Here is a 50,118-nt window from a genome sequence, read left to right as displayed (position 1 = left end):
TCAAATCCTTCACGCTTAACACCTGATAAAACTTTTAAAGTGGTGGGTCGTGCAGGATTCGAACCTGCGACCAATTGATTAAAAGTCAACTGCTCTACCAACTGAGCTAACGACCCACTTTTGCGCTGTCAGAATGTTTTAACATATGTCCCGGCAACGGCGGCATATATTACTGATTTGACGTTTCAGCGCAACCACTATTTTCAGATAACTTGTTCAACTGCCTGACTTTCACCCGACCGGACCAGAAATCATTCGATAACTGGTCAAAGTACGTCACTTACAGCGCGGCAGCGCGTTTTTGCGCCTGTTTTGCTGCATCGGTGTTTGGGTACTGTTTGACCACCTGCTGGAAGACGGCTTTCGCTTTCGCGCTGTCACCTTTCTCCTGCATGATCACCCCAACCTTATACAGCGCATCGGCACTTTTCGGTGACTTTGGATAATTTTTAACCACAGTGGCAAAATAATAGGCCGCGTCGTCTTTTTTGCCTTTGTTGTAATTCAACTGACCCAGCCAGTAATTCGCGTTCGGCTGGTAGGTTGAATCCGGGTATTTCTTCACAAAGGCCTGAAAAGCGGTGATAGCCTGCTCATTCTGCTTTTTCTCCAGCACCAGAGCCACAGCCGCATTGTAATCGGTGTTAGCGTCACCGCTCTGCACCGGTGCAGAACTGTTACTGGCTGCTGCTGAGTTATCAGCCGCTCCAGCAGCAGCACCCGCAGCGGCGGCGTCACCACCGGCAGCGGGCGCACTGGCATTACTGCCGCTGCTGAGGCTGTCAATCTGCTGATAGAGACCTTTCTGGCGCTCGGTGACCTGATTCAGCTGATACTGGTTTTCCTGAATCTGTCCACGGAGAGAGTCGATATCGCGCTGAGTGTCGGAGAGCTGCTGCTGAAGTTGCTGAAGAAGTTGCCCCTGAGCATTAGAAATGCGCTCAAGAGTGGTGACACGGTCTTCGACCGAGCCTGAGCCAACGTTACTGATTGACGCCTGGGCATTAGCGGCCCAGGGGGCCGCTACGCCAACCAGTAACGACAGACCCAACAAGTGAAGTCTGAAGTTACTAATCATGTGATTCTCTTAGTATACCAGTACGGCACGACGGTTTTTGGCGTAAGCCGCTTCGTCGTGACCCAGTACAGCTGGCTTCTCTTTACCGTAAGAAACGATAGAGATCTGGTCAGCAGAAACACCTTTACCCTGCAGGTACATTTTAACTGCAGTAGCACGACGCTCGCCCAGGGCGATGTTGTACTCTGGCGTACCGCGCTCATCCGCGTGACCTTCAACAGTCACTTTGTAAGATGGGTTGTTACGCAGGAAGGTGGCGTGCGCGTCCAGCATCTGAGCGAACTCAGACTGGATGTCGTACTTGTCCAGGCCAAAGTAAACGATGTTGTTTTTCTGCAGTTCCTGCATCTGCAGGCGAGCCTGCTCGTCAGAAGACATGTTACCGCTGTTCATGCCGCTGTTTGCAGAACCATCGCCCATACCGTTGGTCTGGTCGTTGTTATTGTTTTTGTGTGAGCTACATGCAGCCACTGCGATTACTGGCAGTGCCAGCATTAAGCCTTTCAGCACTTTGTTCAGTTGCATTTCTACAATCCTATTATTGTTTGCCATACATATTTACACATGCATCACAGATACGGCGACCAGGCAGGTGATTTTACCTGTCCATCGGTTGCCGGAAGACGCGCTTTGAAACGCCCATCAGTTGACACCAGTTGCAGAACGGATCCCATACCCTGAGTAGAGCTATAGATTACCATTGTGCCGTTTGGCGAAAGGCTTGGCGTTTCATCCAGGAACGTGTCCGTTAATTGTTGAACGGCTCCCGTTTCCAGATCCTGTCTGGCGATGTGTTGCGCACCACCATTGGTGCTGACCATCACCAGGGATTTCCCATCAGCGCTGACGTCGGCATTTTGATTCTGGGCACCTTCCCAGGTCAGGCGCTGAGCCGCGCCGCCATTAACGCTGATTTTGTAAATTTGCGGACGACCGGCCTGATCGGAGGTATAAGCCAGAGTCTGGCTGTCCGGGAACCAGGTCGGTTCAGTATTGTTATAACGCCCATCGGTGATCTGACTGATCTGACCGGAAGCCAGATCCATCACGTACAGGTTCATGCTGCCGGTTTTTGATAAAGTGAAAGCAAGCTTGCTGCCATCCGGAGAGAATGCCGGTGCGCCGTTATGGCGTGGGAAGGAAGCCACCTGCTTAATCGCACCGTTAGCCAGAGTTTGTATGACCAACGCGGATTTACCGCTTTCAAAGGTGACATAAGCCAGTTTGCTGCCGTCTTTTGACCAGGCCGGAGACATCAGCGGCTGAGGAGAACGGTGGACCACGAAGGTGTTATAACCATCGTAATCCGACACGCGCAGCTCATACGGGAACTGACCGCCATTGGTCTGCACCACATAAGCAATACGGGTACGGAACGCACCTTTAATACCGGTCAGCTTTTCAAAAGATTCGTCACTGGCAGTGTGAGCCGCATAGCGCAGCCACTGCTTGGTGACTTTGTACTGGTTCTGCGCCAGGATCGCCCCGGGATTACCGGAGGTGTCCACCAGCTGGTAAGAAACCAGGTAGCTGCCGTCGGCACCAGGCTGAACCTGACCGACCACTACCGCATCAATACCCAACGCAGTCCACGCCGCTGGCTGCACTTCTGCCGCCGTAGTTGGCTGCTGTGGCAGACGGGCACGATCAATCGGATTAAATTTACCGCTGTTGCGTAAGTCAGCCGCAATGATGCCGCCGATATCTTCCGGAGCCGCGCCCGGACCATCCCATTTGAATGGCACCACGCCGATAGGCCGCGCGGTGTTCACACCCTGGGTAATTTCAATGCGAACTTCTGCATGCGCAACTGCGACAAACAGCAGTAAGAAACTCAGTGCTACACGAAATGCCTGCTTCATCTTTTCTCCCTTACCTGAACGCAACGTCCACGATAATTAGCAGTGTTCCAACGAACCAATAATGCATCTATAGAGTACGGCATGTTGACCTTAGTTCAACCTGCCGGATGTTACCGAATTATTGAGGCTTGAATTCTAACGTTGCATCTTTTACTGCCTGATAAACATCAGCACTTGGCGGTTTAGGGATCTTCGCCATATGGGCTGCGTTAATCGCGGCCTGACACAGTGCAGCATCGCCACCCGCTGCCGTGGCAGAGATTAGCAGGCCGTCCGGAGCCAGTTTGATGTGAACATCACAGGTACGGCCTTTGAATGTATCCGCATCATAAAACTTACTCTGGATCGCGCCCTGCACCTGACCGAGATAGCTGTCGATAGCCGCGCCTGAAGCACCCGCTTTCTTCTGATTTCCCTGCCCTGCGGCAGCGCCACCCGCTTTACCTTCTTTCGGCGCATTCTTGCCGGAAGCGAGGCCACCAAGCAGATCGTTAACATCACTGCTGTCTTTCGCGGCTTCAGCTGCTGCTTTTGCTTTAGCCGCTGCGGCTGCTTTCGCTTTGGCTGCGGCGTCGGCTTTTGCCTTAGCGGCAGCTTCAGCTTTTTCTTTCGCTTCAGCTGCGGCCTTCTCCTTAGCCTCTTTAGCGTCCTGCGCAGCCTTAGCTTTTGCTTCCTGAGCCGCTTTCGCCTGCTCTTCCGCTGCTTTGGCTTTCGCTTCCTGCGCCGCTTTCACTTTTGCGACTTCGGCAGCAGCCTGCTTCGCCTCGGCATCCGCCTGTTTCTTCGCGTCGGCTGCGGCTTTCTTCGCCTCAGCTTCCGCTTTTTTCTGGGCATCGGCAGCGGCTTTCGCCTGAGCATCTGCCTGAGCTTTCGCCTTCGCGTCCGCCTGGGCTTTCAGCTGGGCGTCAGCCTCTGCCTTAGCATCCGCTTTCGCTTTTGCGGCTGCAGCTTCAGCCTGCTTCTGCTGAGCCGCCTGAGCATCAGCCTGCTCTTTGGCATCCTGCTGTGCCTGAAGACGCTCTTTTTCCATCTGTTTCAGACGCTGCTGCTCGGCCGCCTGCTTCTGCTGCAGCTCTTCCGCCTGCTGTTTAGCAGCTTTCTGACGCTGCTGCTCGGCACGCTTGCTGTCGCTCTGCTGATTCTGCTGTCGATTGTACTGCTCGACTACCGCGCCGGGATCGACCATTACGGCATCAATATCGCCACCGCCACCGCCGCTGCTGGCGTCGATGTGTTCGTCAAACGAGCTCCAGATCAGTAATGCAATCAGAAAGATATGCAAGATCACTGAAATGATGATGGCACGCTTTAACTTATCGTTTTGTTCGGCTACCTTCGACACTCTCGGTTCCCAAAAACGGTTCGAATGATTTAAATCGGCTGCGTCATTAAGCCGACAGACTTCACGCCTGCCTGATGCAGCAAGTTCAGCGCCTTAATGATCTCGTCGTAAGGCACGTCCTTCGCGCCGCCGATCAGGAACACCGTCTTCGGATTCGCCTCAATACGGCGCTGCGCTTCGGCAACAACCTGCTCAGGCGGTAACTGCTCCATCCGATCGTGATCGACCACCAGGCTGTACTGCCCCACGCCCGCCACTTCCACAATCACTGGCGGATTATCGTCGCTGGAGACAGTTTTTGAATCGGTTGCGTCCGGCAAATCCACTTCCACGCTTTGGGTGATAATTGGCGCTGTCGCCATAAAGATCAGCAGCAGCACCAGCAACACATCCAGCAGAGGAACGATGTTAATCTCGGACTTCAGTTCGCGGCGACCACCGCGACCACGTACTCTGGCCATGCTAACTCCCGCTCTTACTTGCTGTTCTCGCTGGAGAACGCCTGACGATGGAGAATAGCCGTGAACTCTTCCATAAAGTTATCGTAATTCTGCTCAATCTTGTTCACGCGCTGGTTCAGGCGGTTGTACGCCATTACCGCCGGGATCGCTGCGAACAGACCGATAGCCGTGGCGATCAGCGCTTCTGCAATACCCGGTGCCACCATCTGCAGGGTGGCCTGCTTCACCGCACCCAGCGCGATAAAGGCATGCATAATCCCCCACACCGTACCGAACAGGCCGATATACGGACTGATCGAACCCACGGTACCGAGGAATGGAATATGGTTTTCCAGCGCTTCCAGTTCACGATTCATTGAAATACGCATGGCGCGTGTCGCCCCTTCAACTACCGCTTCTGGCGCATGGTTGTTAGCACGATGCAAGCGGGCAAACTCTTTAAAGCCCGCATAGAAAATTTGTTCGGAACCGCCAAGTTCATCGCGACGGGCCTGGCTCTCCTGATACAGACGAGACAGTTCAATACCCGACCAGAACTTGTCTTCAAAGGCGTCAGCCTCGCGTCCGGCCGCATTCAGAATACGGGTGCGCTGGATGATAATTGCCCAGGAGGCGATGGAAAACCCAATCAAAATCAACATGATAAGTTTGACCAGAAGGCTAGCCTTCAGGAACAAATCAAGAATGTTCATGTCAGTCACTGCTTGAACTCCGCGACAATAGACTTGGGAAGCGCAATTGGCTTCATTAGATGTGGATTGATGCAGGCGATCAGCACTTCGGCTTCGTTCAGCGTCCGGCCTTCTGCATTAACAATACGTTGTGCGAAAGTCATGGTCGTTCTGGTCATCTTCACCACCTCACACTGCACTTCGAGAAGATCGTCGAGGCGCGCAGCCGCAAGGTAGTCGACCGTGATCCGACGCACGACAAACGCGACCTGCTGTTCCAGCATCGCCTGTTGATTGAAATGGTGCTGGCGCAGCATCTCAGTTCGTGCCCGTTCATAAAAAGCGACATAGCTGGCGTGGTAAACCACACCGCCGGCATCGGTATCTTCGTAGTAGACACGAACCGGCCATCGAAACAGCGTTGTACTCACTCTGCATCCCGGTAATGCTTTTAAACGTTGCTACTATACGCAAGAGCATACGCCTTTGGAATGGATTGCCAGAGGGTAGAGAAAATAATTATCGTTTGGAAACAACTTAACGGATTTCGGGAGGAATCTTAGACAAGTATTGACAGAAATGGAGCTAAAACAAGAGTGAGGGCACCTGATTTGCCGGGCTGTCAGCTCAACAGCCCGGGCAAAATTATGAAAAGAAGAAAAACAGACCTGCCAGCAGCACAACCCAAGCCGGCAGCGGGGAGAAAAATGCCTGCCAGCGCAGACGGCGCTGACGGAATCCCACACCGTGGATCACCCCGGTACAAACAGCCCACATCATTAACAGCCCCTGCCAGATTTCCAGAGAACCGCTGTTAGCAGCAAACCGCCTCGGGTCCCAGAACATACAGCCTGCCAGCAGCAGCGCCATGATCAGGGAAAGAGCCCTCAGCGGGCTCTTATCCATCAGCTTATAAAGGCGAGTAATAACCTGCCCCATTACGGTTTTTCTTTTGCTTCGCTGTCTTCGATATGCTCAATAGCCAGCGCGGTGATGATGCCGAAGGCACAGGCCAGCAGCGTGCCGAGGATCCAGGCAAAATACCACATTGTTCAGCTCCTCAATCAGTAGAGAGAATGGGTGTTGGCTTCAATTTGCTCTTTGGTCAGGCGACCGAACATTTTGTAGTAACACCAGGTTGTGTACGCCAGGATAATTGGCACGAAGATAATGGCCGCCACGGTCATGATTTTCAGCGTCAGCAGGCTGGAAGTCGCATCCCACATGGTCAGGCTGATGTTCGGCACCGTGCTGGAAGGCATGATGAACGGGAACATCGCCACGCCAGCTGTCAGGATCACGCAGGCCAGAGTCAGGGACGAGAACACAAACGCCCAGGCTCCTTTCTCCAGTCGTGAACACAGGATGGTCAGCAGCGGCAGCACCACGCCCAGGGCTGGGATCAGCCACAGCACTGGCATCTGGTTGAAGTTCACCAGCCAGGCACCAGCCTGACGGGTCACTTCTTTCGCCAGCGGATTGGAAGCCGCATTGTGATCCAGCGTTGAAGCCAGCACATAACCGTCAATGCCGTACATTACCCAGACGCCCGCCAGCACGAAGCACACCAGCATCACCAGCGACGAAATTTGCGCCGCTGCGCGGGAGCGAATATGCAGCTCACCCACGGTACGCATCTGCAGATAAGTAGCACCCTGCGTCAGGATCATGGTCAGGCTGACAATACCAGCCAGCAGAGCAAACGGGTTCAGCAGCTGGAAGAAGTTGCCGGTGTAGAACAGGCGCAGGTACTCATCAGCATGGAAAGGCACACCCTGCAACAGGTTGCCGAACGCCACGCCAATCACCAGCGGCGGCACGAAGCTGCCGATGAAAATGCCCCAGTCCCACATGCCACGCCAGCGCGTGTCGGCGATCTTCGAGCGGTAGTCAAAGCCCACCGGACGGAAGAACAGAGAGGCCAGCACCAGGATCATTGCGACATAGAAGCCGGAAAACGCAGCGGCGTAGACCATCGGCCAGGCAGCAAACAGCGCGCCGCCCGCCGTGATCAGCCAGACCTGGTTTCCGTCCCAGTGAGGCGCAATACTGTTAATCATAATGCGGCGTTCGGTATCGCTGCGCCCGAGGATGCGGCTCAGCATGCCGACGCCCATATCAAATCCGTCAGCGACGGCGAACCCGATCAGCAGCACGCCAATCAGCACCCACCAGACGAAACGCAACAGTTCATAAGTGATCATTTAAAAGCTCCAGTCTCAGCGTGCCGGTTGGGTGGCAATGTCTGACTGTTCGAAGTGGTAGCGGCCGGTTTTCAGGCTGCTTGGCCCCAGACGTGCAAACTTGAACATCAGGTACATTTCCGCAATCAGGAACAGCGTGTACAGCCCACAAATCAGAATCATTGAGAATAAAAGATCGCCCACGGTGACGGAGGAGTTCGCGACTGCCGTTGGCAGCACCTCACCAATTGCCCATGGCTGACGGCCATATTCCGCCACAAACCAACCTGACTCCACAGCGATCCATGGCAGCGGAATACCGTACAGTGCACATTTAAGCAGGAAGGTACTCTTGCCGATGCGATTGCGGATTACCGACCAGAAGGAGCAGCCGATAATCAGTAGCATCAGCACACCAGCGGCAACCATAATACGGAAGGAGAAATAGAGCGGCGCAACGCGAGGAATCGAATCTTTGGTTGCCTGCTGAATTTGTGCCTCGCTGGCATTCGCCACGTCCGGCGTGTAACGCTTCAGCAGCAGGCCATAGCCCAGGTCTTTTTTGCTGTCGTTGAATGCGGTACGAACGGCAGGATCGGTATTACCGGAACGCAGCTGCTCAAGCAGGGAGTAAGCCTTTATGCCGTTGCGGATGCGCACCTGATGCTGATCCATCAGCTCTTTCAGGCCGGTCACCTGCTTATCAACTGATCGGGTAGCGATCAGGCCCAGTGCCCAAGGGATCTGGACAGAATAGTTATTCTTCTGCGCGTCCTGATCGGGGATGCCAAACAAGGTGAAGGCTGCCGGTGCCGGCTGGGTTTCCCACTCTGCTTCAATGGCAGCCAGCTTGGTTTTCTGCACGTCACCAATTTCATAACCGGACTCATCACCCAGCACGATAACGGAGAGAATAGCAGCCATGCCGAAACTGGCAGCGATTGCGAAGGAACGTTTCGCAAAGGCGATGTCGCGGCCACGCAGCAGGTAGTAAGCACTGATGCCGAGAATAAACATCGCACCCGTGGTATACCCTGCGGCAACGGTATGCACGAATTTAACCTGTGCAACCGGGTTAAAGATCAGGTCGGCGAAGCTGACCATTTCCATACGCATGGTTTCGAAGTTAAATTCTGACGCGACCGGATTCTGCATCCAGCCGTTAGCGACCAGGATCCACAGTGCGGAGAGGTTGGATCCAAGAGCCACCAGCCAGGTAACAGCCATATGCTGCACTTTACCCAGGCGATCCCAGCCAAAAAAGAACAGCCCCACGAAGGTGGATTCCAGGAAAAAGGCCATCAGTCCTTCAATCGCCAGCGGTGCTCCGAAAATGTCACCAACATAATGCGAATAATAGGACCAGTTAGTTCCGAACTGGAACTCCATGGTCAACCCGGTCGCCACGCCCAGCGCAAAGTTAATGCCAAATAACTTGCCCCAGAACTTGGTCATGTCTTTATAGATCTGTTTGCCAGAGAGCACATACACCGTTTCCATAATGGCCAGTAAAAACGCCATACCGAGCGTTAACGGGACAAACAGGAAATGGTACATAGCCGTCAGAGCAAACTGTAAGCGCGACAGTTCGACAATATCAAACATCTTGACTCCTTGCTCCTCGCACGAGGGTGTTGACACAGTGACGCCGCCTGCGAACGGAGCACCGGTCAGTGCCAGTAAATTCTGAAAGAAAAACCTGCCATGGTGATAATAGCAAGAGGATTGACTCTCTATTAGCCACCAAAATTTAACAAATAAAGCAATGAATTGGACTTTAGATTACAGCAGTATACTACGCCGTTATACGCCCTTGATAAACCATGAAATGTGATAGGTAAAATAATTTAACGATCCAAATCAAATTCATTATTAAGCGCTGCAATCGGCATTTTTGATGCAGAGCAATTTAATCGAAAAACAATTTTTTAATCCAGCAATAACAATTGATTTAGGTCTCATTTTTTTGATCTGGGTTAATGTTCCAGACTGGATGGTATGCAAGGCAGGCTCGCTTGTTAATATATTGTTTTTATGATTATAGAAATGAGTTATTTGAATAATAATTACCTAGAAATTTTAACCTGATAATCTCACGTTAATCTGCAGTCATTCATCAGCAACGGGTGATGTTCACTTCCCTGTTGCCTGCCATGGTAACACAGTGGTAATTCTAGTCAGGTTTTACAGAATTGCTTACCCTTTATCCACTTAAAGCTCATTTTCTGAACCACAGACAAATAAAGGCCGCCCGCAGGCAGCCTGAGACAACATGATTTCTCAGGGGAGCTGACCGGTTCAGCGCCGCATGTTATCTGTACTTTTCCCTATCCGCAGACTGAACGTGCGAGACTCACAGGGGCGCACGCGACTGAAGTGCCCCGGTCTTTCTGTCTGGACCGGCAAGGGTGTTTCATCCATTGCCGTCTCCAGCCAGCTGGTCACTGGCCCACTCACCGCCAGCGAACCTTCGCCAGACTGGCGTTCATCCGGAAGGATGCCGCCCAGCAGCAGCGCATTGGTGCCTGACAGGCTGTTCAGCCAGTGAGTCAGCGCGCTGTTCAGCCAGGCTACCGGCTCACCGATTACAAACAACATCAGGCTGCCAGCGATCAGCGTGCCGATCACCGGGTAGAGATAGAAAGTAAGAAAACCGTTGAAATTCCGGCCAAGGCGCAGGTGTTTTTTCACCCAGCGCATCACATACCCAGCTATCAGACCCCCGACCACGCCACCGAGAAAACCGGAGCCGATCATGTTCGCCGCCAGACCAGCAGCCAGGCCCGGCCCTAATGCGGGCTTGTCGGCCAGCGAGTAGGCAGTATACGCCGCCAGCACCGGCACCATCAGCGTGCCAAGCATGCCGCCGCCCAGCTTGCGATACATCCACAACCAGGAGTTTTCAAGTTCGAACAGATGCTGCAGACCTAAAATTTGTGCCAGCAACACCGCCACGGCCAGCACTGTTCCACCCGCCACAATCAGCGGTACGGCATAAGAGATCCCGCTCAGCAACGCCTGTTTAAGTTCCGTTTTCAGCCCCGACTCAACCTGCGTCAGCTCCTGATAAACGCCACGACCGGAAGCGGGTCCAAGTGCCAGGGCCTGTTGCAGCAGCCGTTCAGCGTGTTTGATCGGCTCCGCCACGGTACTCCTGACCGTCGGGATCCCGGTCAGCCGCTCGCTTTCTTTAATCGCCACATCGGCAGCCAGCACGCAGGCCTGTGCCTGATTGATCTGCGCAGCGGTCAGCCGCCCTTCAATATCGTTAGCTCCCTGCTTCTCGACAAACACGTTGATGCCCAGTTTTTTAGCGGCTTTTTCCAGATATTCCGCCGCCATATAGGTGTGAGCAATCCCTGCCGGACAGGCGGTGACGCAGATAATGGTGGGCAATGAAGCATCTTCATCAGACCAGATCTGCTGTTCTGTGGTACTCAACAGAGCCATAAATTCAGCCACTGTTGTGGCCCGCATTGCCTTCTCACGGACCTCATCATCGACCAGTGCGGTGGTTAAACCGGTCAGCAGCTGCATATGTGTGGAACCAGCCTCTCCTTCCGGAATCGCCAGCAGGAAGATCATTCTCACCGGCTCCGGCCCCTCAATCCCTTGCCACTCCAGAGGCGTACTGAGGGTGGCGGCGGCAAAAGCGGCCTCTTTTACCGCATTGGTTTTGCCATGAGGAATTGCCAGCCCTTCCCCCAGCGCGGTAGGTCCCTGCGCTTCCCGCGCAAATACTTCAGCGATAAATTGTTCAACATCGTGCAGCTTTCCCTGCGCCGCAAGCCGCTCAGCCAGGCTGCGTATGGCGCTGTCACGGTCTGAAAAGGTGGTTTGCAGCGCGATCAGTTCCGGATGGGTTAACAGTGTCAGATCCATCATGATCCTCATACAGAGTCGGTTCCAGTGAGAAGAGTTTACCCGGTCAGACAATACCTTTATGTGATCAATTTCAATACAACTTAAATTTGTATCTAATTTGCATTAATACTTATTGATTAACAACCCCGCTAAATCCCGCTATTATCACAGCCAGTCCTTAACCCATCAGAGGGATGGCCCATTGGCTAAGAAACCCATTTACCGCCAGATCGCCGATACAATCCGCCAGCAGGTGGAAAACGGTGTGCTGCAGCCCGGCGATGCACTGCCCACTGAATCCGCCTTACAGACTCAGTTCGGCGTCAGCCGCGTTACCGTGCGGCAGGCTCTGCGCCAGCTGACCGATCAGCAGATCATTGAGAGCATTCAGGGCAGCGGCACCTACGTAAAGGAAGAAAAGGTCAATTACGACATCTATCAGTTGACCAGCTTTTACGAAAAACTGGCGGACAGGCAGGTGGAAACGCACAGTGAAGTCCGGGTCTTTGAGGTCATCAACGCGGGTGAATTGCTGGCCGAAAAGCTACAACTCTCGCACGTTGACAAAGTCTGGCATGTGAAGCGGGTGCGCTTTATCAAGCAGAAACCGGTCACGCTGGAAGAGATATGGATGCCGCTGTCGCTGTTCCCCGATCTCACGTGGGAAGTGATGGAAAATTCGAAATACCATTTTGTGGAGCAGGTAAAGAAACTGGTGATCGACCGCAGCGAGCAGGAAATTATTCCGGTAATGCCCTCTGCCGAAGTGGTGGAAGCTCTGGGAATTGATGCCGCGAAGCCGATTCTGGAAAAAGTCTCCTGTGGCTACCTGAAAGATGGCCGCGTGTTTGAATTCAGCCGCAATATGTTCAAAAGCGACGACTACAAATTCACCCTGGTGGCCAAACGTCATCGCAACTGACCCTGCAACCACAAAAGCGGAACCGTTACAGGCATTTTAGATGACACAGAGCTGGCCGGGATGAAAGATGAAACCGTCTCTTGTCAGTTTCTTTGCAGAAATCCCAGCGTCATTCGCAGGATCGCGGCTTCAAATTCGTCACTACCCAGTAACGGGGTCGCTCTCAATGCTGCCTGCCTCATGACTTCAGTCAGCATATGTGTCAGGACAAATATTTCAGCTGAATTTAACGAAGCGCTCCCTTCGTTGGATGCATTCCAGACCTCAATAACAGCTTTCGCCACATAGCCAGACGGTGCAGGCAAGCCATGTTCTGCAGCAGCCAGGATAAGCCCACGAACCAGTTTTTGCTCCGGAAGACGGTGAAGAACAAAGGCCTGGTGCAACGCGCGAACAATCATCCGGATTTTTTCTTCCGCCGTTTTATTTTCATGGTTTATCAGCAACTGATTAATACTTTGCCGGATTTGCTCACGCTGCCGATCAATAAGGGCAACGATGATGGCCACTTTGTCAGGAAAATACTGATAAATGGTGCCGACAGAAAACCCGCTCCGGCTGGCCAGGTAATTTGTCGTCAGTTTACGGCTTCCTTCCTCAACCAGAATCTGAGCAGTGGTGTCCAGAAGGGTTTCAACCGTGTTTACTGAGCGGCACTGAGACGGTTTTTTTTTTCTTAAAATATCATTCATTTAAGTTTATCACCTACAGAAAGATGCTTGCTTGTTAAAGCGAGTATTAAACCTGAAAAACGCTCAGTATGATTGACAGCGCGGTGGCTTTTTCCTCATCCCGCTCTCCCAATTGACTCAAGAGGTCACTGATGCCATTTTTACCTGAATACCTGTTGCGGCGCTATGCACCACTGTTTTTGGCCGGATTGATGTTACGCACTGTCCCTGCGGCAGCGGCGATGCCTTTCCCTGACCATGCAACAGGCTCTTCATCTGCACAGATCATCGCTGCCGGATACCGCTTTAAGCAGGCAAACATTAATAACATCACGCTGAGCTATGCTGAAGGGCCGGACAATGGCCCTCTTCTGGTGCTGCTCACGCTCAGTTACTGGATCTGAACAGCTACTATAAGGTGTTGCCTGTGCTGGCAAAATCCTTTCATGTTTATGATATTGACTATCCCGGCCACGGCCAAACCCGCACGCCACCAGATTATCCGATGACAGCCCGACAAATTGGAGGAGATCTTGGAGAGTTTATCCGCACAATGATTAGACAGCCGGTATATATCTCCGGGAATTCGTCAGGTGGGCTTCTGGCCGTATGGCTGGCCGCCAATCGGCCCACCTTGATTAAAGCGGCGTTACTGGAAGATCCGCCTCTGTTTTCATCGGAGTATCCACGGATTAAACAAACCATTGCCGATCGCGCCTTCAAAACCAGTTTTACTGCCACCACCCGGGATCACCCCACTGATTTTCTGTTGTACTGGATAAAGGGCAACGCGCCATTTTTCCGCAAAAATGTCGGCCCCGGCACCCCCTTTCTGTTGACACAGGCCGTACGAGCCTGGCGCTTGCGCAACCCCGGCAAACCACCAGAACTAAGCAGGATCAGCAATGACACGGTAAGAATGCTTATTCGCGGACTGGATCAATACGATCCGAAATTTGGAGCAGCCTTTTATGACGGCAGTTGGAACCAGGGTTTCGATCACGCCCAGGCTCTTGCCAGCATTACCTGCCCGGTAATGTTGATGCAGGCAAACTACTCTGTTCTTGCGGACGGTACGCTGGACGGTGCGATGGATCAAGCAGAGGCCAACAGGGCTATGTCTCTGCTTAAAAAGGGAACTTACCTTCGTGTTAATGCGACACACGTGGTGAATCTTGATCATCCTCAACTCTTTCTGGAGGCCGTTAACACCTTTTTTCTTGCCAGGAAACAATGAGTTGATAAATGTAGTGCCGAGCCCAAAAAAAAGGCCACCTCAGGGTGGCCAAGATAATACAGACACAGATTATTTCTGAGGTAGTACGGCTTTTACTGCGTCGCCAATATCAGCAAGGCTACGAACAGTTTTCACGCCGGCCGCTTCCAGCGCAGCAAACTTCTCGTCTGCCGTGCCTTTGCCGCCCGCGATGATCGCTCCTGCATGCCCCATACGCTTGCCTTTCGGCGCGGTCACACCAGCGATGTAACCCACCACCGGCTTGGTGACGTGCTCTTTGATAAAGGCGGCCGCTTCTTCTTCTGCGCTGCCACCGATTTCGCCGATCATCACAATCGCTTCGGTCTGCGGGTCTTCCTGGAACAGTTTCAGGATATCGATAAAGTTTGAACCCGGGATCGGGTCACCGCCGATGCCCACGCAGGTAGACTGGCCGTAGCCGATGTCGGTGGTCTGCTTAACGGCTTCATAGGTCAGGGTGCCAGAACGAGAAACGATCCCGATGCGGCCTGGTTTGTGAATGTGACCAGGCATGATGCCGATTTTGCACTCGCCTGGGGTGATCACACCCGGGCAGTTCGGGCCAATCATGCGCACGCCAGCTTCATCCAGTTTTACCTTCACGGTCAGCATATCCAGCGTCGGGATACCTTCGGTGATGGTGATGATCAGTTTGATGCCAGCTTCAATCGCTTCCAGGATACCGTCTTTGCAGAATGGTGCCGGAACGTAGATAACAGAAGCCGTTGCGCCGGTAGCTTCCACTGCTTCACGCACGGTGTTAAACACCGGCAGGCCCAGGTGCTCGGTGCCGCCTTTGCCCGGGGTCACGCCACCAACCAACTGCGTGCCATAGGCCAGCGCCTGCTCGGAGTGGAATGTGCCCTGTCCGCCGGTAAAGCCCTGGCAGATTACCTTGGTGTTTTTATCGATCAAAATGGACATTATTTACCCTCCGCTGCGGCAACAACGCGCTGCGCCGCGTCGCTCAGGCTGGTTGCTGCGATAATATTCAGACCACTGTCCGCCAGTTTTTTGGCACCCAGCTCGGCATTGTTCCCTTCCAGACGCACCACCACTGGCACGCTGACACCCACTTCTGCTACCGCGCCGATGATGCCATCAGCAATCAGGTCGCAGCGCACGATGCCGCCGAAGATGTTCACAAATACCGCTTTCACCGCGTCGTCAGACAGAATGATTTTGAAGGCTTCGGTCACGCGCTCTTTGGTCGCACCACCGCCTACGTCGAGGAAGTTAGCTGGCTGGCCACCGCTCAGCTTAACGATGTCCATGGTGCCCATCGCCAGGCCTGCGCCGTTAACCATACAGCCGATGTTACCTTCCAGCGCCACGTAGTTCAGCTCCCACTGCGCTGCATGCGCTTCACGGGAGTCTTCCTGGCTTGGATCGCGCATTTCGCGCAGCTCCGGCTGACGGAACAGGGCATTGCCATCGGCACCCAGTTTGCCGTCCAGGCAGATCAAATCGCCCTGTTTAGTGATCACCAGCGGGTTGATCTCTACCAGCGCCAGATCGCGCTCCAGGAACATGGTCGCCAGACCCATAAAGATCTTGGTGAACTGACCAACCTGCTTACCGGTCAGACCCAGTTTGAATGCCAGCTCGCGGCCCTGATAAGGCTGGGGACCGGTTAACGGATCCAGCGCCATTTTGTGGATCAGGTGCGGGGTCTCTTCCGCTACTTTCTCGATCTCCACACCGCCTTCAGTAGACGCCATGAACACCACGCGACGGGAGCTACGGTCAACAACCGCGCCCAGGTACAGCTCCTGATCGATATCGGTAGCGGCTTCAACCAGAATCTGGTTAACAGGCTGGCCGTTGGCATCCGTCTGGTAGGTGGTCAGGCGTTTGCCCAGCCAGTGCTCAGCAAAAGCGCGGATCTCTTCTTTGCTTTTAACTACTTTCACGCCGCCCGCTTTGCCGCGGCCTCCGGCATGAACCTGACATTTCACGACCCACGGGCCGGCACCAATCTTGGAGGCGGCTTCTTCAGCTTCACGTGGTGTGGTGCAGGCATAACCGGTTGGTGCCGGTAAACCATACCGTGCAAACAACTGTTTTGCCTGATATTCGTGTAAGTTCATGATGATAATCCACTCAGGTCGGAAAAAACTCGGCCGGGTCCGGCAGTTTGCCTGGTCGGCCACACGTAGGGTTGGGAGCGGTACAAGGCCGCACCCGACAGGGATTAAACGTCCAGCAGCAGGCGGGACGGATCTTCCAGCAGTTCTTTGATTGCCACCAGATAGCTGACGGACTCTTTACCGTCGATCAGGCGGTGATCGTAAGAGAGTGCCAGGTACATCATTGGCTGGATGACAACCTGACCATTGACGGCCATTGGGCGGTCTTTAATCGCGTGCATCCCCAGAATGGCGCTCTGCGGCGGATTGATGATTGGCGTGGACATCAGCGAACCAAACACACCGCCGTTAGTGATGGTGAAGTTACCGCCGGTCAGCTCCTCTACGGTCAGCTTGCCGTCACGGCCTTTCACCGCCAGCTCTTTGATTTTCTTCTCGATGTCGGCCATACCCAGCGCATCAACATCTTTCAGAACTGGCGTCACCAGGCCACGTGGAGTGGATACAGCGATGCTGACGTCAAAATAGTTGTGGTAAACAACATCATCGCCATCAATAGAAGCGTTCACTTCCGGGAAGCGTTTCAGTGCTTCCACCACCGCTTTCAGGTAGAAGGACATAAAGCCAAGACGCACGCCATGACGCTTCTCGAACGCTTCGCCGTACTGCTTACGCAGGCTCATGATCGGCTGCATGTTCACTTCGTTGAAAGTGGTCAGCATCGCGGTGCTGTTTTTCGCTTCCAGCAGACGCTCGGCCACGCGCTTGCGCAGACGGGTCATCGGTACGCGCTTCTCGCTGCGACCAGCCAGTGCAGGAGCAGGTGCGGCAGCAGCAGCTGGCGCTTTCGACTCACTCGCTTTGGCTTCTGGTTTTTTCGCCAGATGATTTTCAATATCTTCACGGGTCAGACGACCACCGACACCAGTGCCTTTGATGGCGGCCGGATCCAGGCTGTGCTCGGCAATCAGGCGGCGGATAGCCGGGCTGAGAGCATCATTACTTTCATCGGACAGCGAAGCGTTCTGACGCTGAGCCGGGGTGGAGTCTTTTGACTCCGGCTTCGCAGAGCTCTCTTTGCCGCCGCTGTTGCCCTCTTTCAGGCGACCCAGCGCCTGTCGGGAGGTGACGGTTGCGCCTTCGTCTTCGAGGATGGCATCCAGCACGCCATCGGCAGAAGCCGGAACTTCCAGCACCACTTTGTCAGTTTCGATTTCCACCAGCACTTCATCGCGCTTAACGGAATCACCTGGTTTTTTGTGCCAGGTTGCCACGGTGGCATCGGCAACGGACTCAGGCAGGTCGGGAACGAGGATATCTACGCTACTCATTATTTTTCCTTTAATTAATTAACGTTCAGCGCGTCATTGACCAGATCTTGCTGCTGCTGCTGGTGAACGGACATATAGCCAACTGCCGGGGAAGCCGAAGCGGGACGACCGGCGTAACGTAATGAAGCTCCGAAAGGCACCACTTCGCGGAAATGATGCTGACTGCAGTACCAGGCCCCCTGATTGAGTGGCTCTTCCTGGCACCAGACAAAATCGTGCACGTGCGAGTACTGTTGCAGCTTGTCCTGCACCGCTTTATGCGGGAACGGATAGAGCTGCTCAATACGCACGATGGCCACATCGGTCTGCTCGTTTTTGCGGCGTTTTTCCAGCAGGTCGTAATACACCTTGCCGGAGCACAGCACTACGCGCTTGACGCCTTTCGGGTCGATCTCGTCGATCTCGCCGATGGCCGGCTGGAAGCTGCCGTTTGCCAGCTCTTCCAGAGAAGAGATTGCCAGCGGGTGACGCAGCAGCGATTTCGGTGACATCACCACCAGCGGACGGCGCATCCCGCGCAGCGCCTGACGACGCAGCATGTGGTAAACCTGAGCCGGGGTGGATGGCACGCAGACCTGCATGTTCTGCTCGGCGCAGAGCTGCAGATAACGTTCCAGACGGGCGGAGGAGTGCTCCGGCCCCTGACCTTCATAGCCATGCGGCAGCAGCATTACCAGGCCACACATCCGGCCCCACTTCTGCTCGCCGGAGCTGATGAACTGATCGATAACGACCTGTGCACCGTTAGCAAAGTCACCGAACTGCGCTTCCCAGATGGTCAGCGTACGTGGCTCAGCCGTCGCGTAGCCGTATTCAAAGGCCAGTACCGCTTCTTCAGACAGGACGGAGTCCCAGACTTTGAAGGTACCCTGACCGTTGTGCACGTGCTGCAGCGGGGTGTAGGTGGAACCGTTCGCCTGGTTGTGAATAACCGCATGACGGTGGAAGAAGGTTCCGCGTCCCATATCCTCGCCGGAGAGACGGCACGGAATGCCCTCGTCCACCAGCGTGGCGTAAGCCAGGTTTTCTGCCGCACCCCAGTCGAACATTTTGTTGCCCGCCGCCATTTCAGCGCGATCGTTATAGATCTTGGCAACGCGCGACTGCATTTCGATGGCTTCCGGCACCGTGCTGATGCGTTTTGCCAGCTCCTGCAGACGTTTGAAGTCGAGGGTGGAAGGATAGCTTTCATCCCACTCATGGTTCAGATACGGCGACCAGGTGAAGGAGTGCAGGCTCATCGGACGCCATTCCGGCACCACGCAGTCGCCAGCGTCCAGCGCATCACGATACAGGTTGACCATTTCCGTGGCATCTTCCAGGCTGGCAACCTTTTCGTTTTCCAGCCGGTCAGCATAGATCTTACGCGGCGTCGGGTGTTTCTTGATTTTCTGGTACATCACCGGCTGAGTCGCACTTGGCTCATCGGCTTCGTTATGGCCGTGACGGCGATAACACACCAGATCGATAAACACGTCGCGTTTAAAGGTGTTACGGAAATCCAACGCCAGACGGGTAACAAAGGCTACCGCTTCAGGATCGTCAGCATTAACGTGGAAAATCGGTGCCAGCACCATTTTACCGATATCGGTACAGTACTGCGTCGAGCGGGCATCTTTAGGATTGGACGTGGTGAAACCGATCTGGTTATTGATCACGATACGGACGGTCCCGCCCACTTCGTAGCCACGCGCCTGAGACATGTTCAGAGTTTCCTGAACCACACCCTGACCGGTCACCGCCGCATCACCGTGGATGGTGATTGGCAACACTTTATTGCTGCTCGGTTCGTCCAGGCGATCAAGACGCGCACGGACCGACCCCATCACTACCGGGCTGACGATCTCAAGGTGCGACGGGTTGAACGCCAGAGCCAGATGCACCATACCGCCTTCGGTTTCCACGTCGGAAGAGAAGCCCATGTGGTACTTCACGTCGCCGGTACCAAGGTGCTCTTTGTGCTTGCCGGAGAACTCGTCGAACAGATCCTGCGGCTTTTTGCCCAGCACGTTAATCAGCACGTTCAGGCGTCCGCGGTGGGCCATACCCAGCACCACTTCACGGGTTCCGCTCTTGCCTGCGTGACGGATCATCTCGTTGAGCATCGGCACCAGTGCATCGCCACCTTCCAGCGAGAAGCGTTTCGCGCCCGGGAATTTGGCCCCCAGGTAACGCTCAAGCCCTTCCGCTGCGGTCAGCTGCTTAAGAAAGCCTTTTTTCTCATCAGTTGAAAAAGAAGCCTGCCCCGCCACTGATTCGATGCGCTGCTGGATCCAGCGTTTCTCTTCAGTGTTGGTGATATGCATGTATTCCGCGCCGATCGAACCGCAGTAGGTCTGCTTCAGCAGAGCGAAGAGATCCGCCAGCTTCATGGTGTCTTTGCCAAAAGCAAAGGAGCCCACGTTAAAGGTTTCCTGGAAATCGGCGTCCGTCAGGTCGTGAAACGCAGGATCCAGATCCGGCACCGACTCCTGCTGCCACAGCCCTAGCGGGTCGAGGTTAGCAAGCTGATGACCGCGGAAACGGAAGGCGTTGATCAGCTGAAGCACCTTAACCTGTTTGGCATTGGTGTCGGGATCGCTGACGGAGGAGGTGTAGCGTGTGGCATCTTTCGCCAGGCGCTTGAAGTACTCGCGGGTGGTCGAGTGGAATTGTTCAGGTCTAACCCCTTGCCCCGGAAGCTGCTGAAACAGCTCTTTCCAGGCAACATCTACAGAGTCAGGATCGGTCAAGTAGTCCTCATAGAGCTGCTCTATGTAGGTCTGGTTCGCGCCGGCCAGCCAGGAGGTGTCTAGCCAGGGTTTCATCGCGCTGTTCTGCATTGTGATCCCTTAAGCATTTTGTGCTTTTTTTCGCCGTGGTTATTTAAAGGAACCTTTGCAAGTCCCGCGCCGCATAAGCGGCTTGCCCTCGGCTGAATTCCGTAAGAATCTCCGGAACGCAACCTGAAAGTTCATCGATACGAGCGATGTGCGCGACTGCTGGCGCCCGGGCCCGTAAGGGAACCCTGGCAAGAAGCCTGTATGGCCGGGTTTCTTGCCAGGATTTCCTGGTTAACAGCCGGGAACCCTGAGGTTCCCGGAAGTCTGCTCTTAAGCGCCCCGCTGCAGCAGCATCGACTTGATATGGCCGATGGCGCGCGTTGGGTTGAGTCCTTTAGGACAGACGCTCACACAGTTCATGATGCTGTGACAGCGGAATACGCTGAAAGCATCGTTCAGATTGTCCAGACGCGCATTTGGTTCCGTGTCGCGGTCATCAATCAGGAAGCGGTAAGCTGCCAGTAATCCTGCGGGTCCGATGAATTTATCCGGATTCCACCAGAACGACGGGCAGGATGTTGAACAGCACGCACAGAGAATACACTCGTACAATCCATCCAGTTTTTCACGCTGTTCCGGCTGCTGTAAGTGCTCACGCGCGGGTGGATTTTCTCCATTATTCAACAGGTAAGGCTTAATCTTCTCATACTGAGTGTAGAACTGCCCCATGTCCACTACCAAATCGCGGATCACCGGCAATCCTGGCAGGGGACGGATCACAATTTTACGTTTTCCGCCGCCGAGAGCGGAAACTGGCGTGATACAGGCAAGGCCGTTCTTGCCATTCATGTTGATGCCGTCGGAGCCGCAAACGCCCTCGCGGCAGGAGCGACGGAAGGCCAGCGTCGGATCTTTCTCTTTCAGACGGATCAGCGCATCCAGCAGCATCATGTCACGCCCTTCTTCTGACTCCAGGCTGTATTCCTGCATGCGTGGTGCATCGTCCACGTCCGGGTTGTAACGATAGATAGAAAATTCGAGTCTCATCTTCTTATTCTCCGCAAACTAGTAGGTACGTGCTTTCGGCGGGAAGGCCGCGCGCAGTTTCGGCTGCATGTTCACCTCACGGCGGGTCATGCTTTCGGTTTGCGGCAGATACACGCTGTGACACAACCAGTTAGCATCGTCACGTTCAGGATAGTCGAAGCGGCTGTGCGCTCCACGGCTTTCGGTACGGAAGTTAGCAGCAACCGCCGTGGCGTAGGCCGTTTCCATCAGGTTATCCAGCTCCAGGCACTCAATACGCTGGGTATTGAAGTCCGGCGAACGGTCGTCCAGACGGGCATTTTTCAGGCGCTCACGCAGACCTGAAAGCTCTTCCAGACCTTTTGCCATTGCATCACCTTCACGGAATACCGAGAAGTTGTTCTGCATGCAGGTCTGCAGGGCTTTGCGCAACTCGGCAGGATCTTCGCCGGTCACGTTGTTGTTCCAGCGGTTCATTCGCGCCAGCGAAGCGTCAATCTCTTCTTCAGTCGCTTCCAGCAGATCGCCCTGCCCCTGGATGGATTCCTGCAGGTGCAGGCCGGCAGCACGACCAAACACCACCAGGTCCAGCAGCGAGTTACCGCCCAGGCGGTTCGAACCGTGTACGGAGACGCAGGCGATTTCCCCCACAGCAAACAGGCCCGGCACCACCACGTCTTCGCCCTGCTCGTTTACCGTAATCGCCTGACCAGTCACTTTGGTCGGAATGCCGCCCATCATGTAGTGGCAGGTTGGGATAACCGGGATCGGCTCTTTTACCGGATCGATGTGAGCAAAGGTGCGGGACAGTTCCAGAATGCCTGGCAGACGAGCTTCCAGCACTTCATGACCCAAGTGATCCAGTTTCAGTTTGATGTGTGGACCCCACGGGCCTTCACAACCGCGGCCTTCACGGATTTCGATCATCATCGAACGGGCGACCACGTCACGACCGGCAAGGTCTTTGGCGTTTGGTGCGTAACGCTCCATAAAGCGCTCGCCATGCTTGTTCAGCAGGTAACCACCTTCACCACGGCAACCTTCGGTCACCAGTACGCCCGCACCGGCGATACCGGTCGGGTGGAACTGCCACATTTCCATATCCTGCACCGGCACGCCGGCACGCAGGGCCATACCCACGCCGTCACCGGTGTTGATATGAGCGTTAGTGGTGGACTGATAAATACGGCCTGCACCGCCGGTCGCCAGAACAGTTGCGCGCGCTTTGAAGTAGACCACTTCGCCGTCTTCAATATTCAGGGCAGTACAACCGACGATAGCGCCGTCAGCGTTTTTCACCAGATCCAGCGCATACCACTCGGAGAAGATGGTGGTTTTGTTTTTCAGGTTCTGCTGATAAAGAGTGTGCAGTAACGCATGGCCGGTACGGTCAGCCGCCGCAGCGGTACGTGCCGCCTGCTCGCCACCGAAGTTTTTCGACTGGCCACCAAATGGACGCTGATAGATCCTGCCATCGTCCAGACGGGAGAAAGGCAAGCCCATATGTTCCAGTTCCAGAATCGCTTCCGGACCGGTTTTACACATATATTCAATGGCGTCCTGGTCACCGATATAGTCGGAGCCTTTCACCGTGTCGTACATATGCCATTCCCAGTTGTCTTCATGGGTATTACCCAGCGCCACGGTGATACCACCCTGCGCAGACACAGTATGAGAACGGGTTGGGAAAACTTTTGATAACAGGGCACAGGTCTGGCCCGATTGGGAAATTTGCAGCGCGGCACGCATGCCTGCACCACCAGCGCCGACCACTACGGCGTCAAATTCTCTGACTGGCAACTTCATTCTTACGCACCCCACACAACTACAGTTCCATAAATCGCATACACCAACAGCACCACCACCACGACCAGCTGCAACAACAGACGAGCTGCCAGAGGTTTGATGTAGTCCGTCAGTACCTGCCACATCCCAATCCAGCCGTGCACCAGAATGGAGAACAGCGTCAGCAGGGTGAAGACTTTAGTGAAGGAGGAGGCAAAAAATCCGCGCCAGATATCGTAGGTCAGGTGGCCCGACATCACGACAAAACCGAGGATATAGAGCACGTACAGCGTCATGATCATCGCTGCAGCACGCAGCAGCAACCAGTCATGAACGCCGTTGCGGCCCAGAGCAGAAGCGTTGCTTACCATACGAGGACTCCAGCCAGAATTGAAAGCACGACAGTGATACCAAAAGAGATTTGCGCCGAGCGTGTACCCGCCTGCAGAGTTTCACCCAGGTAGCCAAAATCCATCATCAGGTGACGCACGCCGCCGACGATGTGATACGCCAGTGCGGTGAGAATGCCCCAGAAGATGAATTTAACAATAAAGCTGTCCATTACGGCAGATGCCTGCAGGAAGCCTTCGGGTGAGGAGAGTGACAGGCCCAGTACCCACAGCAGTATGCCAATGGCCACAAAAGTGATCACGCCAGATACGCGGTGAAGAATAGACGCTATTGCAGTAACGGGAAACCGGATCGTAGAGAGATCCAAGTTGACAGGTCTTTGTTTTTTCACGGTTTTGCCCACACAGCCTTTCTTATTTTGCTTCCTCCGGTCCTGAGGGCGGGTCAGACAGCGTTAACAATAAAGCACTGCGCCAGGCACTAAAACTACAACGTCCAGTGTCAAAACGACGCGTGTAAAACGCTGGGTGGCTCCTACAGCAGGGTATTCCGGAGACCTGGCGGAAGTATAGGGGGTTCACATTCTCATTACAATTCCCCTACAAACATCTTGGGAACATTTAGGTGGAACAGTGATCACTCTCACATTTTTCACAATATATACAAATTCAATTATCTGATTTGACAAAACTTCAACATTTTTGTTACAAACTGAGCGATAAAAGTTCTATGATGCACAAAAGTTATGGGGATACACTTTCCCCTAAGTACAAGTTATGTAACATTGGTGGGATAGTCACATAAAGTATCAGGTATCGGTTACCAACAAGTTACGACCAGACCGGATCTTTAACAACCGCGAAACGAAGTCAGATTTGCTCCCCGGCTGTACGCGCCCCTCACTCTGTACCCTGCACGTTATAAGATGACACAGAGTTGAACATGTGCTTCACTCCGCCGCGGACTGGCTGATTTTGAAGGTGTCAAAGATCCATAGATAAGGCGCTAAGGAGACTGTAAATGGCTGATAAAAAAGCAACGCTAACCCTACCAGGTGAAGCGACTATTGAACTTGATGTGCTCAGCGGCACGTTAGGCCAGGAAGAGATTGATGTTCGCACTTTGGGTTCCAAAGGCTACTTCACCTTCGATCCGGGGTTCACTTCTACCGCATCCTGCGAATCCAAAATCACCTATATTGACGGTGACCAGGGCATCCTGCTTCACCGTGGTTTTCCTATCGATCAACTTGCCGTACACTCCAACTATCTGGAAGTGTGCTACATCCTGCTGAACGGCGAAGCGCCAACCAAAGAGCAGTATGAAGAATTCAAAACTATCGTCACCCGTCACACCATGATCCACGAGCAGATCCATCATATGTTCCGTGCCTTCCGTCGTGATTCCCACCCAATGGCGGTAATGTGTGGTGTGACAGGCGCGCTGGCCGCATTTTATCATGATGCAATGGACGTTAATATTGAGCGTCACCGCGAAATCGCTGCGTTTCGCCTGCTGTCGAAAATGCCGACCGTGGCCGCGATGTGCTACAAATATTCCATTGGTCAGCCATTCGTTTATCCGCGTAATGACTTCTCATATGCCGGTAACTTCCTGCATATGATGTTCTCCACGCCATGTGAAGAATATGTGGTCAATCCGATACTGGAACGTGCAATGGATCGTATTCTGATCCTTCATGCTGACCACGAGCAGAACGCTTCCACTTCTACCGTACGTACCGCTGGCTCTTCTGGCGCTAATCCGTTTGCCTGTATCGCTGCTGGTATCGCTTCTCTGTGGGGACCTGCCCATGGCGGTGCCAACGAAGCGACCCTGCGTATGCTGGAAGAGATCAGCACCGTTGACCATATTCCTGAATTTGTGAAACGTGCGAAAGACAAAAATGACTCGTTCCGTCTGATGGGCTTCGGCCACCGCGTGTACAAAAATCATGACCCGCGTGCCACAGTGATGCGTGAAACCTGTCACGAAGTGCTGAATGAACTGGGTATGAAGGATGACCTGCTGGAAGTGGCGATGCAGCTGGAAGACATTGCCCTCAACGACCCGTACTTTATTGAGCGCAAGCTGTATCCAAACGTCGATTTCTACTCTGGCATTATTCTGAAAGCGATGGGTATTCCTTCCTCCATGTTTACCGTGATCTTTGCAATGGCGCGTACCGTGGGCTGGATTGCTCATTGGAAAGAGATGCATGACGACGGCATTAAGATTGCCCGTCCGCGTCAGCTGTATACCGGCTACGATCAGCGCGAGTTCAAGTCTGCGGTTAAAAAGTAACTGACCGGATTCAGCTACAGACACAACCGTGCCTGTACATTGATGCTATTCAGGCCACGTTAAGGACAGAACCGTGCCTGTGCGGTGATATCGTTCAGGCCACGTTAAAGACAGAAACGTGCCTGTGCGGTGAACACAGGCCGCTCATAAAGACGTAAAAAGCGCCGTCCATGGCAGCTCGACTCAGGCCGTCCCTGGCCTGAGACGCTTTATTCCCGGTCTGTGTTCACCGCACTTTACGTTAGGCGGCAATCATCAGCTTAACCCTCTTCGGCCCCAGTAATTAATAATCATTCCCTTATCCTGTCGTACACCCCTGCTCCCTTCCCTGTGAACCGACACAATGTATTGCCGTTAGCGATGGTCTATATGGCACCGGGTTGCACCAGTTCCACAATCTGTCTGGTGGACATTTTCAGCGACACGGCAGTAAAAGCTTTCTGACCGGCACCTGCTGTATCTGACGTGGCTATTTCTGACAGCCAGGGCACCAGTAGAAAGGACGGGAAGAAAGCGTGGTTTTTTCGATGATGCCACCACAGCGCTCGCACATTTTCCCTGCCCGATGAAAGACTTTGAAGCTGAACAGCGCGCCGTGATGTTTATTCTCCTTAGCCACCCCGCGCGTCTGGTAGGAAAGTCTGGGGATTTCCAGTAGAGCAACGGCCAGTATTTCCAGCTGCTCAGGCGTGAGATCCTGCGCTTTATGCTGCGGTGCCAGACCGGCCTGCCAGAGAATTTCCACCCGCAGGTAGTTGCCCAGTCCGGCGAGAAAAGCCTGGTCAAGCAGCAGCCCGCTGAACTGACGACGGCGGAAACGGGCTGAAAGGAGCCGCTCTGCGACCTCTTCCTTCGTCAGCGTCATGTCCAGCACGTCCGGGCCTACACGCAGCAGGAAAGGATGAGCCGCCAGCGTATCTGCATTCAGTAGCTCAATCTCCGAGGCACTGTACAGCAACAGCGTTTTATCCTCAGCAGCCAGGCGCACACGAAGCACGCGGTTGCTCTCCGGCTCTTTGCCAGTATTTACCACGCGCCAGACGCCATACAGCTGATTATGGCTGTACAGCGTCAGGCCGTTGGAAAAGTGAGTGAGGATCGCCTTCCCGCGGGTTTCGATCGCCTCCACCCGCTCGCCGATCAGTGAAGATTCATAGGTTTTCAGCTGGGGAAACGCGAACCAGACGGCGGTCAGCGTTTTCCCTTTGATCGCCTTTTCCAGCTTATCCGCCGCGCGGCGGATTTCAGGACCTTCCGGCATTCATACCCTCCCTGTCAGTGCGTTGCGCCACCTTCCAGGCGGATATCCTCTTCCACGGTCAGCGCGATGCTCAGCGCCATCTCCAGCGCCAGGATCACCGTCTGGGCAGGCATGCTGGCCACGCCAGGATGTTTGACCGCCTGCTCCGGCAGGTAAGGAATATGGATAAAGCCGCCACGGATTTTTTCTTTGCGCTTTGCCAGATAGTGCAGCAGGCCGTACATCACATGGTTGCAGACAAAGGTGCCCGCGGTCTGTGAAACCGAAGCCGGAATACCGGCCTCGCGGATACCTTCAACAATCGCTTTGATCGGCAGCGTGGAAAAATAAGCAGCCGGACCGCCTTTCACAATCGGTTCATCGACAGGCTGGTTGCCCGCGTTATCCGGAATTCGGGCATCATCGACGTTGATACCGATGCGTTCGACGGTGACGTCAGTGCGCCCTCCCGCCTGCCCGACTGCGATCACCATTTCGGGCTGCACTTCTTCAATGGCCGCATGCAACGCCGTCAGCGACTCACCAAATACGCATGGAAGCTGCTTCGCTATCACCTTCACACCGCACACCAGACGTTCATTCAGATGGCTGACCGCCTCCCACGACGGGTTCACCAGCTCGCCATCAAAAGGTTCAAAGGCGGTTATCAGGACCGTTTTCATCGCAGCCTCACAGGAACATCAAAAAATAGAGGAGAAAGATATTTGCTATTAACAATAGCACGCCGGTCGGCACCTGAGCCTTGATCACCGCGTTGCGATCTGGCAGCTCCAGCAGCGCCGCCGGGACGATATTGAAGTTTGCCGCCATCGGCGTCATCAGCGTACCGCAATAACCGGAGAACATCCCGATGGCCGCCATCACCGCCGGGTTGCCATGATGCTGCAATACCAGAATGGGGATGCCGATGCCTGCCGTAACAATCGGGAAGGCGGCAAAAGCGTTCCCCATCACCATGGTCAACAGCGCCATGCCAATCGCATAGGTCGCCACGGCAATAAACCGGTTATCCACCGCCAGATAAGTTTCGGTGAGGTGTGAAATCGCAGTGCCAACACCAGCGCTGGTAAACAGCAGGCCCAGGGTGGCAAGGATTTGTGGCAGTATGAACGCCCAGCCGATAGCATCCAGCAGGCGGCGCGCTTCCTGAATCGACTGAGCGGGTCCCTCATGGGTCATTTTTAGCGCTATCACCCAACCGACCACACAGCCCAGCATCATCGAAAACAGCGTAACCAGCGTGGAATGATTTCCTGCGCCAAACACCGTTTCCTGTAGTCCCGGAATATTGTTAAACGCCAGTACGCCCACCACGGTCACTACCGGGATGGCCAGCGCAGGCAGGAACAGGCGATTACGCAGACGCTTAGCACTCTCATCGCGCTGCTCCGGCGTCCGCTGATGGTAAGAGCCCAGCCGGACGCCGCCCAGCCCGGCTATCAGCGCCATCACCACCACCATTCCGCCAATCACAATATGCAGGGAACGGGCACCGAACAGGTTTACCGCCCAGTCACCGACAAAAAAGACCAGGCCGTACAGCGCCCAGAACAGCCCGGTAGTCAGACGACGTGGATTGGCCTTGTCACGCCAGGACATTACCGCCACCACCAGCAGGATCAGACCAGCCAGCCAGAACAGATATTGTTGCTGGAACATTAGCGGCCTCCCTTGGCTTTCAACGCATCAGCGTTAAGCGCTGACAGTTCGGCGGCGATGGTTTTATCAAGCCGGCGCAGCCGCACTGAATGGATCAGGAAGGCACAAATGGCAGTCGGAATACCCCACACGGCAATATGCAGCGGCTCGGTCTGAATGCCCGCCGACTCCTGCATAAAGTTATGCATAAAGATGATCGCGCCGAAGGCGACAAAAATGTCCTCGCCAAAGAACAGCCCGACGTTATCCGTTGCGGCAGACATAGCACGCAGCCGGTGACGGACTTCCGCTGGAAGTTCACCATAGCGGTTTTCCGTTGCTCCTTCCGCCATCGGTGCCAGCAGAGGCCGCACCATCTGCGGATGTCCGCCCAGGCTGGTCAGCCCCATCGCGGCAGTGATTTCACGCACGAACAGATAGACGATCAGCAGTCGTCCAGCAGTGGCACTTTTGATCTGCGCGATCCACGCCTGCGCACGCTCTTTCAGCCCGTGACGCTCCAGCAGGCCGATAACCGCCAGCGGCAGCAGCAGGATCAGCGGCAAGTTGCGGGTGTTGAGAAAACCGGCCCCCAGCTTTTCCAGAATATCAGCGAGCGGCATATGCGCCGCCAGCCCGGTGATCAGGCCAGAGACAATCACCACCAGAACAGGATTAAACCGTAATAAAAAGCCGATCACGATGGCGGCAATCCCTGCCAGCGGCCACAAATTTACTGCATTCTCCATTTTTCCTCCCGGTATCTGACTAAAAACTCCCCGCCGTGGCAGGGAGTGGTGCGGTGTTCCGCATTTTTATTCTGCTGCCAGCTTTAACAGCTGGTGACAGTGATTTGTTGTTGTGCAAAGGCCTCGCGCAGCTGGCTGGCGAAGGCCAGAGCATGCGCGCCGTCGCCATGCAGGCAGACAGTCTCCGCTTTTACGCTGACCCATTCACCGCTGATACTACGGACTTTGCCCTGCTGGATCATGCTCAGGGTTTGGGCGATCGCCTGCTGGTCACTTTCCACCAGCGCACCCGGCTGCGAACGCGGCACCAGAGAGCCGTCATCCTGATACCCCCGATCGGCAAAAACCTCCTGCCGCGTGGTCAGCCCCACCGCTTCCGCTGCCCGGATCGACTCGCTGCCAGCCAGCCCGACCAGAATCAACGCGGGATCTACCGCTTTCACCGCCCTTGCAATTGCGTCAGCCAGCTCAGGCTCCTGCGCGGACTGGTTATAGAGCATCCCATGAGGTTTAACGTGGACCAGCTTCCCACCTTCGCTCCGGGCGATAGCCTGCAAAGCGCCAATCTGGTAGACCATCTGCGCATAAACGGTTTCAGGCGGCAGCTGCATCTTTGTGCGGCCGAAATTCTCGCGGTCCGGGAAGCTGGGATGCGCGCCGATGGCGACGCCAAACTCCAGCGCCCAGATCACGCTCTGTTGCATGATCTGCGCATCTCCGGCGTGAAAACCACAGGCAATATTGGCCGAAGACACCCGCTGCAGCAGGGCACGATCGTTTTCGCAGCCCTCGCCCAGATCGGCGTTAAGATCAACTTTCATGCTCTACCCCCCAGGCCATCTGCTCCAGCGCACGCTGCTGATCGCGCTTTGCCCGCAGAGCCTCTTCTAACGAACAGTGAACAAAATGGATCGGCTCACCCAGCCGCAGCTGGGCAAGATGATAGAGATCGGCCTCAATTACGCAGGCAATTCGTGGATAGCCACCGGTGGTCTGGGCATCGGCCATCAGCACAATGGGCTGACCGTTTGGCGGAACCTGGATCACGCCCGGCAGCAGGCCGTGCGACAGCATCTCGCGCTGGGCAACCCGCGTAAGTGGCCTGCCCTGTAGACGATAGCCCATCCGGTTGCTTTGGGGATTCAGTTGCCAGGAGGTACGCCAGAAGACCTCGCGGCTTTCCGGGCTGAACTCGTGGTATTCCGGTCCGGCCATCGCACGGACGCGGTTGCCAAACAGCAGTTGACGCACGCCTGCGGGTTTGCTGAAAGCGTGCTGCGGCTCGCCTAATGGCAGGTTATCGCCATCCTCAATCCGGCGACCGTCAAAACCGCCGAAACCGGCTTTCACATCGGTGCTGCAGGAACCGAGCATCGGAATTGCAGCAAATCCGCCATCCAGCGCCAGATAGCTGCGCATGCCGCGTACCGGCATCTTCAGGGTCAGCCGCTGGCCTTTTTTCACCGCCGTGCGCCAGCCCGTCCATACCGGCTGATTGTCCAGCACGGCGCTGCATCCCGCTCCGGTCAGGGCAATCCAGCCGTCGCGGGTGAATTCGGCACAAAATTGTCCGAGGGTAATCTCAAGCACCGCACTGGTTCGGGCGTTGCCCACCAGCAGATTGGCGGTTTCCATTGCCGGATGATCCAGTACTCCACCCACGCCGACGCCATACTGACGCCAGCCAGTGCGACCGGCATCCTGTAAAGTGGTACTCATCCCGGCACGAATGATCTTCAGCATATTCCCCCCTTCTGCGGCACAAAGCGCACGCTGTCGCCGGGTCTTAAGAAGGTCGGCGGCTGGGACTGTGGATTAAACAGAACAACATCAGTCTGACCAATCAGCTGCCAGCCCCCAGGTGCGGCCAGCGGATAAACACCGGTCTGGCTGCCTCCGATACCGACGGAACCGGCCGGGACCTGCACTCTTGGTTCGTCGCGGCGCGGCGTGTGCAGGCGGTCGTCCAGTCCGGCCATATAGGGAAAACCCGGCTGGAAACCGATGAAATAAACCGTGTAATCTGCTGCCGCGTGCGCTTCCACTACCTGCTGTGGGGTCAGTCCGCTGTGGCGAGCCACCTCTTCGAGATCCGGTCCGGCTGCGCCACCGTAGATCACGGGGATTTCAACCTGGCGCGTTTCCATCTCAAGCTGCTCGCTTTTTTCCCACCAGGATTGCAGCCATTCAATAGCATCCAGCGCGGTTTGCTGCGGGTCGCTCAGCATTACGGTGATGTTGTTCATCCCGGGGACGACTTCAATCACTTCCGGACGTGCCATCAGCCGTGCCGACAGCCCCCAGATACGTTGCTGACTGCTGAGGGAAACCGGGGGTTCCAGCTCAAGCACAACCGCGCGTTCACCTAGCAGATAACAACGTGCTCGTTGCAAAACTCTCCTCCTGACCGGTGTATCAGACCAGTAAATTCAATGACTAATAGTTATGCGGAAATGTAGAAGGCGTGTCAACCGGAGGTGTGGGCGACCGCTCGGGCCGCCCGGCTGAATCAGGCAGGATTGGCAATATCGACAAAGGTCACGTCAAGCCCGTAACTTTCCTGCAACCACGCGCCCAACGCCCGGATACCGCCACGTTCAGTGGCATGGTGACCGGCGGCAAAAAAGTGCAGCCCCTGTTCACGGGCGCTGTGTATAGTCTGTTCGGAAACTTCACCAGTGATGAAAGCATCCACACCAAACGCCGCCGCCGCATCAATAAACCCCTGGCCGCCGCCTGAGCACCAGGCAACACGACGGATCAGTTTCGGTGCGTTATCACCACAGTGCAGTGGCTCGCGGCCCAGCACTTTCGCAATCCGTTTCGCCAGCAGTTCGCCAGTCAGCTGCTCCTTCAACTCCCCCCAGGGGACCAGCGTCATCACTTCACCCCGCACCTCAATACCCAGATCTTTCGCCAGCTGCGCGTTGTTGCCCAGTTGGGGATGGGCATCCAGCGGCAGGTGCCAGCCGTACAAATTAATCTCGTTTACCAGCAGCGTTTTCAGCCTGTTACGCTTCATCCCGGTGATCACCTGAGCTTCATTTTTCCAGAAATAGCCGTGATGAACCAGCACCGCATCCGCCTCCAGCCGCACGGCTTCATCCAGCAGTGCCTGGCAGGCCGTCACGCCGGTGACAATCTTCTTCACCTCGCGACGTCCTTCAACCTGCAGTCCGTTGGGTGCGTAATCGCTGAAAGCCGCAGTGTTGAGTTGCTGGTTAACGATGTGTTCAAGCTCAGTGTTTCGCATGATAATTCCTGAAAATGCCCGCAGCCCGACAGGGCCAGCAAGAGTTGCGCCAGAGGCTAATCAGACCACAATAACAGACGGGATAAATGATGAGAACGGGCGAAGAGGGTCGCCCGCTGCAGAAGGACTATTTTCTCGCGGCTTCAAAGGCGGCCAGAGTACTCTTTCGGGCTTCTTTATGGTCAACAATCTGATTCGGGTAGTCCAGCGACACGCCGTGTTTTTTTGCCCATACCTGCGGCTGATGAATGTGCTGATCCGGCACCTCTTTCAGCTCCGGCAACCACTGCCGGATAAATGTGCCTTCCTTATCAAAACGCTCCCCCTGAGTGGTGGGATTGAAGATGCGGAAATAGGGTGCTGCATCGTTACCGCTGGAGGCAGCCCACTGCCAGCCACCATTATTCGCCGCCATATCGCCGTCAATCAGCCGCGACATAAAATAGCGCTCCCCTTCCCGCCAGTCGATCAGCAGATCCTTCACCAGGAAGCTGGCGACAATCATCCGCAGACGGTTGTGCATCCAACCCAGCGAGTTCAGCTGGCGCATTGCCGCATCAACAATCGGATACCCTGTTTGCCCCTGTTGCCAGGCCTCAAGGTGCGTTTTGTTGTGCTGCCACTTCACATTGTTCGTCCAGCCGATAAACGGCTGATGGCGGCACAGCTTCGGCCAGGCCACCAGCAGATGGCGATAAAACTCTCGCCAAATCAGTTCGTTCAGCCAGATAAAAACTTTGCTGTCGTCCAGTCCCTGCGGATGCTCATGCAGCAGGCGATGCAGGCACTGACTGGGAGAAAGTACACCAGTGGCCAGACAGACCGAGAGGCGACTGGTGCCATCCTCTGCAGGGATGTCACGACGATCGGGGTATTCAGTAACCGACTGCAGGCAAAACTCGCGCAGGCGCTTTAGCGCGGCACTTTCTCCTGCCGGGAACAGATGAGGATCAAATTCGTCCTGAGGATAATCAAACGGTTTCAGGGCAGGCGTTTTCTTTAACGGCGCGTTTTCACGCGCTCCCGGCGCTGGTATGCACTCCGGCAGCCCCTCATGCAGCCGTCTGACAAAGGCTTTGCTGAATGGCGTGAAGACTTTGTACATTTCCCGGTTACCGGTCAGTACGCTGCCGGGCGGCAACAACAGACTGTCATCGAATCCCTGCGAGATAATATCGAGGTCAAACAGCTCACGCTCTGCGGCTGCATCACGCTTACGCTCGTTAACCTCGTACTGATAGTTGTAAAAAAGACGGTCGACTTTATGCTGCTGGCAAAAATCCTTCAGCACCTCAATGGAGGCGGTGAAATCGTCACACTGCAACAGGTGCAGCGGAATGCCTTTCTCTGCCAGCGACTGCTGCAGATCCTGCAGGCTCTGATAAATATAAGCCGCCTGCTTTGGGGCCATATGGTGTGACTTCCACTGCGCGGGTGTGGCAATAAACAGTGCCAGAACCTGAGCTTTCGTATCGCGGCAGGCGGCGTGTAATGCTGAATTATCGTGGATACGCAGATCGTTGCGCAGCCAGACCAGATGAGTGGCCATGAGACTCCCTGAAAGAAAGATTAATGACCGTAACGCAGGCGAAGCGCTTCCGGATAGGGTTCAAAGTAGCGCTGCTGAGCCAGATAAGGATCGGGAAATTCCGCCATGTAGTGCTTCAGCAGGGTGATCGGCGCCAGTAGCGGCTGCAGCCCCTGACGGTAGTGGTCGATCAGCGAAGCGAGTTCCTGGCGCTGATTAGAAGTGAGCTGCGGGCGGAAATAACCCTGCACGTGCGAAAGCACATTGGTGTGGTTGCCCCGGGTGGCCTGATGTTTAAGTAAGTCCATCAGTCGCTGACGGTATTCGAAGGCGTACTCTTCCAGCGAGGACCAGCTATCAATGGCCGCAACAAAGCGCCCCATTTCCCGGTATTCCGGCTGTGAATGTGCCAGCAGCAGCAGCTTGTAGCGGCTGTGGAAAGCAATCAGCTTGCCGCGGCTCAACCCGCTACGCCACATCTCATTGAATTCATGCAGGGTGTAAACGCGCTCGACGAAGTTTTCGCGCAGCACCGGATCGTGCAGGCGACCATCTTCTTCAACGGGCAACCACGGCATCTGACTCATCAGCTCACGGGTTAAAACACCGGTACCCGCTTTACGGTTGTTGTTGTTATCCGGCTGATAGACACGCACCCGCTCCATGCCGCAGCTGGGCGATTTGGCGCAGACAATGTAGCCGCAGAGATGATGCAGTGAAGCAATTCTCTGCGCTGAATAGTCCTGCATCTGTTCAGTAACCGGATCGCCCCGCCCGTTGCTGAAGCACAATTCTACTGCGCCATCTGCCATTTCGGTCAGACGCAGGGCCGGACGGGGTGTGGGCAGGCCAATTGCCATTTCCGGGCAGGCCGGGACGTAGCGCATGTAAGGAGCGAGCTCGTCTGCTGCAAACGCGCAGCGCTTGTGGCCGCCATCGAAACGGACATTATCCCCAAGCAGACAGGCACTGATACCAACAGGAATTTTCTCGCTCATACTTGTACAACCTTAAACTTCTTGTAGAAGTTTAAGTGTAGCTGAAAAGCCAGCGTTGAGCGCGTTTCGTTGCAGAAATGGTGGGTGCAAGGCAAAAAAAATCCCGCCGGAGCGGGAGATTTTTTACCAGAAGTCGCCACCAGCGGCTTCCGACTGTGCCAGCCAGACCGGCTGGGTGCTGGTCTTGGACCAGATGCGATGCAGATAACTGTAAAACTGAGCCCGGTCACTGCGAAACAACATCACCGGCAGTGCCAGAATACCCACCACCAACACCGCAGCACGACGCATGACGATCCGGTGTAGCGGGTAAGGTTGATAAAGATTCATACGTCCTCCTGAAGCTGGCTTAACAACAAATGTAATCTGGCTAAAATAATAGCGCTTCCGCTGTAATTTTACTACTCATCCGACCACTTTTTTGTCGAAAAAATCGCCTTTAGCGGGCCGACCTTGTAATCTAGTTACATAAAAGTTAAATGTAACGTTATTTATTAACTTTTAATTCACATCCACTTCCCCCGCTCGTGATGCAGCACTGGCGGCCTTAATTTGCTAAATTGGGCGATAATTTTCAGTCTGTCATCGCCGTGGCCAGAATCCTGCCGCAGCCTGCAAATGAGCGAAGCACCGTGACCACAGTCCTGATTGTTGAAGATGAGAAAGAGATCCGCCGTTTTCTGCGCCTTGCCCTGGAGGGGGAAGCGCTGCGCGTCTTTGACGCTGAAACCCTGCAGCGCGGGCTGATTGAAGCCGCTACCCGCAAGCCGGATCTGGTGATCCTCGATCTGGGGCTGCCGGACGGTGACGGCAATGATTTTATCCGGGAGATTCGGCAGTGGAGCGCGATGCCGGTGATTGTGCTGTCGGCCCGCAGCGATGAGCAGGATAAAATTGCCGCGCTGGATGCTGGTGCGGATGATTTTCTCACCAAGCCTTTTGGCGTTGGTGAACTGATGGCCCGCGTGCGGGTAGCACTCCGCCATCGGGGTAATGCGACCTCACAGGCACCGGCTGCCGAAATCAGCTTCAGTGGGATAAAAGTGGATATCCCTGCCCGCCGTGTGACGCGCAGCGGTGAAGATCTGCATCTGACGCCAATTGAATTTCGCCTGCTGGTCAGCCTGCTGAATAATGCGGGAAAAGTGATGACACAGCGCCAGTTGCTGAATCAGGTCTGGGGACCGAACGCGGTGGAGCACAGCCACTACCTGCGCATCTATATGGGACACCTGCGGCAGAAGCTGGAGGTGGATCCGACACAGCCGCGCCATCTGATTACCGAGACCGGCGTGGGTTACCGGTTTATGCCCTGACGGACAATAAAAAAGGGCGGAATAAATTCCGCCCTACATTTATCATATTTACCAACTGACTAATCAGTCATTTTTATCGCATTGACCAACCGACCAATCAGGCGTTTTTCAACACTTCACTGACGATCTCCACCGCTTCTTTCTCGATCTTCTCGCGGTGCTCAGCACCCAGGAAGCTCTCGCAGTAGATTTTATAAGCATCTTCCGTACCGGATGGACGGGCAGCGAACCAGCCGTTTTCAGTCATCACTTTCAGCCCGCCAATCGACGCGCCGTTACCCGGAGCGGCAGTCAGGCGTGCAGTGATCGGATCGCCCGCCAGCGTGTCTGCACTGACCATTTCTGGTGAAAGTTTGGACAGCGCGGCTTTCTGCGCAGATGTGGCGGAAGCCTGCAGACGGTTATAGCTTGGTGCGCCAAAACGCTGAGCCAGCTCGTCGTAGTGCTGCTGCGGGTTTTTACCGGTCACCGCAGTGATTTCAGCCGCCAGCAGGCACATGATGATCCCGTCTTTGTCGGTTGACCATGGCGTGCCATCGAAGCGCAGGAAGGAAGCGCCCGCGCTCTCTTCACCACCGAAGCCGAAGCTGCCATCGAACAGGCCATCAACAAACCATTTGAAGCCCACCGGCACTTCCACCAGCTTGCGACCAATGTCGTTCACCACCCGGTCAATCATCGCGCTGGACACCAGCGTTTTGCCCACGGCGACTTCTTTGCCCCACTGCGGACGGTGCTGGAACAGGTAGTTGATCGCAACGGCCAGATAATGGTTCGGGTTCATCAAACCGGCTGGGGTGACGATGCCATGGCGGTCATAATCCGGATCGTTGGCAAACGCCAGATCGAATTTATCACGCAGCGCCAGCAGGCCTGCCATCGCGCTCTCGGAAGAGCAGTCCATACGGATCACGCCGTCTTTATCCAGGTGCATAAAGCGGAAAGTCTGGTCAACCGAATCGTTAACGATGGTCAGATCAAGGTTGTAGAACTCTGCAATACGCTGCCAGTAGGCAATACCGGAACCGCCTAACGGATCTACGCCAATTTTCAGTCCCGCTTTCTGGATCGCCGGGATATCGATGATCTGCGCCAGACCTTCGATGTAAGGCTGGATTAGATCTTTTTCCTGCAGATGGCCGCTCGCCCAGGCTTTGTCCAGCGCGATGCGCTTAACGTCTTTCAGCCCATCTTTGATCAGCTGATTGGCACGATCTTCCACAACTTTGGTGACGTTGGTATCCGCAGGTCCGCCGTTTGGTGGGTTGTACTTGATGCCGCCATCTTCCGGTGGATTATGCGAAGGGGTGATCACGATGCCGTCAGCCTGCGCACCACCGGCTTTATTGTGCTCAAGGATAGCGTTCGAGATTGCCGGAGTTGGCGTATAGCCGTTATCCAGCTGCACGATCACATCTACACCGTTAGCCGCAAGAACTTCCAGCACGGAAATGATTGCCGGTTCAGACAGTGCATGGGTGTCTTTTCCAACGTAGCAAGGACCAGTGATACCGTTCTTTTTACGCTCTTCTGCAATCGCCTGCGCAATAGCAAGAATGTGCGACTCGTTGAAGCTGTGACGTCCTGCGCTACCGCGATGGCCGGATGTGCCGAATTTCACCGCATGTTCCGCATTGCCTGGCTCAGGTTGCAGGACATAATACTGCGAAGTTAATTGTGCAACGTTAATCAGATCGCTCTGCTGGGCTGGCTGCCCGGCACGGGGGTGATTGGCCATTGGCGCTTCTCCCTGACGCTTAAATATCTGTTATAGGGTGCCGCAAACTTTGTCAGACAGTTCCACCGGGAACTGCATTGACGCCATGATGTGTTCGATCATGCTGCGTTTGCGACCTGTGTTGGTGTTAGTGATCACCCAATACGGCGTGCCGGGAATATGTTGCGGCTTGGTATGGGTGCCATTCTGTACCAGGGTTTGTTGATTACCCGCAAAGTAGACGCGCGTGCGGCCCAGAAGTGACTCGGTAGCAGCAGCAAATGCTTTGGGATCCAGACTGTACAGGGTCGACAGAATCAGCATAAACCGGTTAACCGCTTTCTTCTGTTCAGCATATTCATCGGACAGCAGCAGCTCGCGGACTGCGCGAACGCGATCCTGAGGACGATATTCCACTTTTGCCGGTGCGGCTTCTTTCACCACCGTGACAGAAGGTGACATCGTCGCGGCCGCAGCAGAGGCGACGGGCGCAGTCTGACCAGCAGAAAATTTCAGCATCCGGCGCAAAATGTCAGAGGCGCTTTCACCAATATGCTGAGTGTGGCTGGCGATATAACGGTAGAGCTCTTCGTCGACTTCAATAGTTTTCATCTTGATCCAGTACGATTATGGCTTTATAGAGACGGAATGCGCCGTGCATCAGGCAGGTGAAATCGCACGGGCGCTGAACAATCCAGCTCTAACACGAGGATTATAAAGTTAAATCCCGCCGGGGTGTAGCGCCAGCCCTCAATAGCGGCAAAAGTCAGATAATGCCGCAAAAGGATCTGGCCGGTGGCTCCGGCAAGAAATCGTAAATTTATGATACCCTAACCCTTCGTTTCAACTGTAAGAACTTTGCCATGAAATTGAATGCCCGCTTGCAATCTGAACAATCCGCCCACTCTGGCTCTCCGGTGGTGCTGATCCACGGCCTTTTTGGCAGCCTCGATAACCTCGCCGTGCTGGCTCGTGGTTTGAAAGATGAGCGGCAGATCATTCAAATCGATGTCCGCAACCACGGATTATCTCCCCGTTCGACAGAGATGAATTACACCGCAATGGCGCAGGACGTGCTGGAAACGCTGGATGAACTGGGAATCGGTCAGTTTGTCGCAGTCGGCCACTCAATGGGCGGAAAAATTGCTATGGCCCTGACCTCGCTGGCTGCCGAACGTATTGAGCAACTGGTGGTCATCGATATGGCCCCCGTCGCCTACCCTACCCGTCACCACGATGAGATCTTTGCAGCGCTGAATGCAGTGAGCGACGCAGGCGTGAAGGTGCGCAGTGAAGCCGCCGCGATAATGCGCCAGACAATAGATGAAGAGGGAGTGATTCAATTCCTGCTGAAATCTTTTCACGAGGGCGAGTGGCGTTTTAACGTGCCGGTGCTTATGGCTTGCTATGATCGCCTTATTGGCTGGCAAGCGGTTCCTTTATGGCAGCGTCCGACACTGTTTATTCGCGGAGAACTTTCGCCGTATCTGGCTGACGAATACCGTGACGACCTGCTGGCGCAATTCCCTCAGGCGCGCGCCCATGTGATTGCCGGAGCAGGACATTGGGTTCACGCGGAGAAACCTGATGCGATTTTGCGCGCAATTCGCCGTTTTTTTGCGCTGTAAAAACAATTATTTCCTGTGAAAGCTAAATCATTGTCGCCAGGACTTTCACTGGGGTATGATGGCGCGCTAAAATTTTGTCGGCGGTCGATTTTCAGCCGACTTTACGGCCCAATCCATCAGAACTCCAGCCTTTCAGTATCACGATTCTATGGCAAAAGAAAACACGGACCGCACCACGATCGATCTGTTCGCAGATGAGCGTCGTCCGGGACGACCAAAAACCAATCCGCTGACGCGCGATGAGCAGCTGCGTATCAATAAACGCAACCAGCTCAAGCGTGATAAAGTGCGCGGGCTCAAGCGCGTGGAACTGAAAATGAACAGTGACGCGGTGGATGCCCTGAACCAGCTGGCCGAGGAGCGCAACATGAGCCGCAGCGAACTGATTGAAGAAATTGTTCTGGCGCAGCTTGCCAGCCCACAGCGCTGAACGGGCCTTTGACAGGCGAAATCTGCGCGTAATGGCAAAGCACAAAGCGACAAAAGCAGGAGGATTACTCGTTTATCCCCCTGATGCGGTCTGCTATCATTGCCGTTAACACTTTAGGCCAGCCGTCTCACATTATTAAGTTTCAAGAGGTTATTAAACTCATGGCAATCGTAGGCATTTTCTTTGGCAGCGATACGGGCAATACCGAAAACATTGCAAAAATGATCCAGAAGCAGCTCGGTAAAGAAGTTGCGGAAGTTCACGATATCGCGAAAAGCAGCAAAGAAGATCTTGAAGCCTTTGATATTCTGCTGTTGGGTATCCCAACCTGGTACTACGGCGAAGCGCAGTGCGACTGGGATGACTTCTTCCCGACGCTGGAAGAGATCGACTTTAACGGTAAACTGGTTGCGCTGTTTGGCTGTGGCGACCAGGAAGACTACGCCGAATACTTTTGTGACGCCATGGGCACCATCCGCGATATCATCGAGCCAAACGGCGCAGTAATTGTGGGCCACTGGCCAACCGAAGGCTACCATTTTGAAGCCTCAAAAGGGCTGGCAGACGACACCCATTTCCTCGGCCTGGCTATCGATGAAGATCGCCAACCAGAACTGACCGCAGAGCGTACGGAGAAGTGGGTTAAACAGATTTACGACGAGCTGCAGCTCAAAGAGATCCTTGAGGCATAATCACTGGCCTGATGTGGGAGTTATCTCACATCAGGCGTGTGGTTTTTCCTATAGAAGTAATAGGCACATTTTTGTAACTTTCATCTGCAAAACTGTACAATATCGCCATCGGTCATCTCCTGCTCTCTCAGCGCCTTTTGCCCTGAAGGCGAAAAAGGAGGCAGAGCGAAATGTTAACCCCGCATGAATGCTCCCGCACCTTTACTGTGGTTTCCATTTCGACGCATCAGTTCTATACTGGGGTGCTCAGCTTTTGCTCCGACCGATGTTCAGGGCTTTTCAGCCACTTAGTGACTAGCAAAGTAACAGGATAATATCCGCATGACTGACAATAACACCGCATTAAAGAAGGCCGGCCTGAAAGTCACGCTTCCCCGACTGAAAATTCTGGAAGTGCTTCAGGAACCTGAGGGCCATCACGTCAGTGCGGAAGACTTGTACAAACGCCTGATCGACATGGGCGAAGAGATTGGTCTGGCGACGGTTTACCGCGTTCTGAACCAGTTTGATGACGCAGGGATCGTTACCCGCCATAACTTCGAAGGCGGTAAATCCGTTTTTGAACTGACTCAGCAGCATCACCACGATCATCTGATCTGCCTGGACTGCGGCAAAGTGATTGAATTCAGCGATGAATCTATCGAATCCCGTCAGCGTGATATCGCTGAACGTCATGGCATCAAGCTCAGCAACCACAGCCTGTACCTGTATGGTCACTGTGCTGCTGGTGACTGCCGTGAAGATGATACGCTGCACGACAAGTAATCGGTACTATTAAAAAAAACCGGTGACTCTTCACCGGTTTTTTTATTTGTGTCTGACTGTCTCAGCCTACCCCTCTGGTTTTTCAACCCGGCTAAAACGATTGCCATCGCCACTGACAGAACGGATCAAAACCTCACCACTGACCGACGGACGGCTGCTGTCCTGATAACGCTGCCAGCTTTTCCCGCCATCGACCGAGTAGTCAATCGCCAGACCCGGAAGCGCGATATTGGCTTCAAGTTTGCCGTCAGTAATGCGTGCACCCGGTACTGGCAGGCGATATTGCACACCAGCCTTGTCCAGCTTGCTCAACTCACGCTGCCCCAGCAGGTTAGCAAACCGCTGCCAGTCTTTCAGCTGCGCCTGGGTATCAACGTATTTTGTTTCCCCACCGATATACTCTTTACCCGCCTGGTAATCTTGCTCCCATGCAGCCCGGTGCCAGGCTCGCTCGGCGACCGAAAACACTCGTGGGAAGATCATGTATTCCATGTTTTGATCGGTGCGCACCGTCTCACTCCACAGCTGAGCGGATATCCCGTAAGCGCCAGGCCAGGCCTTGTCTGATTTAGCGGTGAAGGTTTTGCCATCGCGATCCATCGAAGTTTCGGCATTCTGCGGCAGGTTATCCGGCGAGAAGCTGAACATTTTACGCTCATCGCTAAAGCGGGTTCCCCAATAGTATCCACGCTCCAGCGGATTCACCTCATACGGGAAGTCCATATAGACGTAGTCCGGGCTGGAGATAATCACCTCATAGCCTTTTTTCGCCCAGTCATTGGCGGAATCAAAGCCGCCCCAGTAGAGCGTATCCCAGAAGTTAACTGCCACGCGCTCAATAGCAAACGCTTTGGCATTCTCGGCATCTTTCAGACCATCCTGCCATGCCTGCATGCGGCCAATACCGTGCTGTTTAACCTGCTGACTGACCTTAAGCGCAAAATAGCTCGGCAGGTGTTCCAGGTCCTCCACCTTGCCCTCTTTGACCATGGTCTGACAAACCTGCGATTTCGCCCACGGCTTGTCCTCTTTGCTCATGTCGAGCAGGCCAGTCCCGTCAACCGGCTTGTTGATATCGGAATATCCCGGTCCGAGGCGAATGTTTTTGGCCTCGTCTCCGCCAAAGTGCCAGGTTTTAATTGGCTGCCCGGCCTCACGATGCATGGCCTGAATTTCACTGATAATTTTATCGGTGAAGCGCAGGGAAGACGCAAGGCAAGGGTTCAGATAGCTGGTACGGTCGTAGAGCTGTACCGAAGTGGTATTGGAATCATCGCCGGGATCGACCAGGCGATATTCAGAGGCTTCCGCCGTTTTGCCCTCTTTGATCAGGCGGTTGTAACGGGCTTCCATCGAGATGACGGCTGCACGGGCGTGGGCTGGCATGTCGATCTCGGGGATCACTTCAATCCCGCGAGCCGCGGCATATTTCACAATCTCGATATAGTCCTGACGGCTGAAATGGCCGGTCCCATTGTTGTCGGTTTCTGGTCCTGAACCCAGCTGCGGCAGCAGACAGCGCTGCTCGCTAAGATCGTGGCAGCGTTTAGCGCCCACATCCGTCAGCTCCGGCAGGCCAGGGATCTCAATTCGCCAGGCTTCATCATCGGTGAGATGGAAGTGGAAGACGTTGATTTTCCAGGCACCCAGTTGATCCAGCATGCGCAGCACCGCCGCTTTGCTGTGGAAGTTACGTGCAACGTCCAGGAATACGCCGCGGTAGGCAAAGCGTGGCGCATCATGTGCGCTAAGGGTGGCGATTTTCGCGCTGCCATCGGCGGGAAGCAGGGAAAGGATCGACTGCAGGCCATAGAACACGCCGTTCTGATCGTAGCCGACAACTTCAGCTTTCTCTTTGCCAATAACCAGTTGATAGCCTCCGGAAACAGTCTGCTCTTTGTTCAGCGCTTTGCTGTCAATACGGGTGGTAATTTCATAGCCAGCAGGCTGTACTTTCAGCCCCAGCAGCTGGAAGCGTTGCTTCACCGCCTGCGCTTTATCTGCCGACAGACTGGCAAGATCCAGCTTCACTCCTTTTGACAGATCGGCATCCTCAGACCGGATATCAACCTGCATCGGCGTGGGCACAATCTGTCCTCTCAATGCCGAAGAGGGCAATGTAGCCACATCACTGTTCTTGTCAAAGCGACTGCTTGCTACCATCAGCACATTTTTATCGTCCGGGGTCCGCTTCCACTGCTCGCCGAAAGGTTCGACAAAAGTGGTCAGATCTTCCGAATCAGTACTGGTGATAATTTTTGGCTTTGCATCGCCAGAGGTCACGTACCAGCGCGGCATCACATCGGTGATAAACAACTGCCAGTACTCATTGATAATCGGGATTTCTACCGTCTCACCAGCGCCGAACCCTTTGAACTTCTCCGTAGGTTCCAGCCGCGTTAAATCGCCAACGATATGCACCATGCGAAACTGATCGCTCTCAACCTTCAGCGTTTCATGGACGTTAGACATATAAATCGCCCAGTCCTTACTGTCGATTGCCGGGCCTGGATTGGTTAAAGTAATGGTTGCCCGGTTGCAGGAGGCCCAGTCGGCCCCCAGCGCTGCACAGTCAATGCCGTGCTGTGCGGCCTGATTATCGGTGACTTTATACTTCACGCCGAACTGGCTAATCTGATCGACAATTTTCTGATCCGCGCTGGCGACGCCGCTGCTCAATGCTGACATCAACGCTACTGCAACAAGACTGGCTCTGAACTTGTTCATCCGTATTCCTTGTCCGTTAGTGTGGAGTTTGTTCGATTTCCTGCTGAAGTTTGCCGCAACGGGCTTCTATTGCCTCGCCGCCGCCCATCTGTTCTGCATCCAGACAGCGCTGATAATCCCGGCTCGGGATGTTTTCCTGCGGGGCCGTGGTTTTCTGCGCACAGCCGCCAAGCAGCAGCATGGCGATGACCGGTAAAACGTATTTCATGCGGTTCTCCTGTTCCGGCGGAGCCTTATTTGCCCGGCTCAAAAATGGTGAAAGGGGCCATCACAATAAACTTGATGTCTTTCTCATCCTGGAAGACGTTGCCGTAGCCACCGCCCCAGCTTGGGATGTCGGAGTGATTGTTGTAACGGGTGTAGTGCAACTTGACCAAAGTGCCTTTGACCGGGCCCTGCAGCACGGTGTAGAGCAGATCCAGATTCCACGCGGACTCTCTCAGACGGCTGCTCTGGTTAAAGACCGGATTGGTTGAGGGTCTGGCATCCCAGCCATAGGCATAAGAAGTGCCGACCGCCCAGCCGGGAAGCTGCCAGTTTTTCAGGTCGTACATCACCCCGGCAAACAGGGCTTTCTCGCCGTTAGCGTTAAAGTCCGATCGCGAATCCCACCAGACATCTAACCGGCCGTTGGAGGTGGCATAGCCTGGCGTCATTCGCTGCAGGAAGAAGCCCTGATTTCCTTCAGCTTTCACCCATGTGCCTTCCAGACGCATATCGAACGGACCGGCGGTATAACCCAGCGTGATGGCCTGCAACCAGGCGAGACCGTCATAAACATCATTGACGTTAGCCGCTCCGCCGCTCTCTTTGTCTTTCGCCCCATAAAACTGCCAGCTGGTTTTTAAATTATTTCCGGCCACCGGAAAGGCATAAGAGACTTTGCTGAAATACTGATCCATATAGTCAGCAGCCTGACCAAATGCCCCTTCCAGCACGAGGTTATTTTTAAAATCGTATTTTGCGCCAAAGGAGTGCAGATAATTGATACCGGTTACGCCATCCGCTTTGCGGAAGTTGTACATATTCCGGTACCACGGTGCCTTATATTCATCTGTCCACATATAGGAAAGTGATAATTCACCAGCATATGAAAAATCATAAGCTGCCCCGCCCTCCACGCCCCGATAAGTCCCCGGCAGGAAACTCCAGTGCGGCGCTAATAATGTCTGCCCGGTTGGCTGTAAATAACCACCGCGCAGCCAGTAATTCTGGTGTTTTAGTTTGACTGCGGCTTTATAAATACTGGCGCCATTTTCATCGCCGGTCCATTTTTCGTCCCAGCGGGTTTTGGCATCGCTGAAACCTATTTCATTGGGCGCTGCCGGGCCTTTGCTGGAAAGCTCAACTGCGCCAAAAGCAGCCAGGTCCAGACCGATAAAATCTGCCGCATAACCGGATGAAAAATCGAGACTACCGTTAAAAGTGGAGTGATGAAGATTTTGCTGATACTGGCCGTATTTATCGCTGGTGGGGTCGAGATCTTTACGTTCACGATGGCGTTGCCAGTAATAAAGTCCGCCGGTCAGAGAAGCATCGTCAACAAAGCCAGTTGCTGATGCTTGTGGAAAATAAAAAACGCCGCTGAGAGCGGTACCGCAGGCCAGGGCAAGAGTTAGCGTCTTCTTTTTAAATAGAGAGCAAGGCATCAATAACATCCTCTTCCATAAGAATAATATTCCGGCTAATCATCAAGATCGGGATTATTATGCATAACTTATTTTCTTTTTTATCTGTTATTGATGATATTTTTCGCGACGCAAATTATCAATTTTTTGTGCATTCCATGAGATGAAAGTATGACCTGCACCACATAACACGCAGTATGTAATGCGCATGTTATAAATATCAGGTTCATTTCAGACTGCATATTTCCTGATATGCCCAACAATTAACAATAATAGTGACTTTATAACCTGAGATAATTCACATCAAAAAATAACGATGCCGTTTTATTGCAGATTAAGGGGAAAAAAAACGCAGCCCGGAGGCTGCGTTCTGCATGCTCAGCGAAAAAATTATTCGCCCGCTTTAGCCCACGTATCACGCAAGCCAACGGTGCGGTTAAACACCAGCTTGTTCGGCGCGGAGTAACGGCTGTCGGCACAGAAGTACCCTTCACGCTCGAACTGATACGATTTGGCAGCCTCAGCCTGCTGCAGGCTGGTCTCTACAAAGCCCTGACGGATCAGCAGCGACTCCGGGTTGATGGTGGTCAGGAAGTCCTCTGCCGCACCAGGATTCGGTACGCTAAACAGGCGATCGTACAGGCGGAATTCTGCTGGCAGCGCGTGCCCGGCGGAAACCCAGTGGATCACGCCCTTCACTTTACGGCCGTCAGCCGGATCTTTGCTCAGCGTGTTCACATCGCAGGTGCAGAACAGGCAGGTGATATTGCCCTCTTCATCCTTTGCCACGCGCTCCGCTTTGATCACGTAGGCGTTGCGCAGGCGAACTTCTTTACCCAGCACCAGACGCTTGTAATGCTTATTAGCTTCTTCACGGAAGTCAGCACGATCAATATAGATTTCGCGACTGAACGGCACCTGGCGCGTCCCCATCTCCGGTTTGTTCGGATGGTTCGGCATGGTGATGATCTCTTCGTGACTGGACGGCAGGTTTTCAATCACCAGCTTAACCGGATCGAGAACCGCCATCGCACGTGGAGCGTTTTCATTCAGATCGTCACGGATACAGGATTCCAGCGACGCCATCTCCACGATGTTATCCTGCTTGGTCACGCCGATACGGCGGCAGAACTCGCGGATGGAAGCAGCGGAGTAGCCACGGCGACGCAGGCCGGAAACGGTCAGCATACGTGGGTCATCCCAGCCTTCCACCACCTTATCGGCCACCAGCTGAGTCAGCTTACGCTTGGACATCACGGTGTATTCGAGATTCAGGCGCGAGAACTCATACTGACGCGGATGCACAGGAATGGTGATGTTATCAAGCACCCAGTCATACAGACGACGGTTATCCTGGAACTCCAGCGTACAGAGTGAATGGGTAATCCCTTCCAGCGCATCGGAAATGCAGTGGGTAAAGTCATACATCGGGTAGATGCACCATTTGTTGCCGGTTTGATGATGCTCAGCGAATTTAATACGGTACAGCACCGGATCGCGCATCACGATAAAGTTGGAGGCCATATCGATTTTGGCGCGCAGACAGGCAGTTCCCTCGGCAAATTCGCCGTTACGCATTTTCTCAAACAGCTCAAGGTTCTCTTCCACGCTGCGATCGCGGTATGGGCTGTGTTTGCCAGGAGAGGTCAGCGTGCCACGGTATTCACGGATTTGTTCCGGCGTCAGCTCATCAACGTAGGCCAGGCCCTTGTTGATTAACTCAATGGCGTAGTGGTGCAGCTGATCGAAATAGTCAGAGGAGTAACGAACGTTGCCCGTCCATTCAAAGCCCAGCCACTGCACGTCCTGCTTGATCGACTCAACGAATTCCAGGTCTTCTTTCACCGGGTTAGTGTCATCAAAACGCAGGTTGCACTGCCCCTGATAATCTTGCGCAATACCAAAGTTGAGGCAGATAGATTTGGCATGACCAATGTGCAGATAACCATTCGGTTCCGGCGGGAAACGGGTATGCACGCTGTCATGCTTACCGGTCGCCAGATCTTCGTCGATGATCTGACGAATAAAGTTAGTTGGGCGGGCTTCTGCCTCACTCATCTTAATTTCCTCAGTAATGCTATATAAATTAGTGCGTGAAATAACGGAGTATGATCCACAAAGCCGGGCAGGGAAACAACCGTTTGTTACAGTATTCCAATAAAAAAAGGGCGGGAATTGCTTCCCGCCCTGTCAGTTTAACGTAACCTGCCGTTAACCGTTAATTTCATACAGGCGGCTTTCACCGGCAATGACCGTTTCGCCAGCCACCAGCGTGATACCGCTGAAGTCGTCGATATTGCTGACAACGATCGGGCTGATCATCGAACGGGCGTTGGCGTTGAGGAAGGCCAGGTCCATCTCCAGCACTGGCTGTCCAGCGGTGACCTCAGTCCCCTCTTCCACCAGGCGAGTGAAGCCCTTGCCGTCCAGCGCGACGGTGTCCAGCCCCATATGCACCACCACCTCAATCCCTTTATCCGTTTCCAGACAGAAGGCGTGATTGGTGTTGAAGATTTTTACCACGGTGCCGTTAGCCGGTGAGACCACCGTGCTGCTGGTTGGTTTGATGGCCAGTCCATCACCCACCGCTTTGCTGGCGAATGCTTCGTCCGGAACCTGCTCCAGGGCAACCACTTCCCCGCTGACTGGCGCAACCAGCGTCCCAATGATGCCTTTGGCGGCGTTAGGAACTGCCTGAGGAGCAACCGGAGAGACGGCAGCTGCAACACCCGGGGCCGCAGCACTGACCGGGCCTTTACTCAGCACGGTTTTCATAGCGGAGGCAATCGTTTCTGCACGAGTACCAACGATGATCTGCACGCTCTGTTTATTCAGGCGGATAACGCCGGAAGCGCCAAGGCGTTTAGCCAGTGACTCATTGATCTCCGCGCTGTCCTTAACGTTCAGGCGCAGACGAGTGATACAGGCATCAATACCGGTGAGGTTGTCAGAACCGCCCACCGCACCAATATAGCGACGTGCCAGCGTTTCAGTTTCTGACTCTTTGTTACCTGAATGGTCAACATTAGTGTCATAACCATCACTTTCATCACCGTCTACGGCCAGCTCGCGGCCAGGCGTTAGCAGGTTGAATTTTTTGATGGTGAAACGGAAGACCACATAGTAGATAACGAAGAACACCAGGCCCTGCGGGATCAGCATATACCAGTGTGTTGCCAGCGGGTTACGTGAAGAGAGCACCATATCCACCAGCCCGGCGCTGAAACCGAAACCTGAAATCCAGTGCATGCTTGCCGCAATAAATACGGAGATACCGGTCAGCAGTGCGTGGATGAAGTACAGCACCGGAGCCACGAACATGAAGGAGAATTCCAGCGGTTCAGTGATACCGGTAAAGAAGGAAGCAAACGCGGCGGCCAGCATAATCCCGCCGACTTTGGCACGATTTTCAGGGCGTGCACACTGGTAAATCGCCAGTGCGGCGCCTGGCAGACCAAACATCATGATTGGGAAGAAGCCCGCCTGATAGCGACCGGTGATACCAACCACGGCTTTGCCACTTTCCAGTGACTGCGCGCCACCCAGGAAGTTGGGGATATCGTTAATTCCGGCCACATCAAACCAGAACACGGAGTTCAGTGCGTGATGCAGACCAACCGGGATCAGTAAACGGTTGAAGAAGGCGTAGACCCCTGCGCCCGCAGAGCCCAGTTTCTGGATGTGCTCACCAAAGCTGACCAGGCCACCAAAGATCAACGGCCAGAGGTACATCAGAATAAACGCCACCAGGATCATCAGGAAGGAGACCAGAATGGGCACCAGACGACGACCGCTGAAGAAGGAGAGCGCTTTAGGCAGCTCAACGT

The 50,118-nt window shown here is 54.3% G+C and carries 47 protein-coding genes, 1 tRNA gene and 1 pseudogene (1 of these 49 only partly in view); 9 read left to right on the top strand and 40 right to left on the bottom strand.

What is annotated here, in order from left to right; all coding sequences use genetic code 11:
• Nucleotides 1–40: 40 nt before the first annotated feature.
• The 13 genes and pseudogenes from AC3Y5R_RS08815 to AC3Y5R_RS08755 form a co-directional block, all read right to left on the bottom strand.
• A tRNA-Lys gene (locus AC3Y5R_RS08815) sits at nucleotides 41–116 on the bottom strand.
• A gap of 164 nt (nucleotides 117–280) precedes the next feature.
• Complete coding sequence (gene cpoB / locus AC3Y5R_RS08810; RefSeq protein ID WP_158780503.1) at nucleotides 281–1,078, bottom strand: cell division protein CpoB; 798 nt, start codon at nucleotides 1,076–1,078, stop codon at nucleotides 281–283.
• 9 nt (nucleotides 1,079–1,087) lie between these two features.
• Nucleotides 1,088–1,603: a peptidoglycan-associated lipoprotein Pal gene (gene pal, locus AC3Y5R_RS08805; RefSeq protein ID WP_158780502.1), complete on the bottom strand. Its 516-nt coding sequence runs from the start codon at nucleotides 1,601–1,603 to the stop codon at nucleotides 1,088–1,090.
• A gap of 44 nt (nucleotides 1,604–1,647) precedes the next feature.
• Nucleotides 1,648–2,940 (bottom strand): Tol-Pal system beta propeller repeat protein TolB, encoded by a 1,293-nt coding sequence (tolB, locus tag AC3Y5R_RS08800; RefSeq protein WP_489921012.1) that lies wholly within the window; start codon nucleotides 2,938–2,940, stop codon nucleotides 1,648–1,650.
• Between the two features lie 118 nt (nucleotides 2,941–3,058).
• Complete coding sequence (gene tolA, locus AC3Y5R_RS08795; RefSeq protein ID WP_489921011.1) at nucleotides 3,059–4,282, bottom strand: cell envelope integrity protein TolA; 1,224 nt, start codon at nucleotides 4,280–4,282, stop codon at nucleotides 3,059–3,061.
• A gap of 29 nt (nucleotides 4,283–4,311) precedes the next feature.
• Complete coding sequence (gene tolR, locus AC3Y5R_RS08790) at nucleotides 4,312–4,743, bottom strand: colicin uptake protein TolR (protein WP_158781615.1); 432 nt, start codon at nucleotides 4,741–4,743, stop codon at nucleotides 4,312–4,314.
• A 14-nt stretch (nucleotides 4,744–4,757) separates the two neighbouring features.
• Nucleotides 4,758–5,435 carry a Tol-Pal system protein TolQ gene (tolQ, locus tag AC3Y5R_RS08785; RefSeq protein ID WP_489921010.1) on the bottom strand — a complete coding sequence of 226 codons (678 nt, stop codon included), beginning with the start codon at nucleotides 5,433–5,435 and terminating at the stop codon, nucleotides 4,758–4,760.
• Nucleotides 5,436–5,440: 5 nt separating this feature from the next.
• On the bottom strand, nucleotides 5,441–5,845 hold the full coding sequence (gene ybgC, locus AC3Y5R_RS08780; protein ID WP_489921009.1) for a tol-pal system-associated acyl-CoA thioesterase: 405 nt from the start codon (nucleotides 5,843–5,845) through the stop codon (nucleotides 5,441–5,443).
• A 214-nt stretch (nucleotides 5,846–6,059) separates the two neighbouring features.
• On the bottom strand, nucleotides 6,060–6,353 hold the full coding sequence (gene ybgE / locus AC3Y5R_RS08775; protein ID WP_489921008.1) for a cyd operon protein YbgE: 294 nt from the start codon (nucleotides 6,351–6,353) through the stop codon (nucleotides 6,060–6,062).
• Entirely contained in the window at nucleotides 6,353–6,463 is a 111-nt protein-coding gene (gene cydX, locus AC3Y5R_RS08770) for a cytochrome bd-I oxidase subunit CydX (RefSeq protein WP_158781619.1), read from the bottom strand. Before cydX ends, ybgE begins: the two co-directional genes overlap by 1 nt.
• A gap of 15 nt (nucleotides 6,464–6,478) precedes the next feature.
• A complete protein-coding gene (cydB, locus tag AC3Y5R_RS08765; protein WP_489921007.1) occupies nucleotides 6,479–7,618 on the bottom strand; it encodes a cytochrome d ubiquinol oxidase subunit II in 1,140 nt (379 codons plus the stop codon).
• Nucleotides 7,619–7,633: 15 nt separating this feature from the next.
• Nucleotides 7,634–9,202 carry a cytochrome ubiquinol oxidase subunit I gene (cydA, locus tag AC3Y5R_RS08760; protein ID WP_489921006.1) on the bottom strand — a complete coding sequence of 523 codons (1,569 nt, stop codon included), beginning with the start codon at nucleotides 9,200–9,202 and terminating at the stop codon, nucleotides 7,634–7,636.
• Between the two features lie 888 nt (nucleotides 9,203–10,090).
• Nucleotides 10,091–11,479: pseudogene (locus AC3Y5R_RS08755) on the bottom strand (fructose PTS transporter subunit IIA); the annotation flags it as partial.
• A 184-nt stretch (nucleotides 11,480–11,663) separates the two neighbouring features.
• Between AC3Y5R_RS08755 and AC3Y5R_RS08750 the strand changes: the two are divergent.
• Nucleotides 11,664–12,383 carry a GntR family transcriptional regulator gene (locus AC3Y5R_RS08750; protein ID WP_489921005.1) on the top strand — a complete coding sequence of 240 codons (720 nt, stop codon included), beginning with the start codon at nucleotides 11,664–11,666 and terminating at the stop codon, nucleotides 12,381–12,383.
• 83 nt (nucleotides 12,384–12,466) lie between these two features.
• Here the strand turns inward: AC3Y5R_RS08750 and AC3Y5R_RS08745 are convergent, their stop codons facing one another.
• A complete protein-coding gene (locus AC3Y5R_RS08745; RefSeq protein ID WP_489921004.1) occupies nucleotides 12,467–13,075 on the bottom strand; it encodes a TetR/AcrR family transcriptional regulator in 609 nt (202 codons plus the stop codon).
• A gap of 131 nt (nucleotides 13,076–13,206) precedes the next feature.
• Between AC3Y5R_RS08745 and AC3Y5R_RS08740 the strand changes: the two genes are divergently transcribed.
• Both AC3Y5R_RS08740 and AC3Y5R_RS08735 read left to right on the top strand, forming a co-directional pair.
• A complete protein-coding gene (locus AC3Y5R_RS08740; protein WP_489921003.1) occupies nucleotides 13,207–13,458 on the top strand; it encodes a hypothetical protein in 252 nt (83 codons plus the stop codon).
• 23 nt (nucleotides 13,459–13,481) lie between these two features.
• On the top strand, nucleotides 13,482–14,291 hold the full coding sequence (locus AC3Y5R_RS08735) for an alpha/beta fold hydrolase (RefSeq protein WP_489921002.1): 810 nt from the start codon (nucleotides 13,482–13,484) through the stop codon (nucleotides 14,289–14,291).
• A 69-nt stretch (nucleotides 14,292–14,360) separates the two neighbouring features.
• On the opposite strand, the gene sucD is transcribed toward AC3Y5R_RS08735, so the two are convergent.
• The 8 genes from sucD to sdhC form a co-directional block, all read right to left on the bottom strand.
• Nucleotides 14,361–15,236, bottom strand: a complete 876-nt coding sequence (gene sucD / locus AC3Y5R_RS08730; RefSeq protein ID WP_158781625.1) for a succinate--CoA ligase subunit alpha — start codon at nucleotides 15,234–15,236, stop codon at nucleotides 14,361–14,363.
• Nucleotides 15,236–16,402 carry an ADP-forming succinate--CoA ligase subunit beta gene (sucC, locus tag AC3Y5R_RS08725; protein ID WP_158781626.1) on the bottom strand — a complete coding sequence of 389 codons (1,167 nt, stop codon included), beginning with the start codon at nucleotides 16,400–16,402 and terminating at the stop codon, nucleotides 15,236–15,238. The genes sucD and sucC overlap by 1 nt, the downstream gene beginning before the upstream one ends.
• A gap of 104 nt (nucleotides 16,403–16,506) precedes the next feature.
• Nucleotides 16,507–17,733, bottom strand: a complete 1,227-nt coding sequence (odhB, locus tag AC3Y5R_RS08720; protein ID WP_489921001.1) for a 2-oxoglutarate dehydrogenase complex dihydrolipoyllysine-residue succinyltransferase — start codon at nucleotides 17,731–17,733, stop codon at nucleotides 16,507–16,509.
• A 14-nt stretch (nucleotides 17,734–17,747) separates the two neighbouring features.
• Nucleotides 17,748–20,555 (bottom strand): 2-oxoglutarate dehydrogenase E1 component, encoded by a 2,808-nt coding sequence (sucA, locus tag AC3Y5R_RS08715; protein WP_489921000.1) that lies wholly within the window; start codon nucleotides 20,553–20,555, stop codon nucleotides 17,748–17,750.
• 270 nt (nucleotides 20,556–20,825) lie between these two features.
• Entirely contained in the window at nucleotides 20,826–21,542 is a 717-nt protein-coding gene (locus AC3Y5R_RS08710) for a succinate dehydrogenase iron-sulfur subunit (protein WP_489920999.1), read from the bottom strand.
• Nucleotides 21,543–21,560: 18 nt separating this feature from the next.
• Entirely contained in the window at nucleotides 21,561–23,327 is a 1,767-nt protein-coding gene (gene sdhA, locus AC3Y5R_RS08705; protein WP_489920998.1) for a succinate dehydrogenase flavoprotein subunit, read from the bottom strand.
• A 2-nt stretch (nucleotides 23,328–23,329) separates the two neighbouring features.
• The gene (gene sdhD / locus AC3Y5R_RS08700) at nucleotides 23,330–23,677 is read right to left on the bottom strand and encodes a succinate dehydrogenase membrane anchor subunit (RefSeq protein ID WP_158780538.1); all 348 of its coding nucleotides are present in this window, start codon (nucleotides 23,675–23,677) and stop codon (nucleotides 23,330–23,332) included.
• Nucleotides 23,671–24,060: a succinate dehydrogenase cytochrome b556 subunit gene (sdhC, locus tag AC3Y5R_RS08695; RefSeq protein WP_158780539.1), complete on the bottom strand. Its 390-nt coding sequence runs from the start codon at nucleotides 24,058–24,060 to the stop codon at nucleotides 23,671–23,673. Before sdhC ends, sdhD begins: the two co-directional genes overlap by 7 nt.
• A gap of 617 nt (nucleotides 24,061–24,677) precedes the next feature.
• Between sdhC and AC3Y5R_RS08690 the strand changes: the two genes are divergently transcribed.
• On the top strand, nucleotides 24,678–25,961 hold the full coding sequence (locus AC3Y5R_RS08690) for a citrate synthase (RefSeq protein ID WP_489920997.1): 1,284 nt from the start codon (nucleotides 24,678–24,680) through the stop codon (nucleotides 25,959–25,961).
• 469 nt (nucleotides 25,962–26,430) lie between these two features.
• Here AC3Y5R_RS08690 and nei read toward each other — a convergent pair whose 3' ends face one another.
• The 11 genes from nei to AC3Y5R_RS08635 all read right to left on the bottom strand — a co-directional run bounded on the left by nei (nucleotide 26,431) and on the right by AC3Y5R_RS08635 (nucleotide 35,718).
• Nucleotides 26,431–27,222 carry an endonuclease VIII gene (nei, locus tag AC3Y5R_RS08685; RefSeq protein WP_489920996.1) on the bottom strand — a complete coding sequence of 264 codons (792 nt, stop codon included), beginning with the start codon at nucleotides 27,220–27,222 and terminating at the stop codon, nucleotides 26,431–26,433.
• A 14-nt stretch (nucleotides 27,223–27,236) separates the two neighbouring features.
• Nucleotides 27,237–27,884 (bottom strand): pyroglutamyl-peptidase I, encoded by a 648-nt coding sequence (gene pcp, locus AC3Y5R_RS08680; protein ID WP_158780542.1) that lies wholly within the window; start codon nucleotides 27,882–27,884, stop codon nucleotides 27,237–27,239.
• Nucleotides 27,885–27,891: 7 nt separating this feature from the next.
• Nucleotides 27,892–28,881: a DUF979 domain-containing protein gene (locus AC3Y5R_RS08675; RefSeq protein ID WP_489920995.1), complete on the bottom strand. Its 990-nt coding sequence runs from the start codon at nucleotides 28,879–28,881 to the stop codon at nucleotides 27,892–27,894.
• Nucleotides 28,881–29,609 carry a DUF969 domain-containing protein gene (locus AC3Y5R_RS08670; RefSeq protein WP_489920994.1) on the bottom strand — a complete coding sequence of 243 codons (729 nt, stop codon included), beginning with the start codon at nucleotides 29,607–29,609 and terminating at the stop codon, nucleotides 28,881–28,883. Before AC3Y5R_RS08670 ends, AC3Y5R_RS08675 begins: the two co-directional genes overlap by 1 nt.
• 83 nt (nucleotides 29,610–29,692) lie before the next feature.
• The gene (gene pxpA, locus AC3Y5R_RS08665) at nucleotides 29,693–30,430 is read right to left on the bottom strand and encodes a 5-oxoprolinase subunit PxpA (protein WP_489920993.1); all 738 of its coding nucleotides are present in this window, start codon (nucleotides 30,428–30,430) and stop codon (nucleotides 29,693–29,695) included.
• Nucleotides 30,420–31,352, bottom strand: a complete 933-nt coding sequence (gene pxpC / locus AC3Y5R_RS08660) for a 5-oxoprolinase subunit PxpC (RefSeq protein WP_489920992.1) — start codon at nucleotides 31,350–31,352, stop codon at nucleotides 30,420–30,422. The genes pxpA and pxpC overlap by 11 nt, the downstream gene beginning before the upstream one ends.
• Nucleotides 31,346–32,002, bottom strand: coding sequence for a 5-oxoprolinase subunit PxpB (gene pxpB, locus AC3Y5R_RS08655; RefSeq protein ID WP_489920991.1), 657 nt, complete (start codon nucleotides 32,000–32,002; stop codon nucleotides 31,346–31,348). The genes pxpC and pxpB overlap by 7 nt, the downstream gene beginning before the upstream one ends.
• Before the next feature lie 116 nt (nucleotides 32,003–32,118).
• Nucleotides 32,119–32,862: a type 2 GTP cyclohydrolase I gene (locus AC3Y5R_RS08650; protein WP_489920990.1), complete on the bottom strand. Its 744-nt coding sequence runs from the start codon at nucleotides 32,860–32,862 to the stop codon at nucleotides 32,119–32,121.
• A gap of 127 nt (nucleotides 32,863–32,989) precedes the next feature.
• On the bottom strand, nucleotides 32,990–34,411 hold the full coding sequence (gene phrB, locus AC3Y5R_RS08645) for a deoxyribodipyrimidine photo-lyase (protein ID WP_489920989.1): 1,422 nt from the start codon (nucleotides 34,409–34,411) through the stop codon (nucleotides 32,990–32,992).
• Between the two features lie 20 nt (nucleotides 34,412–34,431).
• Complete coding sequence (locus AC3Y5R_RS08640) at nucleotides 34,432–35,388, bottom strand: YbgA family protein (protein ID WP_489920988.1); 957 nt, start codon at nucleotides 35,386–35,388, stop codon at nucleotides 34,432–34,434.
• 123 nt (nucleotides 35,389–35,511) lie between these two features.
• Complete coding sequence (locus tag AC3Y5R_RS08635) at nucleotides 35,512–35,718, bottom strand: YbfA family protein (protein WP_489920987.1); 207 nt, start codon at nucleotides 35,716–35,718, stop codon at nucleotides 35,512–35,514.
• A gap of 302 nt (nucleotides 35,719–36,020) precedes the next feature.
• Here AC3Y5R_RS08635 and kdpE point away from each other — a divergent pair, with 302 nt between their 5' ends.
• Nucleotides 36,021–36,704 (top strand): two-component system response regulator KdpE, encoded by a 684-nt coding sequence (kdpE, locus tag AC3Y5R_RS08630; protein WP_489920986.1) that lies wholly within the window; start codon nucleotides 36,021–36,023, stop codon nucleotides 36,702–36,704.
• Between the two features lie 97 nt (nucleotides 36,705–36,801).
• Here the strand turns inward: kdpE and pgm are convergent, their stop codons facing one another.
• Both pgm and seqA read right to left on the bottom strand, forming a co-directional pair.
• Nucleotides 36,802–38,442 (bottom strand): phosphoglucomutase (alpha-D-glucose-1,6-bisphosphate-dependent), encoded by a 1,641-nt coding sequence (gene pgm / locus AC3Y5R_RS08625; protein WP_489920985.1) that lies wholly within the window; start codon nucleotides 38,440–38,442, stop codon nucleotides 36,802–36,804.
• A gap of 30 nt (nucleotides 38,443–38,472) precedes the next feature.
• Entirely contained in the window at nucleotides 38,473–39,033 is a 561-nt protein-coding gene (gene seqA, locus AC3Y5R_RS08620) for a replication initiation negative regulator SeqA (protein WP_489920984.1), read from the bottom strand.
• A gap of 251 nt (nucleotides 39,034–39,284) precedes the next feature.
• Between seqA and ybfF the strand changes: the two genes are divergently transcribed.
• The 4 genes from ybfF (at nucleotide 39,285) to fur (ending at nucleotide 41,936) form a co-directional block, all read left to right on the top strand.
• Nucleotides 39,285–40,049 carry an esterase gene (ybfF, locus tag AC3Y5R_RS08615; RefSeq protein WP_489920983.1) on the top strand — a complete coding sequence of 255 codons (765 nt, stop codon included), beginning with the start codon at nucleotides 39,285–39,287 and terminating at the stop codon, nucleotides 40,047–40,049.
• A 148-nt stretch (nucleotides 40,050–40,197) separates the two neighbouring features.
• The gene (gene ybfE, locus AC3Y5R_RS08610; protein ID WP_489920982.1) at nucleotides 40,198–40,479 is read left to right on the top strand and encodes a LexA regulated protein; all 282 of its coding nucleotides are present in this window, start codon (nucleotides 40,198–40,200) and stop codon (nucleotides 40,477–40,479) included.
• Between the two features lie 161 nt (nucleotides 40,480–40,640).
• On the top strand, nucleotides 40,641–41,171 hold the full coding sequence (fldA, locus tag AC3Y5R_RS08605) for a flavodoxin FldA (RefSeq protein ID WP_158780557.1): 531 nt from the start codon (nucleotides 40,641–40,643) through the stop codon (nucleotides 41,169–41,171).
• Nucleotides 41,172–41,492: 321 nt separating this feature from the next.
• A complete protein-coding gene (fur, locus tag AC3Y5R_RS08600; protein WP_489920981.1) occupies nucleotides 41,493–41,936 on the top strand; it encodes a ferric iron uptake transcriptional regulator in 444 nt (147 codons plus the stop codon).
• Nucleotides 41,937–42,002: 66 nt separating this feature from the next.
• Here the strand turns inward: fur and AC3Y5R_RS08595 are convergent, their stop codons facing one another.
• From AC3Y5R_RS08595 to nagE, 5 genes are all read right to left on the bottom strand, one after another.
• Entirely contained in the window at nucleotides 42,003–44,663 is a 2,661-nt protein-coding gene (locus AC3Y5R_RS08595) for a beta-N-acetylhexosaminidase (protein ID WP_489920980.1), read from the bottom strand.
• A gap of 16 nt (nucleotides 44,664–44,679) precedes the next feature.
• Nucleotides 44,680–44,871 (bottom strand): ChiQ/YbfN family lipoprotein, encoded by a 192-nt coding sequence (gene chiQ, locus AC3Y5R_RS08590; protein WP_158780560.1) that lies wholly within the window; start codon nucleotides 44,869–44,871, stop codon nucleotides 44,680–44,682.
• A gap of 25 nt (nucleotides 44,872–44,896) precedes the next feature.
• On the bottom strand, nucleotides 44,897–46,312 hold the full coding sequence (gene chiP, locus AC3Y5R_RS08585) for a chitoporin ChiP (protein ID WP_489920979.1): 1,416 nt from the start codon (nucleotides 46,310–46,312) through the stop codon (nucleotides 44,897–44,899).
• A gap of 369 nt (nucleotides 46,313–46,681) precedes the next feature.
• A complete protein-coding gene (glnS, locus tag AC3Y5R_RS08580) occupies nucleotides 46,682–48,349 on the bottom strand; it encodes a glutamine--tRNA ligase (protein WP_489920978.1) in 1,668 nt (555 codons plus the stop codon).
• A 153-nt stretch (nucleotides 48,350–48,502) separates the two neighbouring features.
• A protein-coding gene (gene nagE / locus AC3Y5R_RS08575; RefSeq protein WP_158780563.1) for an N-acetylglucosamine-specific PTS transporter subunit IIBC crosses the window boundary here: on the bottom strand, nucleotides 48,503–50,118 show its 3' portion. 412 nt of this gene lie beyond the right edge of the window; the window shows 1,616 of its 2,028 coding nt (coding positions 413–2,028); the start codon falls outside the window, past its right edge; it ends in the stop codon at nucleotides 48,503–48,505.

The organism is Erwinia sp. 009765445, assembly GCF_058137865.1.
The sequence above is the reverse complement of the archived record's forward strand: the minus strand, read 5'-3'. Positions and strand labels throughout refer to the sequence as shown.

Bases quoted from the DNA above. Each gene is read 5' to 3' on its own strand.
- AC3Y5R_RS08675 (WP_489920995.1), bottom strand. From the start codon at position 28,881: ATGTTCCAGCAACAATATCTGTTCTGGCTGGCTGGTCTGATCCTGCTG.
- pal (WP_158780502.1), bottom strand. From the start codon at position 1,603: ATGCAACTGAACAAAGTGCTGAAAGGCTTAATGCTGGCACTGCCAGTA.
- AC3Y5R_RS08640 (WP_489920988.1), bottom strand. From the start codon at position 35,388: ATGAGCGAGAAAATTCCTGTTGGTATCAGTGCCTGTCTGCTTGGGGAT.
- sucA (WP_489921000.1), bottom strand. From the start codon at position 20,555: ATGCAGAACAGCGCGATGAAACCCTGGCTAGACACCTCCTGGCTGGCC.
- pxpA (WP_489920993.1), bottom strand. From the start codon at position 30,430: ATGAAAGTTGATCTTAACGCCGATCTGGGCGAGGGCTGCGAAAACGAT.
- sdhA (WP_489920998.1), bottom strand. From the start codon at position 23,327: ATGAAGTTGCCAGTCAGAGAATTTGACGCCGTAGTGGTCGGCGCTGGT.
- seqA (WP_489920984.1), bottom strand. From the start codon at position 39,033: ATGAAAACTATTGAAGTCGACGAAGAGCTCTACCGTTATATCGCCAGC.
- tolR (WP_158781615.1), bottom strand. From the start codon at position 4,743: ATGGCCAGAGTACGTGGTCGCGGTGGTCGCCGCGAACTGAAGTCCGAG.
- fldA (WP_158780557.1), top strand. From the start codon at position 40,641: ATGGCAATCGTAGGCATTTTCTTTGGCAGCGATACGGGCAATACCGAA.
- AC3Y5R_RS08690 (WP_489920997.1), top strand. From the start codon at position 24,678: ATGGCTGATAAAAAAGCAACGCTAACCCTACCAGGTGAAGCGACTATT.
- sucD (WP_158781625.1), bottom strand. From the start codon at position 15,236: ATGTCCATTTTGATCGATAAAAACACCAAGGTAATCTGCCAGGGCTTT.
- cydA (WP_489921006.1), bottom strand. From the start codon at position 9,202: ATGTTTGATATTGTCGAACTGTCGCGCTTACAGTTTGCTCTGACGGCT.
- sdhD (WP_158780538.1), bottom strand. From the start codon at position 23,677: ATGGTAAGCAACGCTTCTGCTCTGGGCCGCAACGGCGTTCATGACTGG.
- chiP (WP_489920979.1), bottom strand. From the start codon at position 46,312: ATGCCTTGCTCTCTATTTAAAAAGAAGACGCTAACTCTTGCCCTGGCC.
- pcp (WP_158780542.1), bottom strand. From the start codon at position 27,884: ATGAAAACGGTCCTGATAACCGCCTTTGAACCTTTTGATGGCGAGCTG.
- AC3Y5R_RS08740 (WP_489921003.1), top strand. From the start codon at position 13,207: ATGCCATTTTTACCTGAATACCTGTTGCGGCGCTATGCACCACTGTTT.
- nei (WP_489920996.1), bottom strand. From the start codon at position 27,222: ATGCCGGAAGGTCCTGAAATCCGCCGCGCGGCGGATAAGCTGGAAAAG.
- pgm (WP_489920985.1), bottom strand. From the start codon at position 38,442: ATGGCCAATCACCCCCGTGCCGGGCAGCCAGCCCAGCAGAGCGATCTG.
- pxpC (WP_489920992.1), bottom strand. From the start codon at position 31,352: ATGCTGAAGATCATTCGTGCCGGGATGAGTACCACTTTACAGGATGCC.
- ybgE (WP_489921008.1), bottom strand. From the start codon at position 6,353: ATGGGGCAGGTTATTACTCGCCTTTATAAGCTGATGGATAAGAGCCCG.
- AC3Y5R_RS08635 (WP_489920987.1), bottom strand. From the start codon at position 35,718: ATGAATCTTTATCAACCTTACCCGCTACACCGGATCGTCATGCGTCGT.
- cydX (WP_158781619.1), bottom strand. From the start codon at position 6,463: ATGTGGTATTTTGCCTGGATCCTCGGCACGCTGCTGGCCTGTGCCTTC.
- tolQ (WP_489921010.1), bottom strand. From the start codon at position 5,435: ATGAACATTCTTGATTTGTTCCTGAAGGCTAGCCTTCTGGTCAAACTT.
- ybfE (WP_489920982.1), top strand. From the start codon at position 40,198: ATGGCAAAAGAAAACACGGACCGCACCACGATCGATCTGTTCGCAGAT.
- AC3Y5R_RS08670 (WP_489920994.1), bottom strand. From the start codon at position 29,609: ATGGAGAATGCAGTAAATTTGTGGCCGCTGGCAGGGATTGCCGCCATC.
- glnS (WP_489920978.1), bottom strand. From the start codon at position 48,349: ATGAGTGAGGCAGAAGCCCGCCCAACTAACTTTATTCGTCAGATCATC.
- fur (WP_489920981.1), top strand. From the start codon at position 41,493: ATGACTGACAATAACACCGCATTAAAGAAGGCCGGCCTGAAAGTCACG.
- AC3Y5R_RS08650 (WP_489920990.1), bottom strand. From the start codon at position 32,862: ATGCGAAACACTGAGCTTGAACACATCGTTAACCAGCAACTCAACACT.
- ybfF (WP_489920983.1), top strand. From the start codon at position 39,285: ATGAAATTGAATGCCCGCTTGCAATCTGAACAATCCGCCCACTCTGGC.
- AC3Y5R_RS08595 (WP_489920980.1), bottom strand. From the start codon at position 44,663: ATGAACAAGTTCAGAGCCAGTCTTGTTGCAGTAGCGTTGATGTCAGCA.
- phrB (WP_489920989.1), bottom strand. From the start codon at position 34,411: ATGGCCACTCATCTGGTCTGGCTGCGCAACGATCTGCGTATCCACGAT.
- cydB (WP_489921007.1), bottom strand. From the start codon at position 7,618: ATGATCACTTATGAACTGTTGCGTTTCGTCTGGTGGGTGCTGATTGGC.
- AC3Y5R_RS08710 (WP_489920999.1), bottom strand. From the start codon at position 21,542: ATGAGACTCGAATTTTCTATCTATCGTTACAACCCGGACGTGGACGAT.
- AC3Y5R_RS08745 (WP_489921004.1), bottom strand. From the start codon at position 13,075: ATGAATGATATTTTAAGAAAAAAAAAACCGTCTCAGTGCCGCTCAGTA.
- cpoB (WP_158780503.1), bottom strand. From the start codon at position 1,078: ATGATTAGTAACTTCAGACTTCACTTGTTGGGTCTGTCGTTACTGGTT.
- tolB (WP_489921012.1), bottom strand. From the start codon at position 2,940: ATGAAGCAGGCATTTCGTGTAGCACTGAGTTTCTTACTGCTGTTTGTC.
- chiQ (WP_158780560.1), bottom strand. From the start codon at position 44,871: ATGAAATACGTTTTACCGGTCATCGCCATGCTGCTGCTTGGCGGCTGT.
- sucC (WP_158781626.1), bottom strand. From the start codon at position 16,402: ATGAACTTACACGAATATCAGGCAAAACAGTTGTTTGCACGGTATGGT.
- odhB (WP_489921001.1), bottom strand. From the start codon at position 17,733: ATGAGTAGCGTAGATATCCTCGTTCCCGACCTGCCTGAGTCCGTTGCC.